The organism is Fructobacillus cardui, from assembly GCF_963580785.1.
Lineage (GTDB): Bacteria > Bacillota > Bacilli > Lactobacillales > Lactobacillaceae > Fructobacillus > Fructobacillus cardui.
In genome coordinates this window covers 115,344-165,353 of the sequence record NZ_CAUZLS010000004.1, presented here as the reverse complement: position 1 = coordinate 165,353, position 50,010 = coordinate 115,344, and the positions used below count along the sequence as shown (strand labels likewise).

Below are 50,010 nucleotides of genomic sequence, written 5' to 3'. Positions count from 1 at the left end.
ATTATATGAGGCGGTTGAACTCATTAACAAGCGGCCCATGAAATTACATCATTATCAAACACCATTGGAAGTTTTTACGGATGCGTTCGAATTAAACTTGTAATCTGCCTTATAGAAGAACCGGGTCCTGATTTTTCTGGAGACGCTCGAAGGCTCCGGGCTCAGCCACTTGCAAGACTGGCTTCATCTCTTTAATCACACCATCGTAATCAAAATCGACTTGGTAAAGCTTTTGCCCCACCTTCAACGCCTTCGCAACTCCTTCGTCTTGTTCGCGGTAACGATTAGCGTACTGAAGCAGTGAAACAGCCAAATCAGCAGCGATAATCACATCGTGGGCCTGTTCCTTTAAGGTATCAAAGTCAGCAGCAACAATGTTTAATTGACGCTGCACATCGTCCAGATCAACTTCACCTGCGTACACAGCCTCGTCTAGACGCGTAATTTCGTCACTCACTGCAAAAAATTTTTGTAGAAAATCCTCAGGTAACCCCGGCAAGTCGCGACGTTCAAGCGATCGCTTCACACCGCGAATTTGATCAATATAGCCAGCCGTGTGCTCCTTAGCAGACTTCAAAGCGGGTTGGAACTCTTCAATTTGATGGTACAAGGCGACCTGGTCACTATCTAATTGGCTCAAAATTGAAAACCAATTTTCTTGGCGCGTAACCGCCCAGCTGTATGTCTGACTGCCTTCCTTTAAGGCTCGTTGAACTTCTTGTTGGCTCAACACTAAGCCTTCAATATCATGGTGATAACTAGCTTGGCGGTCTTCTTCTTCATGGCCAAGGATAAAGCGTCCCTTCAAATAAGTTAGCTCAAGGAGCAAAGAATGGTTTTGTTCCTTAACCCGATCAAATTCCATATTCACACGTTCTTGCTGCTTAAAGTAACGGTGATAAGCCTGATATTCTTCTTCCATAAGGTCATACAATTCTTGAATCTTCTGGTTCAAAGTCGTTGAAATAGTATTTGCTTCCTTGACTTTCAAACCTGCAATCGCCTTGAGTCCTTGGAGGCGCAGGTCATCGACTTCATTCAAGGCTTCCTCAACAACACCTTCTGCAAAAACAACGCCACGATCCGTCAAATCGTGCCAACTCGTGTTTAACTCGTTAATCTGATCCAAGTATTTTTCATTAAAGGTGGTAACTAAAATTGGCAGGTTCTGCATATAATCGAGCACTTGACCAGCAATCATCCCCACCTCTTCAAACTTTTGGGCTGCCTTGACTCGGTCTCCAGACTCAATTAGTTCTTGATAGCGTTGGTACTCTTCTTCTTCATCAAATAAAAAGGCTAATAGAGCAGGGGCACTGGGGCCGTAAGGATTATCTGTAGCTGTTAACCGATCCGTAATATCGTCAAAGTCACCGTGTAATTGATCGATTGCCTGACGTTGAATTTGATTTTCTTGCTGAATATCTTCCAGTCCTGAAACAACCTGTTTTTGCAAGGCAGCAGCTTCCGTCATTTGATCCAATAAAGATTGTAATGACTTCCTTGTTTTCCTAACGTTCAAACCTGCGCTCAGTTGCATTGCTCGATTGATTTCCGCATCAATCGCCGCAAAACGATGGTTGCGCAAGTCACGGTAAATCTTTTCCGTTTCTTGGAAATTTTGCAAAGCCTGGCCTGCTAATGCGACCTTCCGTGCGGCGGCTAAATCAGTTGCGATGTCTTCATCCATGAGCGCTTTTTTAGCCATGCTAAAATCACCTACCTGTGCGGCGGCTTGGCGCTGTATCAAAACCGCCCAACCAAGGCCGATTAAGATAGCGATAATCACGATAATTGCAATAATAATCCACATATGTACTAAACCCTCAGCTTTATTTACTAATTAAGTCCACCATACACTATTGTTTGATGAAATCAGACCCATTTACTTCCTTTTATCCCTTTCTTAAGATTTTTTACTCTTTTCAGTCTAGATTTTACAAAAAGATTGCAAAAGAATCGACGATGGCTGGGTTTTACCATCAATTTTCCCTTGCTAATCTTCTTCTGATTTGCTATACTTGTTGAAGTTGTATTGAGTAGCAGTCGGTAAAGAAGCGCGTCAACAACGTCCAAACTCGTTAGTAAGGACTTGGCTACAGTCACTGAGAAACGATTTTTCTTGACGCTGCACGCATCTGGTGCCGACCCTCAAATGTACAGCAAAATACATTTTGGAGGACATATACATGTCACGTTATACTGGACCAAAATGGCGTATCTCACGTCGTTTGGGTGTTTCACTTTCTGGAACTGGTAAGGAATTGTCACGTCGTGCCTACGCACCTGGTGACCATGGCCAAGGCCGTCGTGGAAAGGTTTCTGAATATGGAATGCAATTGCGCGAAAAGCAAAAGTTGCGTTTCACTTATGGTTTGACTGAACGTCAATTCCACTCATTGTTCAACAAGGCCGGCAAGGTTCGTCAAGGTACTCACGGTACCAACTTCATGATCTTCTTGGAACGCCGTTTGGACTCATTGGTTTACCGTCTTGGTTTGGCAACTACTCGCCAACAAGCACGTCAATTGGTTAACCACGGTCACATCTTGGTTGATGGTAAGCGCGTTGATATTCCATCATACGAAGTTGTTCCTGGTCAGGTTATCTCTGTTCGTGAAAAGTCAAAGAACATTGTGCCTATCCAAATCGCTGTTGAATCAGTAGTTTCACGTCCACAATTCGTTTCATTTGATGCTGACAAGCTTGAAGGTACTTTCGTTCGTTTGCCAGAACGTGAAGAATTGGATGCTGACATCAACGAAGCCTTGATCGTCGAATACTACAACCGTTTGGGCTAATTTAATTAACTCTTTCTGGTTGAAAAGTCACTGCTTATGCAGTGGCTTTTTTCTTTGCTCAAATAATTCGGTTGTAAACTAGTTGCAGAGGTCGACTTTAGACGGTTAGGCTTCATTCCAAAAAAACATGTTAAACTAGAACAATTATATCAATAATTGGAGAGAAATCATGTCTTGGCTCATTAACATGTTCATCATATTTGTTATTACTTGGGTGGCTATTACCAGTATGGAAAAACTAAAAACAATAACGGAACAAAGTAAACGCAAAAAGTTATCACTGTCTTTCGGTGCCTCCTACATCATCTTGGGCTTAATCATCACATTTGTGAGCATCAAAGTTCATCAATCCGCATGGTCAACAATTGGTGCTCTTATGATTGGCTTTGGCATCGCGATCCCACTAATCCTAAGAAAACAACAATAATCCTTATCTTGTTGACTAACCATTCTTTTATGAATAGTTTTCGACTGGAAGTCAAGCTTACCAAGGGTTTTGACTTATTTTCTTTATCAAGAGTCTTACACCTCCATTCTAAATTTACCTTGAAAAAATCAGACCAGAGATAACCCACACAATCGTTGAAAAGGGCAACGTTACCAATTAAAAGCGTCCCCACCCACACTTTCATCTTTCACGAATCAAACAGCACAAAAGAACCATCCCCCGTTATATTTGAGGAATGGTTCGTCTTGTTCATACTACCCCACTAATTTTGCCAAAACGGCCGTCAAAACCCGTTGGCCATTTTCCAAATCTGCTGGTGTTGTCTTCTCATCTGGTACATGACTAACCCCGCCAACGCTGGGGACAAAAATCATGGCAGTCGGCACTTGTTCCCCCATCACCTGCGCATCATGACCTGCACCAGATGATAAGAATTGGTGCGTCAGACCAACTGATTGGCATGCTTCCGCAATCTCCCCCTGAAGACCCATATCCATTTGGGTGGGCATAACTGCCGTAGTCCGCTCAAGTTTTGCCCGATACTGGTCCACTAGTTTGGCCACCACACCAACAGCTTCTGACAAAACCGACTGGTCTTGGTGGCGTAAGTCCAACGAAAAAGTAACTAGGCCAGGAATCACATTGGCTACATTAGGCTCCAACTGAACTTTGCCAATGGTGTAGCGTAAATCAGGAATCTGCGCTAACTCACGGTAGAGGTCCGCCAACAAACTAACTGCTTGTTGGCAGGCATCATCACGGCAATCCATTGGTGTTGTTCCAGCATGGTTAGCCTGCCCCACCAACTGAATCAAAAAGCGTTCCTGACCAACAATGGTCGTTACAATACCAATATTGATCCCCGTATTCTCTAAAATCGGCCCCTGTTCAATATGCAGTTCTAGGTATTGGGTAATCTTTAAGCATGACGCCGTTTGAACAAAGGGACTCAGGGCAGCCACCGCAGCTTGACGAACTTGGCCGAAGGTCTGTCCCTGAACATCATCCAAGGCATCAAAGCCCTTCAAATCCCGTTCAAGTAAATATTGTGAGCCCGTAAAAGTCGCATCAAAGCGTGATCCTTCCTCTTCTGAAAAAATAACGGCAACGAGTGGCTGTCGCAAACGTTGTTCTGATTTGGTCACCTGACTAACCGACAAGACAGCAGCTAAAGCGCCATAAAGGCCATCATATAGGCCACCATCGACAACAGTATCCAGGTGCGAACCAACCAAAATTACAGGTTCTTTGGGCCAAGTTAAATCAGCAGTCGCATACAAGTTGCCAATTTCATCAACCCAGGGTACCAGTCCCAATTCCTTGATAATGTTGACACACTGCTTCTGTGCCTGACACCAGGCCTGGTCATAAACCGTCCGCGTATAACCCTGATTTTTCGTGCGACCAATTGCTTGAAAACTCTCCAAAAGGTCGGTAATTTTTTTATCCTGCATTTCTCTGACTCAATCCAAAACCAAGTAACCCCAACAACAGCAAGGCCGCTGCTAAATCAAAACCAACCGAAAAAGTTCCAGTCACATCCGTTAACCAGCCCGTCAGATATGACGCCGTAATCGAGGCCAACATCCCCATAAAGTTATAGAGCCCAAAGGTTGTTGCGACTCGCCCCTTTGGTGCATGGCGACGAATAACTTGCAGCAACAGTGGGTCAATCGTCATTTTCCCGGTCAACCCATACAAAATCAGTGCCAAAACAATCTGCGTTGAATTTTGACTCAGACTGCCTAACACCAATGCCAAGGCCGACAACGGTACAAAAAGGTACAGAAATCGTCTAGCATGTGCTGTTTGATCTAATTTTTTCGCCAAAATTAAGGCACTTGGAATCGCAATCAAGGGCACAATCGAAGCAATCAAACCGACAAAGCGTTGGTCAATATTTTTCATTCCCAACAAAAAGGTTGGCAACCAAGTTAACATGGCAATCTGGCCATAAATCGAGCAAAACAAAAGCCAATAGGCACCAACTAGTGGCCGTTTGAAAAACGGTCGCCAAATTTTTGGCGCTAATTTTGCTGCTAACGACGAGATGAGCGATTGCTGTTGGCCACCGCGTGCATTCACCGACTTTCCCCCATACCGAATTGGCCGGCCCTCTTTAGGTAGGCCATACAGGTACAGGAAACCGACCATCACCGTCGGTAAGGCAAGCACTAAAAAGGGGGTTGACCAGTGGTCCTGATTTTGAATTACCAACGTACTAGCCAGCAAGGTGCCAAGAATCTGTCCAACACCCTGCCCGCTATTAATAATGGCCATGCCCAAAGTTGCATGGCGGTCACTAAGGTTTTCATTAATTAATCCATAGGCCGGACCGTAAAAGCTGCCCTGACCTAAACCAACCAGAGATCGCACCAATAGAAAAAGAGTAAAGGTTGGCACGATACCCGATAGAAAAGTCATTACTGCAAAGAAGAAAAAGCCCAAAGCGACAACAAGCTTCTTCGAGTGACCATCAGCCAAACGTGAAAATGGTAACTGACTAACCGTATAGGTTAAAAAAAAACAGATGAAATCAGTCCCAATTCAGCATGGCTCAGACCAAAAGACCGTTGAATTTCCGGCATCACTGGATTTAAGATTGTTCGATCGGCATAGATAAAAACCCAACCAAGAAAATTAATCAAGATGATTTTCTGTGCTAATGATAGATGAAGCCTTGCCCGTTTCGGCTGGATCATGGCCACTCCTTTCCTTTCTAACCAAGGCTCACACCTGCCAGCGGTGATGATGGTGCAGCCTTTTTCGTCAATATTCGTCCTGGTTTTGCCAGGTAAGCCTTGCGACCAGCCTCAATCGCTAAGTGAAAGGCTTCGGCCATCAGGGGAATGTCCCCCGCTGTTGCCATTGCCGTATTAGCCATGATGGCATCGACACCCATTTCCATTGCTTCGGCCGCTTGACTGGGACGGCCGATTCCGGCATCCACAATAATTGGCAGGTCAATCTCGTCGACCAAAATTTGAATCAAATCTTTGTTTGAAAGGCCCTTATTAGTGCCAATTGGTGCTCCCAATGGCATGACGGCAGCAGCACCTGCATCGACTAATTGCTTTGCAATATTGAAATCAGGCAAGACATAAGGCATGACAATAAAGCCTTCCTTGGCCAAGACTTCGGTTGTCTTTAACGTTTCATAGTTATCGGGCATCAAATACTGCTTATCAGGAATCACTTCTAGTTTAATAAAATCACTCCCACTCAGCTCACGAGCAATTCGCGCCATCCGGATTGCCTCCTCAGCGTTCGTGCACCCCGAAGTGTTTGGCAAGATTGTTGTTCCCTGCGGAATAAAGTTTAAAATGTTTTCCTCAGCTATACTCGTTCGGCGAAGAGCCATCGTGATAATTTCCGCTTTGGCATGGTTAACCGCTGAGTCAATCAGCTCGTATGAGTACTTACCAGAACCCAAAATAAAGCGTGATTCAAACTGGTGGCCACCGATGACCAATGGATCATTTGTCGACATTTTTTACTCCTCTACTGTCTCTTTTTCTAGAATTAAACGTAGGATTTGGTTCGCCTGATGACCCGCACAAATCAGAACACGAGCGGCCATCAAACCTTCTGCTCCCTTGGTTTGGCCATCACCACAAAGGTAAACATGGTTACTTTGCCGGACGGTTTGAATTTGATTAGCGTCGTGAACACCGGCTAAGCCGTTGCCCATCACGATCGGCGTTTCTGGCAAAACCTCTTGCGCCCGCCGTAATAGCATTGCTTTCGCATTTTGATCATCAAAAGCTTCACAGATAATATTGGCACCGGTGAAGAGGTCCAACACATTGTCCTCCGTCACTCGTTCCTGCCAAGTCGTCACCTCAACAAAGGGGTTAAACTCCAGGATGTTTTGTTTCAGGGCCAACACCTTTGGTAAGCCAACCTGGCTTAGCTTAAACTGCTGACGGTTCAAGTTGCTATGTTCAATTTCATCAAAATCAATCAAGGTCAAATGACCAACCCCGGCCCGGGCCAGCGCAATGGCAATATTAGACCCCAATCCCCCTGAACCGGCAATCGTCACATGAGCAGCTGCCAACTTTTCCTGACTGTCAGCTACATTGCGATCCTTCATTTTTAGGTAGACGGATTCCACCGCCTGGCCGTCAATTGCAATCGTTGTCATTTTTCCTAACCCCCACCTACAAAAGCAATAATTGCCACTTTGTCGTTCTCAACCAGCACCGTTTCAGCCAAAGCCGCTTTCGATAAAATTTGACCATTGAGTTCAACAACCACATTGTCCTGATGACGGTTTTGTTCTTCAAGTAAACTCAAAACCGTTCCACCAGCGATGTTGTCAATATGTTCGCCATTAATTGTGACCATCTCTTTTCTCCCTTCTGGGTCTGACCGCCAAAAATCAGTTTTCCCTTGCAGCTGCTATCCCCTTTTGTTAAAAATTGAACAAAAAAGCTGTTTCTACGTCAAAAAACGCAAAAACAGCTTACAAAAAAACTATCATCACTATCTTCCTACGCAGACGTTAATCTAATCAGGTTCAATGGGTATAATCTCAGCCAGTCGGCACCCCAGATAATTCGTATTCAATTTTCGAAATCAATATAACATGGATTTTTTGACATGTCCACTGATGAAACGGGACAAAGTTTCACTGGATTTACTAGACCAATTCTAATAAAATCTTCACCGCTTCTGATTTTTCATTAACAGCATTCAATAGACTAGGTTAATCAACCGACAAATGTTGGATAACACCCAAAAATAGCAGACAAGCCTTTAATCTCCACAGCTTTTTCCGTATAATTGTCTGTAGTAAAGTAATTGGAGGATAACCCAATGGATGATGTTAACAGCCGTTTAGAACAGGGGCAGCAAGGTAATGGTGGTCCCAAGATTAACCCTGATGAACAGCGCCTTTACCTAGGCACTTTTCGTGAACGAGTAGTCGCGGCCGTTAAAGAATCAAAGGCCGACGATAGCCAAGTTCAAGATGAACTCAAGGCACGGATGGCCAACTGGCCAGATACGACCTTACTGATTGACCAGGATGCTTGTGGTGATGCCTACATCAACTACTTGCAAATGGCCGTCAGCACCAATCACCCCTATACCCTTTTATCCGATTTTGAAAGAACAACACAAACTGATAACCCCTACGCGGTCATTCTTGCGGCAAAATCAGCCGTAAACCAGGAATCAATTGACCTGTAACCTGACGAAGCCGGTTTCAACCGGCTTCTTTTTTATCAAGACAAAGCCATACTGATAAAGGAGCCTTCATGCCCGGACAAAAACCACTGGCCTACCGGATGCGGCCAACAAAAATTGAAAAAATCGTTGGCCAAGAAGACCTAGTCGGCGAAAATAAAATCATTTGGCGGATGGTGGAAGCCAAGCGTCTTTCATCAATGATTCTTTATGGCCCACCCGGAACTGGTAAGACTTCGATTGCCTCGGCCATTGCCGGTTCGACAAACTTTGCCTTTCGAGCCCTGAACGCGGCAACCGATTCGCAAAAGGACTTACAGGTCGTTGCTGAAGAAGCAAAAATGTCGGGGACAGTTGTCCTTCTTTTGGATGAAATTCATCGTCTCAACAAGGTCAAGCAAGACTTTCTCCTCCCTCACCTCGAATCGGGCGCGATTATCTTGATTGGGGCAACAACGGAGAACCCATACTTAAACGTCACGCCAGCCATTCGTTCCCGAACCCAAATTTTCCAAGTCCAACCTTTGAGTGACCAAGACATCAAAAAAGCCATCAAACAGGCATTGACAGATAAAGAAAACGGACTTGGCAACTACCAAGTTAATCTAAGCGAAGAAGCCCTCACCCACCTTAGCCAGGCAACTAACGGCGACCTTCGCTCCGCCCTAAATTCCTTGGAATTAGCAGTCCTTTCGACCAAGCCGGATGCAAACGGAATTATCCAGGTGACCTTGGAGGTCGTTGAAGAAACGACTCAGAGGCAGTCACTCGTCGCCGACAAGAATGGCGATGCCCACTATGACATTATTTCGGCCTTGCAAAAATCTATTCGAGGATCAGATGTCGATGCGGCCCTGCACTACGCCGCCCGACTGATTATTGCCGGTGACCTACAAATCCTGGTTCGCCGACTGATTGTGATTGCCTACGAGGATATCGGCCTCGCCAACCCGAATGGCGCTCAACGTGCCGTTACAGCGATTCAAACTGCTGAAAAATTAGGGCTGCCCGAGGCACGGATTCCACTGGCCAATGCCATTATTGAGTTAGCATTATCGCCCAAATCAAATTCAGCCTACACCGCGATGGATGCTGCCATCGCTCAAGCAGGCCGCTCAAAGGCCCAGGCTATCCCAGACCATCTGCGCGATAGTCACTACAAGGGCGCCGAGAAACTCGGCCATGGTAACGACTACATCTACCCTCACGACTTCCCCAATGACTGGGTTGCTCAGCAATACCTCCCAGATGCCATCAAGGATGATGCCTACTTCCAGCCGAAGGGTAACTCGAATTTCGAGCAGCAGTTAAAAGACGTCAACCAAAGTCTCAAAAACCAACAGCGTCGCGGCTTAAAATAAACAATACCAATCTGATTTTTAATGACAATTTTTGTTGGTCATTACTCACAAAAATCAGAATGTCAAGACTAGTATTTTTAGACAAAATCAGTATACTATTAGTGAATACTCTGGTATACGCATTGCTACATTAACAGCTTTTTCCTTACAACCTTTTTATTTTGGACGGGAATCCTCAGGTCATGGCATGCCCTTTCGTTCGGTAGTCAAAGCCCCCGGTGAAACGCCCACCTCGATAATTTCGAGGAAAATCTGAGTAGCGATTAACGGTACCAATAGAGTATCGTGGGCATGACCCACGGCTCGCCTTCGGGCGGGCTTTTTTTGTGGATTCATACTGATATAAAAAGAACTGAGCCAACTTTTAATACCAACTAATTTTCTATTCCATAGAGACCACTTTTTATTTCGTCTTAAAAGACTTATAATGAACCTAGAAAGAAAGAGAGGTCTTTACGATGACACAGTCTTACCAAAAGATTTTGGTTCCAGTGGATGGCTCAAAGGAAGCTGAGGCGGCCTTAAAGCGCGCAATTACCCTGGCAAAAGAAGACGGCAACGTTGAATTAGTGATTGCTAATGTCATTGATACTCGTGCCATTCAAAACATCACATCCTTTGATAACACCATGATTGATACCATCACAGAAGATGCCCGTCAATCATTGGAAACTTACAAGAAGGAGGCTACTGATGCCGGCCTCTCAAACGTTTCATATCGGATTGACTATGGTTCACCAAAGACCATGATTGCAACCGATATTCCAAAAGAAATCAAAGCTGATTTGATTGTGATTGGCGCAACTGGACTCAACACCGTTGAGCGTTTAGTTGTTGGTTCTGTCACTGCTTTCGTCACTCGAATGGCAACAATCGACGTCTTGGTTGTTCGTTGCGAAAAGCTCGCTCAAAAGTAAAAATCAGTAAAAAAACGTCCCTTGCTTTTATGCAAGGGACATTTTTTATTTAATATTATTAATTATTGACCGTTAAAAGTTCCAACCTTCTCTTCACCCAATGATTCGAATGAATAAGAAATTTGTTGTTCCTTTTCGTAAGCTTCAAAACCATATTGTACCATCATGTCGGCCAACTTAGCGTTGTTAATATCGGAATAATCCCAAAGGCGCTTGAACAAAGACATGTTCGTAAATCCTGGCAGCGTATTTGGTTCTCCCAAATAAGGAACATTATTTTCATCAATCAAGAAGTCCATCCGGGCCTCTCCAGCCAAGTTCAAGACCTGGTAAGCCTTCTTTGCCATGGCTTTAATTTCAGCCGTAACATCTTCTGGCAATTTGGCAGGAATCTCAAAGGCAACGGCTGAGTTATCCACAAACTTTGATTTGTAGTCGTACCAGCCCTTACCATCGCCACCCTGGTCCGGAACTTGGTGGGCACCGATTTCGGAAACCAAGATGTCATCGTTACCGATAACACCAACTTCTAATTCACGAGGACCATTAACGGCTGCTTCAACCAGGACTTTGCGATCATATTTGAAGGAGTCAGCTAAGGCAGCCTGATATTCAGCCTCATTTTCTGCCCGTGAAATACCAACAGATGATCCCTGGTTAGCAGCCTTAACAAAGACCGGTGAGCCTAATTCTTTTTCAACGGTTGCCCAAGTTAGTGGCTGGTCATCATTTTGATAAGTAACCAGGTACTTGGTATTGCGTATACCGTTTGCCGTCAAAATTTCCTTAGTAATCACCTTATCAAAGGAAATCGCGTGGCCGCGCAAGGCAGCACCAACGTACGGCTTTTTCAAGAGACGGAAAAGTCCCTGAAGTGTCCCATCTTCACCCAGATTACCGTGAACAACTGGGAAAAAGATATCGATTGGGGGCAAATCCTTCAAGGCAGCAATTGGGGCCAGCGTTTCCGTTGGATTAATGCTTTCCATGTATTCAGCAACCAGGGGTGCCTCGTCGGCTTGGTTCATAATTTCAAATGACCGCTTAGCATCCAAGAAAAAACCGTTTTGGGCAATCGCTACGACCGAAAGGTCATACTTGCCCGTTTCCTTTAGGGCCTGGTAGTAATTATAGGCAGACCGCTTGGAAACATCGTGCTCAGACGAGTTCCCACCAAACAACAACACAACATGTTTTTTGCTCATAACAAAATTCCTTTATTTGCCCACCAAAAAGGCGGACGTCATGGGTTAATATTTTTTCATTCGCCAATTTGGCGAGACGAAGACAATTAAGAAAGGTAATTCTTAGTCTCTTGGACATATGACCAGACCTTTTCAGGCACCTGGTCTTGACCAAAAGCTAAAATTTGCTGGAAGAAATCAACTCGATTATATAATTTCTGCCAGCGTGACCGAGTTTGTGCAAAGGGCTCGTTCACAAGGTCTTGCCGCCACAACTTTAATGACAGCAGTAAATAATCGGCATAAAGGCTATGCTTCCGACTTAAGCGCAAGATGGTACCGACTTGGCGGTTCAGCTCCCCCATCGTTAGCGGTGTATTTAATTGACGGAAATTGGTCATAATACAAGCCAACAAGAACAGCTTGTCAGACCGTGGAACATCCGTCCGGTCAAAAATAGCACCCAGTATATTTGCTAAATGAGTATAAGCATGAATCCATCCATGACCAGGAACGAAACCGCGAGTATCCCGCTCTAGCAGAGTATACAGGCTAACCTGTTCAACGATTGCCATCATCAACTCTGGGCCAATAAAAGGCTCAGCAGCTTGCTGATCAGCCATCAATAAAATCGAAAGAATAGCCAGTGCAAAGGAACGACCATAAGCACCATCATTTTCTTCCTGCAAAATTTGAGTGAGTAAATGCTCGTCGCTAATCATTTCAGCCGTCAACCAGTCTAATTGCTGGTGGCTGAGATGACCGTTTTGGATGGCATTACCAAGAAAGAAGAATGCACCAGTATCACGAATCTTTGCACTCGGTGAAGACAACTGGTCCACGAATGCTCGCAAGTCATCATCAGCCACAAATTGATTTGATTCCTCATGATTGGCTGACCAAACATCCTGGTAAACCTGCATTTGTTCAATGGCAGCCATCGAGTCTCTGGGACGAGGGGTTGGCTCAGCCGGCTCCATATCCGCATTTTCCTTTAAGACAAAGAGTAACTCAGGCAGTGATTCATAAACATCCCCACTGCGTAGCTGTGACAATAAGACCCGTGTTTTTTCATGAATTGCAGCAAGTTCTTCCATAGCACCCTTTTACAAATTAAATTCGTTCGAATCGTTGAACGTTCGGCTTTGCTGCTGATAAGACATCGACATTATCAGCCCGACTCCAATCATATTCGAAACCAGCGACGACCCTCCCTGTGAAATAAAGGGTAGCGGAATTCCTGTCAATGGTAAGAGACCGATGTTCATCCCAATGTTTTCAAAGACGTGGAACAAAACCATCATAATGACTCCTGTCGCAATATAGGCATAAAAGGCGTTTTTCGCCTTAAATGCTGCCTTAATCATGCGATAAATCAAAAAGAAGTACAAAGCGATTAAGAAGGCACCCCCAATGAAACCAAAGGACTCACCCATTACTGAGAAAATCATATCCGATTCACGAACAGGCACAAAGACTTTCATGTTACCAAAACCAGACCCAAAAAGTTGACCAGACCCGATTGCCTTGAGGTTTTGATATGTCTGATAACCGGTATTAGAAGTATCTTGTCCAGGGTGCAACCAGGCATCAATTCGAGCAAATTGGTAAGACTGGAACCCCAAGGCCCCAAGGATGGTTCGACCAATGGTTGAGGCCACCAAGAAAATCATACCAGCGCCTAAGACACCCACGCCCGCAAAAACAGGTCCAAGAATCCGCCAGGTAATACCGGAAACAACGACAATTCCAGCCGTGATAGCCATAAAGACAAGGAGCGTTCCCAAATCGTTTTGTAAGGCGATTAAGAAAGCCAACGGTAAGAAGCATCCCGCAATCTTAGCAATTAACAACCAATCGGAATCAACCCGGTGCGTTGGATACAAACGATTATGAGTGGCAACAATCTTCGCTAACATCACAATGTAAAACGGTTTTACAAATTCCGCTGGTTGAATCGAAACCGGCCCGATAACAATCCACGACTTAGCACCAGCATTCGCATACAAAGCCCGATTGTAAAAAATCAGAACAGCAATCAGCAAGACAAAGGACATGGCATAGAGCAATGGGGCTAATCGCCAGAGCTGGAAGGCATCAAAGTGCATGATGAAGGCAATCAGCACGCCACCAGCAATCCAGTAAACAATCTGCATAATAACAGCTTTAATGGGCGAGGCGTCTTTACCTCCGTTTAAAATAGCAAAGTACAGGGAATACAGACCAATTAACATCAGCAAGATTAAAATTAAAATCATGCCCCAGTCCAACTCTGAAGCAGATGGCCGGTCTGTTTTATGTGATGCGATACGCTGCATGGTGAATCTTCCTTTTGCACAAAATTTTAGGTAGTTCTATGTACAAAAACCCTTTGCCGTGGCAAAGGATTCTTTTAAAAAATTAATGGTAGAGATTGAATGATGCGAGAATTGCCTGCAAGGCTTCATCGGTCGATTGAGCGCTGGCAATGACAACCTGCTTGCCTAAAACACCAGTATAGCCACCCTGATTTTGTTCGATTTTGCCAACCAGTTGATCATCAACCAAAACCTGGATTTCGTCGTCCTTTGTTACTAAAGATACGCCAAAGCTCTGATTTTTCTTGCTCATGACTACTCCTTATTTCTTCGACATCATGTGTTCCAACAATGCCCCAGTTCCCTTGGCTACGTTGTCCAATGGTGATTCTGAAACAAAAACAGGAACCGTCAAACGGTCAGCAATGAACTTGTCCATCCCATCGAGCAAAGCGCCTCCACCAGTCAACATCACACCACGATCGATGATGTCAGCTGCCAATTCAGGCGGCAACTTTGACAAAGCCAAGTGTGCAGCGTCAGCAATTTGAACCAATGTGTCATGCAAGGCTTCTTCAATTTCGTTTGAGTTCACAGTGATGGTTTGTGGCATGCCTTCAAAATTGTCACGACCACGAACAGTCATTGTCTGTGGCGTGTCAGACTTCAAGGCAGAACCGATTTCAATCTTAATGGTTTCTGCTGAGCGCTCTCCAACAATCAAGCCGTGTTCGCGCTTCAAGTAATTGACGATATCGGTGTTCATGCGATCACCGGCAACCCGGATTGATTCGGAAACAACAATGTCACCCAATGACAAGATAGCGATATCAGAAGTTCCACCACCCATATCGATAACCATTGAACCAACCGGCTTAAAGATATCCAAACCAGCGCCAATAGCGGCAACCTTTGGTTCGTAATCCAAGTAAACCTTGGCACCGCCGGCCTTTTCAGCAGCTTGAATAATTGCCTTACGTTCAATTTCACTAATGTTTGTTGGTGCACAGATCATGATGTTTGGCTTTGACATAAAGCCTTTAACATTCAACTTGTTAACAAAGTAAGTTAACATCGCTTCTGTAATATCGAAGTCAGAGATGACTCCATCCTTCAAAGGACGAACGGCCCGGATGTTTCCAGGTGTCCGGCCGACCATCCGATAGGCTTCAGCCCCAACGGCCAAAACACGGTCAGTCTTGTCGTCAACGGCGACAACGGAAGGTTCATTAAGGACCACACCTTCGCCTTCAACGTAAATCAAAACGTTGGCGGTTCCCAAATCAATTCCAATATCTCTTGCCATGGTTATTATTTCTCCAAAATTCATGTTCGGTAGGGTCCAAAAGAAAAGACAGTCCCCTACAATCCTTTAAATTATATCATACTTGACCAGTTTCGGCCGGTATCTCTTAGAAATCTTTTAGGAGAGTGCCGGGCAGTTGTAAGGCCGAATTTAAAAGCGATACCAAGGCTGTCGCCAACAAAAATCCGAGGCTCGTCGCAACAACTACTTTGAGCACGGCTGCCTGCAAAGGATTCTTTGGTAGTAACTTGCCAAAATCAATCGGACGAATCAGGTAAAAGACAAAATAGATGGCGGCAATCGTTGTGGTCAAAGTCAAAAGTGGTGGCATGAAATTTCTCCTTCTATTCGTTTTATTTTATAACAGAGGAGCTAAAGCAGCAATCCAGAATAGGAGTTCTTACAAACACTTTCTCCTACCCCGACCTTCAACGTCAAAAACAAATCAACGGGCTAATGACGCTGACGACACAAAACGAGCACCAATCTGATAAAGGCAGTCCGCCGCATGGTAAAGTGTTCGTCCGGTGGTATAAACGTCATCAACAACCAAAACTCTTTTACCTGCCACCAATCTAGCTTGCTTTGCAGCAATGACAAATGGTTGTGGCGTGTTGAGTCGGCCTGCTCGATCCAAGCTAGATTGGTCAACCTTACTGTGATTAAAGATTTCTAACACGTCTTTGGCAGAACGCAAAAGCCATGGATTAACCTGATTGAAACCCCTTTGTAAAAATCGTTCCTTGCTCACCGGAATAGGGATAACGAAGTCAATCTGCTTGTCTTTTACCGAGCACCGAAGCATTTGACGCATCTCCTTTTGAAACACGGTGGCAAGCCGATAATCGCCCATAAACTTATAGCGGGACATGTACTCCCTTAATGGTTGGTTGTAAACATAGAGTGCTTGGTGGCCAAGCAAGTGGTAACCCTGATTTTGCCAAGTCTGACAATCTAAGCAAATCAGCGGTGAGCTCGCAGTCGGAATTGAATCCGCCAATTGACGGCCGCACCCGCTGCAAAGCGTCCCTCTTAAATGAACAAAACTATTTAAGCACTCCGGGCACAATAACTGCTTGGCCTGACTCTTATTGAAAACCAACTGGCCAATCGTGACTGACGATTGAAAGTCCTCTTGGCAGAGTGTGCAATTCAATTTTCATCTCCTTCCAGGCAATCAGTTGGCACACCGGCCACCTGTTTTGCCCGATTGTTCAAATCAGCAATTTGCTGACGAGCCGCCCATAATTTAAGTGTCGGCTCCTGTACGAGTGCTAAGACAAGGCCATCGGGGTGCTCTTTAGACCGTCCCACCCGTCCTGCAATTTGGACAAGCGCCGCTGTTGAAAAAACGGAATCATCAGCACCCAGAATCACCACTTCCAAGGCAGGTAATGTGACTCCACGTTCTAGAATCGTCGTCGTAACTAAATACCGGTAGGCACCAGACCGCAAATCATGGACTTTTTCGGCACGGTCAGGATCAGAGGCATGGACGGTTGTCCCCTTAAGCGTCTGAAACCTTTGCAGATAATCAAAAACTCGCACTAAATCCTTCACCCGTGGTACGAAAATCAAAAAGGGATTCTGTTGATTGGCCCATAATTGAACAGAGGTTAATAACTTCTTTGGTGGGTGCTTGCGCCAGTTACCAACACGCTTCACCTGAATTTGTGGTAAGAGGCCTTGATGGAAACGTTGCGGCAGATAGGACTGGGCTAATTTCTTCTGTGTGACTAAGCGCTTCAAATCAGCCGTTGGCGTCGCCGTTAGATAAACAACACTCGCGCGAATTTTTTGTGCTCGCAAAACGGCGTAAGACAAAGCAGCATCACCACGAAAAGGAAAAGCATCAACCTCATCAATAATTAATAAATCAAAGGCACGGTAAAAACGGAGCGCTTGATGGGTCGTCGCCAAAACCAACTGGCTATACTGGTATTGGCTACCATGTTGCCCATAGAGAACTTGAATTGGACAATCAAAAGCCGCTTCTAATCGTGGCGCTAGTTCGAGGACCACATCGACCCTCGGCGTCAAAATGGCAACCCGCCCCTTTCCCCGCAGTGCGTAATCAATTAATGGAAAAAGCATTTCTGTTTTACCAGCACCGGTGACCGCCCAGACTAACCGATTTTCTCGCCTATTATAGCTCTCCATCAAATCTTGGCTAACCTGTTCTTGCTGCTTGGTTAACTGACCGTTCCATCTGAGATGACTCTTGGCTTGAAAGAGATTTGGTTCAGGAATCGTCAGTAAACAATCATTGGTCGCAATTCTGCCCATGTTCAGACACTTTAAGCAATAAAAGCCATTATTGGCAAGCCTTGCCCGTTCCTTTTGACCACAACGCTGGCAGACCCCCTGCTTAAAGGCAGGTAATGTTTGACAAGGTAGCGGTGGAGCAATCGCTTTTGGCCAAGTTACTAGGCGACCATAGAGCTTCTCAGCATTCATTTTTCTACCTTCTTTCTGATTTGGTCATGTTATAATACGTGCTATGGAACCTTTTTACTTACTCGCTTTGGATAATTATTCCTGGCAACAAACAATTAAAAAATCAGACTTTATCGTTTACTTCTTTCGCATCGAATCCGAAGAGCAAGCACAAACTTACATCGAGCAGATCTCCAAGGAACACCACAAAGCAAATCACAATGTCTTTGCTTATGTGATTGGCGACAACGATGAAATTAAGCGCTATTCGGACAATGGTGAGCCTTCTGGAACGGCGGGCGTTCCGATGCTCGAAGTCTTGCAGAAACGCCAGGTCCACAATATTCTGGCCATGGTCACCCGCTACTTTGGGGGCATTAAGCTTGGCGCGGGTGGTTTAATCCGGGCCTATGCTGGGACTGTTGCCCAGGGGTTAGACGAGGCCGGTTTGGTCGAACGCCTTTGGAGAGAAAAGATTCAAATTGATATTGATTATCAAAATAATGATCAGCTGACGTATTGGTTGAAACAAGAAGAATACCCAGTCTTTGCAACTAATTTTGACACTGCCGTCCACCACCAAGTAGCAGTTGCCCCGGACCAGGTAAAAGCCTTTGAGGAAGAACTAACCAACCGCTTTGCCGGCCAAGTTTCTTTTGAAAAAATCGGTGAAACATACTTGGAAATTCCCGCAAAGTAGGTTATAATTATCTAGTTCGCGCGGTTAGTGTAATGGATAGCACGTAAGATTCCGGTTCTTGCAATCCGGGTTCGACTCCCGGATCGCGCATGCATACTTGTTGATAGATCAACGTTTAAAGGGTTTATGTAGCGAAGGAACTCAAAAAGCACCTCAAATTCTTAATTGAATTGAGGTGCTTTTTATTGTTCATTTGGCAACTAGAATAAAACAACCAGTCAATTGAATACAAAAAGAGACATTGCTGTCTCCCTACAACACTTAATATTCAAGCTATTTTTAAATCAGCCAATGCCATATCTTTTTTCAAGCGCTTTTGTGAGCATTTCAGAAACGTTATCACCATTCTTTTTAACTAACTCACTTAAATAGCTGGGCACAGTCACGTTCTTTCGAATCGTTTTTGATGATGCTCTCAGATAATCAATCAACGACACCGTTACCATTTAGACAAATCCGTCTTCTGCATCAACTTCGCTAAACTTGGTTGGTTCAGGAACAACGAGCGTCGTTGATAGTGCCAATTCAATCGCCTCTTTAATTTTGACAAGAATTTCCTCAACCGTCGCCCCGATTGTAAAAGCACTGGAAACATCTGGAACGCTTGCCCAAAACATATCATCCTCTTGATGACTGACAACCGAATAGTTCATGACAAACTCAATTTCCTTATCCATGCGATTTATCCTCTTTTAAATTCTGTTATATGCTTGGTTAATATACCTAAATACCTTAATCAAGTGGCCTATTGAAGACCCGCTTGTTTTAAAATCACTCTTTCTAATCCTTTTGGAAGTTCTTTAGAATGTTTTGGCGCTTCAGTATAATGTAGACCATCACTGAGCATTACGTGTGAACCTTTATGGCCGATAACTTTGAAGCCATTCTTTTCTAACTTCTTAATCAACACTTTTGGTTAATAGTCAAGAATCAAATTTCTCCTTTGGCTTGACGACAACTGTATCACACACAATATACACATTAATCAAGCACTTTATGTATACCCCACAGGGTTTGAACTTAACGAAAATCACATTCTAAGTCATGTGCATTTTCGACACCAACAGCCTGCAAGAACGATTCAACAGTCACCGGTCCCACAAACTTAAAGCCAATTTTTTTCAGTTGCTTACTAAAGGTTTCAGAAAGCGTATTTTGGCTGGCTATCTTTTCATCCTGATCAACACCAATATCCAATGTTTGACCATTTGTTGGCTGCCAAACTAGATCAGAAAACGTCTCGCCCTGATGATGAAGCGTTTGGATTTGTTGAGCATTATTAATCGTTGCCTCAATTTTCATCCGATTGCGAATAATCCCAGCATCAGAAAGCAGCCGCTCAACATCCTGTTGGTCAAAATGAGCTACCTGATGAATATCGAAATCAGCGAAAGCTGCCTTAAAATTAGCTCGCTTATTCAAAACTGTTCGCCAGCTCAAACCTGACTGAAAAAGTTCTAGCGTTAACAACTCAAATAGAAGTCGTTCATCATCTCGAACAGGGTGGCCAAATTCATGGTCATGGTAGGTGACCATTGGCGTCCCCTCTTCATAATTTGCAGCCCAACGACAACGTGCAACCATTCATACCCCTCCTTCGACAAAACCACTTTCGTCTTAATTATCTTTTCCATATTATACGAAAGAAAACACAAAAAAACGCCCCGAAAGGCGTTTTTCGTTAAAATTAATTACTTAGCTTGGATAGCTTCGCGTGCGTCAGCTGACAAGTTGTAGAATGCGTGAACACCCTTGTACTTAGCAGTATTAGCAAGCAATTCTTCGATACGGATCAATTGGTTGTACTTTGCGATACGGTCAGTACGTGACATTGAACCAGTCTTGATTTGACCAGCGTTAGTAGCAACAACCAAGTCAGCAATCGTCGTGTCTTCAGTTTCACCTGAACGGTGTGAAACAATCGCTGTGTAACCAGCTTCCTTAGCCATTTCGATGGCATCCATTGTTTCTGACAAAGTACCGATTTGGTTAACCTTGATCAAGATTGAGTTGGCAGCACCCATGCGGATTCCCTTAGCCAAGTATTCAGTGTTTGTAACGAAGAAGTCGTCACCAACCAATTGAACCTTCTTGCCAAGTTCCTTCGTGATTTCAGCCCAGTCATCCCAGTTGTTTTCATCGATAGGATCTTCGATTGAAATGATTGGGTAACGGTCAGCCAAGTCTTCCAAGTACTTGATGAAATCAGGAGTTGAGAATTCTTCCTTTGTTGACCAGCGCAAAACATACTTTGACTTGTCAGCATCCCACAATTCTGATGAGGCAACATCGACAGCAATGGCGATGTCCTTACCAGGCTTGTAACCTGCAGCTTCGATAGCCTTAATCAAGTATTGCAATGGTTCTTCGTTGTTAGCGAAGTCAGGAGCAAATCCACCTTCGTCACCAACTGAAGTAGCCTTGCCGTCAGCGGCCAACAACTTCTTCAATTCGTGGAAAGTTTCTGAACCATAACGGATGGCTTCCTTGATTGAAGGAGCACCAACAGGCATGATCATGAATTCTTGGAAGTCAACCTTGTTATCTGAGTGAGCACCACCGTTGATAACGTTCATCATTGGTGTAGGCAAAACATAAGAGTTCATGCCACCAATGTATGAGAACAAAGGAACACCCAATTCATCAGCAGCAGCACGAGCTGCAGCGATAGAAACGGCCAAGATAGCGTTGGCACCCAACTTACCCTTGTTAGGAGTACCATCCAAGTCAATCATGGCTTGGTCGATGGCGCGTTGGTCAGTTACGTCAAACTTACCAACCAAAGCCTTAGCGATTACATCGTTAACGTTAGCAACGGCCTTAGTAGTACCCTTGCCACCGAAACGGTTCTTGTCACCGTCACGCAATTCGACAGCTTCGTGTTCACCAGTTGATGCACCAGATGGCACGATTCCGCGGCCAAATCCACCAACTTCAGTGATAACTTCAGCTTCGACTGTTGGGTTTCCACGTGAATCAAGAACTTCACGTGCGATGATATCTGAAATCAAAGACATATTTTATGCTCTCCTTTTGTCTGTGGTTAATATTTATAAAACCAACTAAATTATAACACCCTTATCAGGTAAAATGAACAGGAAAAATGGGTTCTTTCTAGCTTAGCCAACGGTTTGGCCGATTTGTCCGAGAACTAATTTTACTTTTTAGCTTGATCAACCAGGGTCAAAAACTGTCTAGGATCTAGCGCAGCCTTACCAACTAGGATACCGTCAATGTCTTGCTGGCATAAGAAGGCGGGTGCATTTTTCGGTGTCACTGAGCCACCATACAGAATGCGAACGTTATTAGCCAAGTCTCGATTATATAAATTAGCTAAGCTTTGTCGAATTAAAGCAGCCGCTTCTTGAGCCTGATCAGCTGAAGCCGCAGACCCGGAACCAATTGCCCAAGTTGGCTCATAAGCAATCGTTACTTGAGCCATTTCGGCCACCATAACCCCATCAAGGGCTGCTTGTAACTGATTTAAAATAACTTTTTCGGGCACCAGGTGTCCGTAGGCCGACAAGTCTTCATCCAAATCGACAATTGGTTTTAAACCATTGCGTAGCGCTGCTAACGTTTTTAAATTAACCGTCTCATCCGTTTCGTTAAAAAACTTTCGCCGTTCAAAATGTCCGATTAAGACGTATTCAACGCCAAGTGCTGCCAAGGCTTTTGGCGACGTTTCACCAGTAAATGCCCCATCATCTTCCCAGTGAGAATTTTCGCCAACAATTACTAGCGGGGTGCCCTTTGCAGCCTGCAACATCTGGCTTAAGTACAGGTCTTGCGCGGCGATGCCAACTTCAACTTCGGTCTCACCTACCAAAGCAGGCAAAACGGTATCCAGGTAGGGGCCAACCTGGTCTGGCATCATGTTGATTTTCCAGTTGGCTACGACAAATGGCCGCCGGTTCTGCGCACTCATTTACCTTCTCCTCGATTAAGCATCAAGAAAAGGAAGGCAGCCTCAATCAATAATAGCCAAGGCAAGTTTGTATTTCGTTCCCCAATCAGCACTAAGAGCGCATAGGAAACAATAAGAACGGCCATGCCGATGCTCATTTTAATTAGCCCTTGGCGGAAAGTTGACCTGTTCAAAGCTTCCCTCAAATGCTCGTTTTCGCTTTGAGCCTCACTAATGTCGAGCTTTAAGGACTCAACTTGGTCCAAAAGCTGATCGTTTTCAGCTTGTAGGAAATCAACCTGCGTTTGGATTTCTTTGTCTTGCTGGTCTTTTTTGTTTGACCAATTAAATAACTTCATAAGTATTCTCCAATCAATGTCTATTTTAACAAAAATTACCATTAAAGCCGAATAAAAAGAAGAAAGAAGAAAAACGCTTGACAAGACCAGCAATTCTAGGTAGAATTTGATAGTTGTATTAATACATGCGGCTGTGGCGGAATTGGCAGACGCGCAGGATTAAGGATCCTGTGTCCGCTTTAGGACGTGCGGGTTCGACTCCCGCCAGCCGCATCATAAAACCTTGTTTTATCAGAATTTATAGCCATTTGCTAATAAATTAGCGGCAACCAATAAAAGCACACAAACAGCCAAGTTTGTGTGCTTTTTCTTTGCAAGATAAGTGAAAGTTTCGCCTTTAAGGCTAGGGAAAAGCCATTCCACCTCAAAGGCTGGAATGGCTTTTAGCAATATCCCCCACTTTAAACCAGCACCCTGATTATTCGTCTCAACAGCGTCTGCTAGATAGAGCCAGTCAGTACTATAGGGCCACCACGTCCTCAACCTTCTTTAAGTGGGCCCCACAATTTTCGCAGCCTGCCCGCAAAAAATCGACAAAAAAAGAACCCCTTTAGGCTTCAAGTAAAAACTAATTTTTTAGCTAGTTGGCTCCCTCTGTGCCTGCCGTTTTCTTCTGATTCTTTGCAACCATCATCTTATGCGGAACGCCAACATCCAAGAAGGTATCACCATAGACCTCAAAGCCGAATCGTTCATAAAGGCCAACTGCATGCTCTTGCGCCTCAATCTCAATTTTATCTTGATCAAAGCGGGTAGCCATTACATCCATCAATTGTTGAATAAGCGCTTTGCCAAATCCTTTACCGCGAGCCTGTCGCACGGTCAACACCCGGCCAAAGGTCACTGTATCCTGGTCTTTTTCAAATACGCGGGCATAGGCTAGCAATTCACCATTTTCCTCATAAAAGACGTGCAGTGCCGTTAAATCCTGCTCATCAACGTCTTGATACTCACTATGCTGATCAACGACAAAAACGGCAATCCGAGCACGGTAGATCGCCCAAATTTCACGATTACTGAGTTCATCAAAAGTCTTAATGTGCCACATAAATCTTCTCCAATTTCATAATTAAAATTTTATTTAGCTAATAAGTTTTCAATAGCCCGTTGAACCCTTTCCCAGGCAAAATTTTTCGAATCAATCAGTTCAAAGTGGCCAACATTAGGCAACTCAATCAAGCCGACCGTGTCGCCTAAAGCCTTAGCCTTTTGATAATATTGTTGGCTTAATTTTACAGGAACCCTATCGTCAACTGTTCCGTGTATCAAGACCGTTGCTACACCCAATGGTAGCAAATTGATTGGTGATGCATCATGATAGCGACCAGGCTCCTCCTCAGGCGTTCCACCAATAAAATCAGGAACAGTATCAGCCATATTGCTTCCTTGTTGGTCCAGCCACATCGCCGCTAAATCAGTGACACCTGCCATGCTCACAACACCAGCAAACTTAATTTGAATCGCTTCACCAAGGGCGTTCGTCAGATGGTCGTAGCGTGACGCAGCCCACAAGGCCAAATGACCTCCTGCTGAATGGCCAATCACAACAACTCTGTCCAAATCAAGTGAATAGTCGACCGCAATTTTTGCTAAATAGTTAATCGCTGCCGTCACATCTAAAAATGTTTCTGGATAACCACCAGCAGATTTTCCAACTCGACGATACTCGATATTCCAAGTGGCTATTCCTGCATCAACTAATTGCTGGTCTAACGGGGTGAATTGACTCAAATCATACTTATCCTTCCAAAATCCACCATGAATCGAAATCACCACTGGCAATTTTTGGTCGAACTTCTTATCTGGCAAATTTAATACAGTAAATTGTTCTTCAACTGTGCCATAGTTGAACGTCTTTTTCACAATGCCCCTCCCTAGAATATTATTAAAATCAATCACGATGAATTGTCGTATTGCTATTCTATTCTTTTTAATAAAAACTGTCTAAAAAGTTTTGGATAAAACAAAAAATGTAACTTAAGAAAGTTACATTTTTGAACAAGTATTAATGATGCCGACGAAAGGATTTGAACCTTCGACCCCAGGTTTACGATACCCGTGCTCTACCAACTGAGCTACATCGGCATAACTCCGACTGCCGGGCTCGAACCGGCGACAACCTGATTAACAGTCAGGTGCTCTACCAACTGAGCTAAGTCGGAATGATTTGTTGTTTAAAACAACTATTATATTATGCCATTTACAGTGGGGGCTGTCAATCATTTTTACATTTTATTTTACTAATTTTTTCAAAAAATCAGACAAAGTTTTGCCTGCCATTCAAGACCGTCCTTTGACACTCACAAATCCCCGCCTTACAATGTAGGCATAATCGGATAGAAAAGGAGACTGCACATGAATGTTACTGTTTTTGGTAAAGGAAATATCGGCTCAGCCGTTGGTGCTCAATTGGAAAAAGCCGGCAATCAAGTCGACTATGTAACAACCGAACATAAGGCGGACACGGTGGCTGACTTAGTCATCTTGGCCGTCCCTTACGCCGCTTTAGCAAGCATTGCTAAAGAATACCAGCAAAAATTTGCCGGAAAAACGATTGTTGAGACAACCAACCCTGTTAATTTTAAAACTTTTGACAGCCTGGATGTCCCATCTGACTCTTCAGCGACTGCCCAGTTACAGGCTGATTTACCAGACAGTCACGTCTTGAAGGCTTTTAATACCGTCTTTGCAGCTAACCTTGTATCCGGTAAAGTCGGCAACAATCCCACTGAAGTTTTGACCGTCGGTGATAACAAGGACAGCAAGGAATTGCTGCAAAAAGCCTTCGAAGGTAGCGACTTGGCCGTGATTGATGCTGGTTCTTTGCGCCGCGCCCGTGAATTAGAATCCATTGGCTTCTTGCAAATGACCTTAGCCGTGACGAAACAAATTGCTTGGACTGGTGGCTTTGCCGTGGTCAAGTAATTGTTCAATACTAAAAACCAGGTAAGCCTATGAATCACGCCCGATGCTTGGCACTGATGGAGTGATTTAACAGATTTTACCTGGTTTTTTACTATATTAATTATTAAAATTGAGTTTTCTTACCCAATGCAGGAATCGACAGCATCACTAAGAAAGAAAAAATATAAATGGCTGAGAAGAACATCATGACCACTGACAGCGATGTCTTATCCATCATCAGACCAATCAAGGCCGAGAAGAAACCACCAAAGAGCTTTCCAACACAGGAAACAACGGAATTAGCTGTCACACGGATATCAGTTCCATATAATCGGGAAACAACAACACCGTAACCACCATACATACCATTTGAGAAAAAGCCAACCATCATCATGATCAATAGTAATGACCAAGCGCTATTAGCCATCGGGATCAAATAAACGGAAGCGGCTGCAACAACCAAGAAGATACCAAAGGCCAAGCGTGGACCAAAGTTATCTAAAATAAAACCAAAGGCGTACATACCCAAAGACATTCCTGCAATGGTCGCAATCATCCACATTGAGGAGGAAGAAATTGAGAGACCCAATTGCTTTTGCATAATCTTAGGTAACCAGTTCATTAACCCGTAGTACCCACCCGTTTGAATCATCATCATCAAAATCAGGCCAATCGTTTGCAGCGCCATCGCCGGCGTCTGAAAAACTGCTAAAAGGGGCACACGACTGTTTTCTTGCTGATTTTCCTGGCGGTGCTCTTTTGCGTGCTCAAATTCCTCACTATCCTTGAGGTGAATCCGAATTAAAAATGCAAAAATTATAGGCAAAAGGCCCACCAAGAATAAGGCGTTCCAACCCCAACGAGGGATGATAAAGGCCGCTGACAAGGCTGCCAAAACTGACCCACCTTGCCCACCAATTTGCACGATAGACATCAACCGACCGATTTTCTTGCCTGCAAAGGCTTCGGCCACCATTGTTACGCCGGCGCTATACTCAGCCCCGGTGCCCGCACCCACAATAAAACGTAGCGCATACAAAACCCAAATATTATGGGCAAAGTACATTCCTGCGGTTGCCAAAGCGACAATGACCAGTGTACTCGTAAAAATACGTGCCCGGCCGAATTTATCAGCCAGCATACCAAAGCACAAACCACCAACAAGCGTTCCTAGAGAAAAGATTGTTGCTATCAACCCACCTGCAAAGTTACTAATACGCAAAGAAGCGATAATTGAAGATAAGGCAAAAGAAATGAACATCACATCCATATTTTCAAGCCCAAAACCAGCTGTTGTCGACCATAGGGTCAACTTCTGATTTTTGGAAAAGTGCTTATGCCGCAAAACCTCCGTCGGTTGCATAGGGGGAAAATCTGCCATATTAAATATACTTCCTTTCAAAACTAGCGCTCACGGACGCTAATTATTTCTCCGGTGCTGCCACTATTGGCAAAACACTATTGTTCAGTATAGCGCTATTGATTTCAGCTAACAAGGACAATTATTATCCCTCTCATTAAAAAATTATCACGAAATTGACGATTAATAAGAAATACAAGGAAAATTCATTAATAGTATCTTTGCTATATTGATAATTTTTAATAAAAAAATAATTTAATGGGTGAAATTATTTTTCATACTCCTTTGCTAATAGGCACTTTTTTAAAAAAAGTTATTGTCTTTATAAAATTTGAAATAGATTTAACTTGTGTCGCTTAAGTAAGAGCAGGCACGACACAGAAAAAACTGAATGTCGTCATTATTTTGCAGGAAGCCTTTCCGACTAGTGGCAGCAACCTACAAAGCTAAGTCATTCGACCCGTTCCCCTTAGCTGTGCCATAATTTCTCCTTCATTGCCTGAGCCCTGTGTCCCAGTCTTTATGTATTATTTTCCAGCATTAAAAAAGACGAACCTTAGACTTCAAAGGATAACCTCGGGATGGTTTCAACCAAAAAAGACCAGACATTTCTGTCTGATCTTTTTTAATACTCCGACTGCCGGGCTCGAACCGGCGACAACCTGATTAACAGTCAGGTGCTCTACCAACTGAGCTAAGTCGGAATAAAGCGCTTGGCTCAACTATATTAGTATACAAAATTGGACCAAGCGTGTCAACTATTTATTTGTTAAAATACATAATTATTCTGGACGCATTGTTGGGAACAACACAACATCACGAATAGAAGCGGCATCCGTTAGGAGCATAACCAAACGATCAATTCCAATGCCCAAACCACCTGTAGGTGGCATACCGTATTCCAAGGCCTCTAAGAAGTCTTCATCGATGCCTTCGGCTTCGTCATTACCGTTATCACGTTCGGCCGCTTGGGCTTCAAAACGAGCTCGTTGGTCGATTGGATCGTTCAATTCAGTAAAGGCGTTAGCAAATTCAGAACCAACGATGTACAACTCAAATCGGTCCGTAAAGCGTGGGTCATCAGCATTCTTCTTAGCCAATGGTGAAACTTCCACTGGGTGACCATAGACGAAAGTTGGTTGTTCCAACGTGTCTTCAACAAAGTTGTCAAAGAATTCGTTGATAATGTGGCCAACCTGCCAGTACCGTTCGTACTTCACGTGGTGTTCATCCGCCAATTGGCGAGCTTCTTCAACCGTCATTTCTGGCCAGAAGTCAACACCGGTCTTTTCCTTAATCAAGTCAACCATATGCTTACGAGCAAATGGCTTTGACAAATCAATGTCAGTGCCTTGGTAATTTACTTGCAAATCAGGATGAACAACCTTAGCGGCAGCGCGGAAGATCCCTTCCGTTTCGTCCATTACGTCTGTGAAATCCCAATAAGCAGCATATGATTCCAAGGTTGTAAATTCGGGATTATGCTTTGGATCCATTCCTTCATTTCGGAAAATTCGACCGATTTCATAAACCCGTTCCATACCCCCAACAACCAAACGCTTCAAATACAATTCAGTTGCGATTCGCATGTACATATCGATGTTCAAGGCGTTGTGGTGGGTAATAAATGGCTTAGCAGCCGCACCACCGGCTTGCGTTTGTAAGATTGGTGTTTCCACTTCTAAGAAATCGTGACCATCCATAAAGGCCCGGATAGCTGAAACGATCTTTGAACGGTTTTGAAACCGAGTCAAAGATTCCTTGTTGGCAATCAAATCAAGATAGCGCTTACGGTAACGCGTTTCAACATCTGAAATACCGTGGAACTTGTCGGGCATTGGACGCAAGGCCTTTGACAAGTGAGTCAAGTGCTTAACCAAGATGGTTAATTCACCAGCCTCCGTCTTCATCACTTGACCCTTAATTCCTAAGAAGTCACCCAAATCAGCACGCTTAATGATTGGGTAATTATCACCCAAGTCATCACGACGAGCATAAACTTGAATTTCACCTGAGCGGTCACGGACGTCAGCAAAGATAACTTTTCCGGCACCACGTTTAGCGACCATTCGGCCAGCAATGATGACCTCTACAGGGTTTGCTTCTAACTCTTCTTGTGTCTTCTCATCGTATTGTTCATGGAGGTCCGCTGCCAAAGCGTCTCGGTCAAAACGATGTCCAAATGGATCAATGCTCAAATCATCAACCAGCGCCTTCATCTTCTGACGGCGGGCGACCATTTGATCATTTAAGGCTTTTTCTTCAGCCATGTCTATCTACCTTCCTGTCGGCGAATATTCGCTCATTTATCTTGTTCCAGTATAACAAAACAACGGCCAAGACAAAAGGGCGAACCGCCTGGTTTGCCCATCTCATGGTCTTTTTTCCGTTTTTTTAAGAAGCGTTAGTCCTGCTTGTTTTCGTTATCAGCAGCTGATTTTTCATCATCTTTTTCTTCTGCTTCGGCCTCACGCTTTAAAATCTTACTTAAGATTCCTTCTAGCTCATTGGCTTCAAAGTAATGCTTCTTGCCTGAGAAACGTCCGACCACTTCAGCCCCGCCATCCTCATCAATCATCGCCTGGACTTCATGGGATGGCAGCGTTGCTAACATCTCACCATAAGCTTCCTTGGGTGGTTCAGCGGCGATGCCAACAGCTACAGAAGCCAGAGACGTATAGTTATCCTTGCCCAAAAGATCATCCAAAACAGCCAGTGGACCTTTCTTTTCAGACAAGAGTTCAGAAAGTGGTGTCATCTGCTTTAAGTGCTCGTCCAATTGATCCAACTGAGCATCTGTCGCTCCTGGCAATGCCTGAACCAAAAAACCACCAGCAGACGCAACCGTGTCATCCGGGTTCATCGTTACACCGACACCAATCACGGATGGAATCTGTTCTGATTGTGTCAAATAGTAGGTGAAATCATCACCAATTTCACCAGAAACAATAATCGATTGACCGAGGTACGGCTTCGAATAAGGTGCCAATTTCGTCACTTGGAAAGAACCATGATTGCCAACAGCGCCAGCCACGTTCAATTGATTGTCATCGTTAACGATTGGTTCCAATTGAGGATTGGTTACGTAACCACGAACCGCCCCATGAGCGTCCGCTTCCGTTACAACGTTGCCAATCGGTCCCTTTCCGTCAATCTTCACACCAAGACGCTCTTCGCCCTTCAAAGTTGCCTGGGCCAAGATTTCTGTTGCGAGCAATGCCCGTCCGAGGACGACCGTTGCAATCCGTGAGGCATGGTGAGCGCTTGCTGCTTCTTGGACTAACTTTGTCCCGTCAATGGCAAAGGCACGGAAGGCCTCATCTTTTGTAATGACCTTAATTAATTGATCTGACATAAGAATTCCTTTATTTGTTCTTGTCTTTATTGTAAAAGAAAAAGCCGGCCTAAGCCAACTTTTTTAAAAAACTTATTTATCTGAATCAGTCGTATCGTCCGCAGATTCAGCTTGGTTATCATTTTGATCAAGAGGCTTCGTTGGGTTTTCATCACCCTTTTGCTCTTCATCTTCCACTTCGTCTTCCTTGTGATCCAAAGAAGCCTTAGTTTCATCAAATGACTTGGCATCATCTTCGTCTTCTTCACCCTTCTTGGTGAAGTGACCAGTTTCGTAGATGTCCTTAATTTGCTTTTCGTCCAATGATTCAACATCCAACAAGGCATTAGCAATCGCTGCCAACTTATCCTTGTGTTCCGTCAAAATCTTTGTTGCTTCCTCAAAGGCTTCCTTAGTCAAACGACGAACTTCTTCATCAATCAATGCAGCCGTTTCGTCTGAATATGACTGTGCGCCACCCTGTTCGCTATAGCCAACAGAAGCATTTCCTTCAAGTTGAACCATACCCAACTTTTCAGACATTCCATAGGCCGTCACCATTTGGCGGGCCAAATTCGTTGCCTGCTGGAAATCGTTCGCAGCACCGGATGAAGCTTCGTTGAATGTTGCCAATTCGGCAGCACGTCCACCCATCAAACCAGCCAATTGTTCCTTAGCTTCTGAATAACGAATGTTATAACGATCTGTCTTTGGTGTCATCAAAGCGTAACCACCAATGCGTCCACGCGGCACAATCGTAACCTTACGAACGACGGATGCGTTTGAACGAACCAAACCAACCAAGGCGTGACCGGCTTCGTGGAAGGCGGTTGTCTTCCGTTCCAACTCGGACATTGCCCGGTTGGCCTTAGCAGGTCCTTGGAAAATCCGATCTTCGGCTTCATCCAAGTCAGCGGAGTCGATTAACTTCTTGTCGCGACGAGCAGCCAGCAAGGCAGCTTCGTTCAACAAGTTTTCCAAATCAGCCCCAACGTAACCAGGTGTTTGGTGGGCAATCGCCTTCAAGTCCACGGCCGGTGCCAATGGCTTGTTCTTAGCGTGCACCTTCAAAATTGCTTCACGACCCTTAACGTCAGGAGCGCCAACCAAAATCTTTCGGTCAAAACGACCTGAACGAAGCAAGGCCGGATCCAAAACATCAGAACGGTTGGTTGATGCCAGAATAATAACACCTTCAGAGTTCTCAAATCCATCCATTTCAATCAAGATTTGGTTCAACGTCTGCTCACGTTCATCGTTACCACCGCCAACGCCAGAACCACGGCGACGACCAACGGCATCGATTTCATCGATAAAGATAATGGCAGGGGCAGCCTTCTTGGCTTCCTCAAACAAGTCACGAACACGTGAAGCACCAACACCGACAAACATTTCAACGAAATCTGAACCAGACATTGAGAAGAATGGTACGGAAGCTTCACCGGCAACAGCCTTTGCTAGCAATGTTTTACCAGTTCCGGGAGGGCCTTCAAGCAAAACCCCCTTTGGAATACGGGCGCCCATATCTACGAACTTCTTTGGCGACTTCAAGAATTCAACAACTTCAACCAGTTCTTCCTTTTCTTCGTCAGAACCAGCAACGTTTTCAAAGCGAATCTTGTTATCCTTCGGATCAGAAGGCTTTGCCTTTGACTTACCAAAGTTACCCATCATGCCGCCCTGACCGCCCTTGCCGCTTGATTGGGACATCATCAAGTAGAAGACACCCACAATTAAGAGCAATGGCACAATGGAAATAATCAAATTCAACCAGAAGCCAGAAGATGGTGCTGGCTTTGTCGTCATATCCGTGTTGGTCTTCTTGGCCAAATCAGTAATCTGCTTCAATGATGAATCATTTTCCAAGACAGAAGTTGAAAACTTCGTTGTCGTAGTCTGATTTGCCAAGAGGCTATTCAAGCCTTGACCAGTCGATGATGACTTTTGGCTATTTTTATAAGTTCCAGTCACCGTGTAAACGTCGTTACCGGGCTGGATTGTGAAAGAGTCAATCTCCTTGTCGGACAATTGCTTAACGAAGTCAGACGATGATAACGTCTTTGTTCCGCCATTTGACCCACCAACTAGTGAGTAAATTCCAGCAATGACCGCCAAGAAGATGATGACATATAGAAAGGAGCTTCTAAAGAAGCCACCGTTATTTTTTTTCATCGGGAGTCCTCAATCTTGAATAAAAGTTGCTATAAATTATACGGGTACGAGATTAAATGGATGTTAACTATAAATATCCTTTTTCAGAATACCAACGTAAGGCAAGTTACGATACAAGCCTGCATAGTCTAAACCATAGCCAACAACAAATTCGTTGCGAACATCGAAGCCAACGTAATCGGCATCGATTTCAATCTTCCGTCCACCCTTTTTGTCTAAGAACGTAGCGACCTGCACGGAATTGGCGCCACGATCTTTAAGTAAGTCCTTCAAAAACCGCAGGGACTGACCTGTATCAACGATGTCTTCTATAATCAAGACATCGCGTCCAGCGACATCCGACTGGACATCCGTTACCAACTGAATTTCATTGGATGATGTTACCCCACCATGGTAGGAAGAAATTTTAATAAATTCTAAATCGACGTACAAATCGATTTCACGGACCAAATCCGCTGTCCAAAGGTAAGCACCTTTGAGCACTGACAACACGAGAGGCTTTCTCCCCGCGTAGTCTTTGGTAATGGTTTGACCAAGACGAACCGCTGCTTCGTGGATTTGCTCTTGGTCAAATAATACTTCTTCGATATCGTTATTCACTAATTTTCCTCAATTCGCCATACTAACCATTGCTTAGCTACATTCGGACGATCACGTCCGGCGGGCAGGTACCAAGTCTGTTGACCTAGCCAAACAGCCAAAACTACCTGACTTTGATCTTTTAATAACCAGGTCTTTTCCCGTAATGTGACCGGAATTTTTTTGTCAATTAAGAGACGACGCACTGATTTTGTACCGATTTTCAGAGGGACACGATCATCTTTTTTAGCCAAAGATAACGTTAAAACGCCCACCGAATGTTCGGGTAAAACCAGGGCTTGATCAGCTTTTTGCGGTCTTTTTTGGGTCCACAAAAGCTGGCCACAGTCAAAAAATTGCCATTGGTCTAATTTTAACACAAGTTCTTCGGGCTTTCGGTCATTTTTTACAGTTTTTTCTTCTTTTATAAGTTGAACCCGTGAATAAGCCTTAATCATCATCCAGCCATCCCCCAAATCAACCTGACCATTGGGCTTTTGGTCATTGGCTAATAAAGACAAAATGGCAATCATTTGTCCATTTTTGACTTGATAGATGCCCTGATTTTGTAGCCATAGTAAGATTGTTTTCTCCCACCAAGGTTTCGGCACCTGGTGAAAATCAGCCTGAAAAATCGGCAAAAATGTCTTCGCCTGATCTTGCAGCAGTTCTTGGTCAACAGCTTCCTGCTTGGCAAAATCAGCTAAGTGTTCTTGCGCTTTGGCATTAATGGTCGCTAAGGCCGGAATGATTTCGTGGCGCAACTGGTTCCGACCTGTATAACTAGGATCTGCATTCGTCGCATCTTCCCGCCACTCGACCTGATTATCTTTAGCGTAGTTTTTGAGTTCTTCCTTTGAGAAGTCAAGAAAGGGCCGCAAGTAATAATCCGACTGCCCCATCATCCCCACTTTTTGCTGGGCTAGACCACCCCGAATTAATTGTAATAATAGTGTTTCGACCTGGTCATCTTGGTGCTGGGCCAAAACAACAGCCCGAGCACCTGTTTCTTTTGCAACTTGGTCAAAAAAATCGTAACGCACCTTTCGTGCCCAGGCCTCCACGCCACTGTTTCCGGGCGCCGTCACCTTTTTAAAGTAACAGGGAATTTGGCGTGCTTGGCACTGATTTCTCACAAAGATTTCATCGCCATCGGAAGCGGCACCACGCAGTTGATAATTGACATGGACAACGACCAGTTTGATGTCTGGTCGATAACGGTGCAATGAATCCAGGAGTGTCATGGAATCAAGGCCACCAGAGACGGCTAGCACCACCTTCTCTGGCCACTCTTTTGCTTTAATTGTCTGTGCAATCGTTTTCTTCATCGCTTTTATTTTACCCATTGTCATCAAGAAAAAGCCACCCTTATCCAGGGTGGCTTTTAGACAATTCATTAAGATTTGTCTGGTAAATTATAAATCGTTTCGTCCTTGCGTGAGTAACCGTACTTATCACGCAAAATTTGTTGCAAGTAAGCCGGATCCTTCAATTGGTTCGACGTTTTTTTCAAGGATTTGTTTTCCTTTTGAACGGCTTGAAGGGATAGTTCGGACTTAGTCAGTGTTTGGTTAGCAGCGTGCAACCGCACCTGCCCCAGCACCAACTGAACCATGAAAACCGCGGCCACAGCAAGACCGATTAAGACAATCCGTCGTTCCCGCAAGTGGTGGGCCCTGGCATAGTGCCTGCGACTCGCTTCACGACGGGCATCGGAGGCAGCAATCTGCTTGGCAATCCGAGCATTTAACGGCCGAATATTCGATTGTCGGTGCTCGTTTTCTACCATCGCCCCACTCCTTATCAGTATTATTTTGACATAATCGCAATAGACTTGCAAGGCAAATTAGCAGACTTTAGACAAACTTAATCTTCCTTGTCATCTTGCTGCTCATAAGATTCGGAAACAACCTCATACAGATCCTGTGCTTCGTCCTTTTTAACGATTTCGGCCAATTTCAAAACCCTGACCACCAAAGTCTTGTTACCGAAATGAATCGTTATCAAATCATTGGCACCAACATTAGCAGCTGACTTCGCCCGCTTATCGTTGATTTCAATCCGTCCTTGGTCGGCCAAATCCTTGGCAACGGCCCGGCGCTTAATAATCCGTGAAAGCTTTAAAAACTTATCAATTCGCATCAAATTCATCCTTTTTTGTTAGTTGCAAAACAACCAAGAGGAAGTTTCGCAGGTTATTGAGCCAGTATGCTGACTCCTCTTTTAAATCAACAGTTAACGTGACGGCCAGCTGAGCCTGCTTGCCATCGACCACCGCCTTGTAGGGGACGTCCTGCAAAGCTTGGAAAATGGTTTCCCCAGCTAATTTGCTGGTCATCGATTCAGCAAAGCGTACTGTGACCTGATTTTTCTGGCGCCGGATTTGCGTGGCCTCTGCCAAATCAGCCAAGTTCTTGATTCGAGAAACCAGTAATAGGCGACCAACCTCATCTGGGAAATCACCGAAGCGGTCAATCAAATCAGACTCCACATTCTCGAAGTCTTCATCTGACTTCGCCTGACGAATTTGACGGTAAAGGTCAATCTTTTCCGCCGAATCTGCCACGTAGTCATCGGGCAAGAAGGCCAATACTCCCAAAATGAGTTCGGCATCCGTTTGCGTTGTCGTTGCCGGCTTGGTCTGACCCTGCTTTGCAGCAACAGCCTCTTTGAGCATCTGGGTATACAAATCATAACCGACCGAATCAATAAAGCCGTGCTGCTGCTTACCAAGCAGGTCGCCGGCGCCTCGAATCGATAGGTCACGCATCGCAATTTTAAAGCCTGAACCCAGTTCCGTAAAGTCCCGAATGGCTTCCAGCCGCTTTTGCCCCTCTTCACTCGGCGTGCGGGTAAATGGATAAGTAAAGTAGGCATAGGCTAACCGGGCTGACCGTCCGACTCGGCCACGAAGCTGGTAAAGCTGTGACAGACCCATGTGATCGGCATTATCAACAATCAACGTGTTCGCATTGGGAATGTCGACCCCAGTTTCTATAATCGTAGTTGTTACCAGGACATCGAATTCCTGGTTTAAGAAGGAGTAGAGAATCCCTTCCAACTGGACTTCTGACATTTGACCGTGAATGACTGCGACCCGAGCATCGGGTACCAAGTCTTGAATCTGATCTGCTATCCGTTCCAGGTCGGCCACCCGGTTATGCAGGTAGAAAACCTGGCCATTACGGGCCAATTCCTTGCCAATCACATCGCGCACCAACGTCCAATCAAGTTCCACGACGTAGGTCTGAATTGGGTAACGGTTCAATGGTGGCGTTTCAATCACGGACAAATCGCGAGCACCAACCATGGCCATGTTCAGCGTTCGTGGAATTGGCGTTGCTGTTAACGTCAAGACATCGACGTTAGTCCTGATTTGCTTTAACTTTTCCTTGTGCTTAACACCAAAGCGCTGTTCCTCATCGATGACCAGTAAGCCAAGGTCAGCAAAGGCCACGTCGGCACTTAACAGACGGTGTGTGCCAACGACGATATCCAGTTCGTGGTCCTTTAACGCCTGAATGGTCTGCTTGTTTTCGGCTGCCGTTTGAAAGCGGGACAAGTGGCCAATCCGAATTTCCGGGAAATCAGCAAAGCGTTCGACCATCGTCTCATAGTGCTGTTGAACCAAAATCGTCGTTGGCGCCAAAAAGGCAACTTGCTTACCAGCGTGGGCAGCCTTGAAGACCGCTCGCAAGGCAACCTCGGTTTTACCAAAGCCAACATCCCCAACCAGTAGCCGGTCCATTGGTCGTAAGCGCTGCATGTCAGCCTTAATTTCTTCGATACTACGAACCTGGTCGGGCGTTTCCGGATAAGGAAAGGCCGTATCAAACTTTAGTTGGGCCGTATCATCGGGTGGAAAGGCATAGCCTTGCTTGGCCTCCCGTTCGGCATAGAGTTCTAACAGCTCATCAGCAATATCTTCAATCTTATTTTGAACTTGCTTCTTGGTCTTTTGCCATTCGGTCCCGCCCAATTTATTAATCTTAGGCTTCTTCCCAGTGTCTGACCCACCAATATACTTTTGAATCAGATTTAACTGGGTGACTGGCAAAAAGATCTTAGCATTCTTTTGGTACAAAATGACCAAATAGTCCTGCTTACCACCATCGGCCTCGAGACTTTGCAAGCCCTGATACTGACCGATTCCATGGTTGATATGGACAACATAGTCGCCTACCTGAAGCTCATTATAGGACTTCAAACGTTCGGCGTTCGCCATCTTCCGGGACCGACGGGCCACCGGCTTCCGTGCCTTATCAAACAACTCGCGCTCAGTTAAGACCGTTAAATGACTCTTAGGCCACTCAAAGCCGGCCCCAAAGTTACCAATAATTATTTGGACCTGGTTGGGCTGAATTTCGCGGTTAATTGGCACCGTTAAATCATGATCCTTCAATGTTGCCACAAAATTTTGTGCCCGATCGCGGTCGCTGATTAAAAGCACCATCGTCATCCCGCGGTCTTTTGCAAACTGCAAATCCGGTAAAAGAGCCGGAATTTGACCGTAGTATTGGTTTGCTGGCCTGGAGGTGATCTCTTCCAAGTGAGCAAACGTTAACTTATTCAAGCCACGCTGGAAGTTGGACAGATAAAGTTCGGCCTGGTGAACTCGACCCAAAATGGCTTCCAAGTCATCCTTAATGGCCAATGGTGGCACAATCTGGTAGGTCTCGACCTGCTGGTCAAGCCATTCCTGGTCAAGGGTATTTTGCGATAAGGCGCTTTCCTGCAAGCGAGCAAAGTCATCAACAACAAATAATCCCTCTTGACCCAAGTAATCAATCAACGTCGTCTTCTCTTGGAAAAAATACTGAGCATACGGCAGAATCGATTGATCCCGCCGCCCTTCATCAAGTGCCGTCTGCGTGCTATCAAAGCCCTCCGTGGCGTGTTTTTTCTCCACTCCCGGCAAACCCTTACGATAAGCTGAAAAGACCTCCTCCAGACGTTCTTTACCAGCCTGATAGCGGTCTTGGTCAATCACCAAATCAGTCGCTGGCAAGACCGTCACCCCGGTCACCGAATCGGCACTCTTTTGGCTGGACGGATCAAAGGTCTTAATCATATCCAATTCATCATCAAAAAAATCGAGCCGGTAGGGATTATCGGCTGTTGGTGGAAAAACATCAAAAATAGAACCCCGTTGGGCATATTCACCCGGATTTTCCACTCGAACAACCAAGTGGTATCCCAGAGTCACCAACCGCGCTTTCAAATCTTGAAAGTCATAGCTCTCCCCAACCTTCAAGCGCATTTGTGCATTCGTGAAATCAGCCACCTGCGGCTCATAACGAACGAAGGCCGCCAAATTTGTCAGATAAATTCCAGGCCGACCAGTGGCCAAGCCTGTTAAAGCTTCTACCCGATCAGTCACAAAAGAATTGGAAGAAACGGCGAGTTCCGTCGCCAATGCTTCCTCGGCCGAAAACCGGTAAAGGTCCTCCTCGGCTACTAAATCAGCCAGATCGTTCGCCAAATCCTCCAAGTGAGCCTGAGTATCGGTGAGCACCAAAATCGGCTGTGGCCGCCGTTCATAAAGCGCTGCTAACGAGGCCTCCTTTGCTGCCCCATTCACACCCAAAAAAAGCTGGCGCTCGCCAGGCTTTTGTTGTTCGGTTAATTTCGTAATTGTTTCATTGTTCGTTAAATATTTTGTTAACGTCATGCTTACCCATTATATTGATTGCTCAATTCAGCCGCATTTGCCCCATGAACCCAATCCACGAGGGCCTGGTCGACCTTTTTAAAAGTGTCATCCCAGGTGGCTAAATCGTCTTTTGAAAATTTACCCAAAACGTAATTAACGACCGACTGATGGTCATGGTCTGGATGGCCAATGCCAAACTTTAAGCGCAAAAAACCTTGCGTTTTCGTATGGGCCATAATTGATTTTAATCCATTATGGCCACCGGCAGAGCCCTTGGCCCGAAAGCGAATCTTGCCAAAGGATTGGTCCATATCGTCGGCCAACACGAGGATGTCATCAACATCCCCACCGTAAAAGTCCAAAAAAGCTCGAACCGCCTGGCCAGAATCGTTCATGTAAGTACTTGGCTTGACCAACCAAACCGTTTCCCCATCAATCACAACCTTGGCGGCCGATGCATAAAGTTTCGTTGGTACAAATTCGACCCCCTGACTAGCCGCGAAGTGGTCTAAGGCCATAAAGCCAATGTTGTGTCTTGTCAAATCATAGCTTTCACCAATATTTCCAAGGCCAAAAATAAATTTCATCAGGGTTTCCTTTCAAACATTTCTACTAACATCCTAATCTTATCATTATAACACGCAAGTTTGACACATAAATATGTTAGGATAGAGCAAAGAAAGAACTTTTATAAAGGCAGGCAATCTATGTTTCCAAAGTCTTTGATCGTCCCTAAAAATCAATTACTTACCATCAGCGAAGACACCACTATCAAAGAAGTCTACGAACTGTTTGAAAGTAAAGAAGCCGATCACATCCGTACAATTCCAATTTTAGATACCACCGGGCACCTCTTCCGTGGTAATGTTTACCGTCAACACGTTTATGAGTATATTGCTCGTGGTGGTGATACAAGCAAGCGGGCAACTTCAATCATGCGCAATTCAACCAAGTTTATCTCAACTTCGGCTGATTTCTATGAACTTTTCTTCGCTATTCGCGACCTGCCACACATTGCGGTGGTTGATGACGCCCACCACTTTATCGGCGTCCTGACCCACTCCTCTTTGATGGACCTGTTATCACAGTCATGGTCACTCCAAAAGGGTGGTGTTTCACTGGCAGTCAAGACCAAGCAAGAAGAACGGGGAAATCTACAACAAATTACCCGAGTTATCACCCGCTATACTAATATCGAGTCCGTTCTTTCGATCCAAAACGAGAAAAACGAACCGAAATCCATTCTCTTTACTCTACCACTAACGGAAGACTCCCCCATCCTGCGCAAGATTATCACCAAGCTCGAGCGCAAGCGGTTCCAAGTTCAATCCGTTGAAAACTTAAATGAATTTGTCTAAGCACTAAAAACCGATGACAGTAGTGATATAAAGCCTAAAATTCAGGGTTCATATCTCACAGTCATCGGTTTTCTTTTTGATATTTAAATCAAGCACCTGCGATTACCAACACTAAGACAAGGGCAAGCCCCGTCAAAAAGAGGTTACGCGCTGGTAAATCAGCCGACTTATCCAAGTCGGACTCCAAACCAACCGCCAATGCCTGAGCAAAAACTAATGGGAACAAAACAAGCATTGCCCAAGCAAGCAGTGGTAGGTAACCTGACAGCGTTAGCAATAAAATTTCTGCATAGGAAAGAACCGGCAAGAGCAAGAAGATCGGGCGCACCCAACTAGCCCGACTTTGAGCATGCTGGAACTCCTTGGCACTGATTTCCTCTGCGCGGATTTTACGAACATCCTTGGCGACTGAAATCGACAGTGAAAAGGCAATTAAAGGAAACGCAATCCCGAACCAAACAGTTAACAGTCCCGCAGTTGGCTTGAACTTTGTATTCAAGAACAGCATTAAAATAATTAAAAAGTATGGCAAGATAACGTCAATGCCCCGCTTCAGCCGCAAAATCCAAATCGAATGGCTGGGGTACTGGTCAAACCACCAGTCATAGGCAAGCTTGACTATGGACACCGTCACCACCATCAATAAGCTTGGCCAAAACAAAAGGCGCTGGTAACGCCACCACGAATAGGCAATACCAACGAGCATTGGCACCACAATGGTCCAAACTCGACTAGTGCGAGCGCGATGATAGATTTCTTTAAGAGTCAATGAAAAATCCTTTCTACGCCCGCCTTGACAACAAGCGATTACTTCTTCTGATCACTTTGATTATAAGGAGTCAACCGAATCTTCCCCTGAATGTATTCGCCAACGAAGATATCATTAATCCCGGCATAGCCTTCCGCAATGACCTGATTTTCCAACCAATCCTCGTCTTGATCAATGGCATCCAACACATCAAAGTTCGCCTGGCCATCATAAATAATCGGATATTTGGGATTTTGATCGCCATATTCAATCACGGTTAACTGACCGTTTTGTTCAATCACGGCCCGCTTCACTTTAGAAACATCGTAGACTTCTTGCTCTCGGAGCTTAAACATCAAATCAGAAGCCGACTGGCCGGCCATCACGACAGCATCAACATCAATCTGGCCACGGTCAATTACGACCTTTGGCGTGCCATCAATAATCTTTTTGGCCAAGTGATTGTGTTCCTTTAAGAACTTCAAAATCATGACCCAAAGCGTCCAGATGACCAGCACGATAATGAACTGAAAAACGGTAATCGTTGCCGTATAAATGGTTCCTCCAATGATACCACCTAAAACATAGTTTTGAACTTGGTCTAAGGCATTTGATGGGGCCAAATTCCCTTTTCCAAAAATATTAATTTGAACGATCAAGGCAATCAGGCCGATGCCCAACTTTAAAATAATCGGTAAGTAAAAACTCATCGTTGTACCTCCACATTCGCATTAACCAAATAAACCTGAGTCCGGGTATAGGACTGGCCATCTTTTGAAAGGCCAATTTGGTAATAATTCTTGCCTTCTTTAGCAATCATGCCATCAACAAACGAAGTCGAATTAAAGTAAACGTCGTCGGTTTTAACATGCTGTGCCTTAACGTAGTTTTTAATAAAGGCCGTCATCTGACTTTGCTGTGAATTTCTAATATTTGTGTTTTGCAAATCAGTAAACTGAACGCCCGCGAAAAAAACAAAAAATAAAAAGGCAATAATCGTCAAATCGCGATAACGCGTATTAAAGCGATGGCGAAAAGTTGCTACCAAACCAACAGCCAAAAGAACAAAGGTCAAGGCCACCAGCAAGATCACAACGGTATTGGTTAAGTTATTTTGCTTGGTTAAATAATCAACACTATAAAACGTCATAAGTTCCCTCCGTTACTTTATTCTAGCACAAGGCAGCCATCGGTCCAGCTGATTTTTTTAGAAAAAAAAAGTAATCCAAATTGGACTACTTCCTTCTTTAGCACTTATTCAAAACATTTTTAGCAGAAATGCGCTCAGTTTACATCATGCCTGGCATGCTTGGAGCACCAGCGGCAGGCATTGATGCGTCTTCCTTAGGCGATTCAGCAACTACGGCTTCCGTCGTCAACAACAAGGCTGAAACAGAGGCAGCATTTTGCAAAGCAGAACGTGTGACCTTGGTTGGATCAACGATTCCAGCCTTGACCATATCAACCCATTCATCAGTCTTGGCATTGTAACCAGTTCCTTCAGGTTGTTCCTTTAACTTGTTAACAATCACAGAACCTTCCAAGCCAGCGTTTTCAGCGATTTGACGAACTGGGGCTTCAAGAGCAGCCACAACGGTCTTAACCCCCGTAGCCACGTCGCCTGTTGCTTCAACGGCAGCAGCGGCAGCCATGGCGTTCACCAAAGCCGTTCCACCACCAGCAACAAAGCCTTCTTCAACGGCAGCTCGAGTAGCGTTCAAAGCATCCTCAATTCGGTACTTACGTTCCTTCAATTCCGTTTCAGTAGCAGCCCCAACATTAATGACAGCCACACCGCCGGCCAACTTTGCCAAACGTTCTTGCAACTTCTCCTTGTCAAATTCTGAAGTGCTGTCGGCAATTTGTTGCTTAATCAAGTCAACCCGTTCCTTCACGGCTGCCTTGTCACCGGCACCTTCGACAACGGTGGTATTATCCTTGGTGATATTGACCTTATTGGCTTGACCCAATTGTTCGATAGTCACATCCTTCAAGTTCAAACCAAGGTCATCCGTAACAACCGTACCACCAGTTAAGATAGCGATATCTTCCAACATGGCCTTACGACGATCACCAAAGCCAGGTGCCTTCACAGCAACAACGTTAAAGGTGCCACGCATCTTGTTCAAAACCAAAGTTGGCAAAGCTTCGCCAGTAATGTCATCTGCGATAATTAACATTGCCCGCCCCTGTTCCACAACTTGTTGCAAGACAGGCAAGATATCTTGGATATTACCAATCTTCTTGTCCGTGATCAAGATGTAAGGGTTGTCCAAATTAGCTTCCATCTTTTCGTTATCAGTAACCATGTACTGTGACATGTAGCCACGGTCAAATTGCATTCCTTCGACAACGTTCAAAGTGGTTTCAATTCCCTTTGATTCTTCGATAGTAATCACACCATCGTTACCAACCTTTTCCATTGCTTCAGCAATCAAAGAACCAACTTCATCGCTGGCTGCTGAAATTGAGGCAATTTGAGCAATCTCGTCCTTCGTTGAAACCGTGTGAGACATCTCATGTAACTTCGCAACAGCCGCTGCCGTTGCCTTTTCAATACCCGTTCGAATGCCAACAGGGTTAGCACCAGCCGTCACGTTCTTAAGCCCTTCGCCAACAATCGCTTGAGTCAAAACGGTGGCAGTAGTGGTACCATCACCCGCAATGTCATTAGTTTTTGAAGCAACTTCAGCAACCAACTTGGCACCCATGTTTTCAAAGTGGTCCTCTAATTCAATCGCCTTAGCAATTGTGACCCCATCATTTGTAATAATTGGCGAACCATAAGATTCTTCCAAAACAACGTTACGACCCTTTGGTCCAATTGTTGTTTTAACAGTGTCGGCCAACTTGTCAACTCCGACCTTCATCTTTGAGCGAGCGTCTTCCGCAAACTTCAATTCTTTTGCCATTTTCCCTACTCCTTTAACCAAAACTGATTGAAATCATCATTATTTGTGCTAATTGTCTTGTAATTATTGTTTAATCAACGATGGCGATAATATCTTTTTCATGGAGAGCCAAGTATGATTGACCATCATAAGTCAATTCCTGACCAGCAAACTTGTCAAACAAAACCTGGTCTCCTTCTTTGACTGTCATGTCCAGCTTCTGGCCTGAATTAGCCACCAAGCCACTCCCTGTTGCCACAACCTTACCGGTTACTGGCTTTTCTTGCGTATTAGCGGCTAAGACAATGCCACCCACTGTCTTTTCACTTTGTTCTGCAACACTGACGACCACGCGGTCTCCTAAGGGCTTTAACATGAATCACAACCTCCGTTTGTTATTTTTAGCACTCGTACACATCGAGTGCTAATCTGACTTTAGTATAGCACCTAAGACCTATTTGTCAACACAGTGAAATTCGTTTTATGCAAAAGAAAAGCCGGTCAAGGCCTCCATCAATAGAGCTTGCACGACTTTTTATACATCTTTATTTTATTTTAAATCAAGTCCCTTATCATGAGGGTATTGAGATAGGGCAGTGTTCGCAGCACCCTTCGTTAACAAAGAGGCGTTATGCTTCGTCCAATTGGAATCAATATCCCGCCCCTTAAAGTAAGTGGCCATCGTTTGATCATATTCCTCAATGGCAGCCTTCATTTGGTCGTCATCGTAATGGTCCTTCATCAATGAACCAGCCAATGGCAACTTAGGTTTGACGCCTGGTTTTGGATTAGGGTAGCCAAGTGAAAAGCCCATAATTGGCTTAACGTACTTTGGCAAGTCCAATTCCTTTTCATAGAGTTCAAAGGCGCCCATTGCACCTGCCATTGTGACAGAACCGATTCCAAGCGATTCAGCCGCCACCTGAGCACGACCTAAGGCAATCGAAGCTGAAACAATACCGCCCTCCAAATATTGGTAGTGCTGGATTCGTTCTTCCATAATGGCCCGGGTTTCAGCGTCCTGATTTAACAAAACCTTGTGCCAATCGACGGTAACAACAAAATACCGAGTGGCATTTTCGATGTACTTCATCTTCACCTTTTCAGTGACCCGCCTCTTGAGGTCTTGGTCGGTGATTTCAATAAAAGTGACTGGCTGAAAGTTTTGCATATTCGGTCCGGCAAGGGCTGCAGAGAAAATTGCTTCGACTTCCTCATCGGTCACTGGCCGATCGGAGAAAGAACGGATTGATTGGTGATCATGTAATTGATCAAGTACTGGATTTTTAATCATGTTTTACCTCACTGATTGGACAATCATTACCTTTATCTTACTATCTATGATACGCTAAATACTATCAATAAAATAGGAGCACCCCATGAAAAAGTTACAGATCCACGTCGGCATGCGGACCGTGAAAACCGCCATTGTTGTGATGTTGGTCTTACTCGTTTACCACTTTGTTGACCGACCAGCGTCTGTTCCCGCCCTGGCGGCCGTCTTCGCCCTTCGAGAAGATTGGGACAATACCATTCAATTCGCCAAAATTCGTTTACTATCAAATAGTGTTGGTGGTTTCTTCTCGCTACTTTACTTTTTGATCCGAGAATTTACACACCACAATAGTTGGATGCCAATCGTCATTATCCCAATTTTTGTTATCTGCACGATTGTTATTCTCAACGCTTTAAACTGTAGTCTAGGAATTGTCGGTGGTCTCGCAGCCCTCTTGTTGATTGCTTTGACCATCCCAATGGATGCCACCATCGACTACGTCTTCTTACGAATCGTTGATACCTTTATTGGTGTTTTGTTTGCTATCGGCGTTAATTATTTTGGTATCCCAGAACAGGAAACCAATTAAACATATCTTTCGGTCTAAGTGTCCGACAGCAAATACAATTTAATAGGCAAGAAAAAAAGACTCAGCGAGTCTTTTTTTAATCCATTTCAACTTGATTATCGAGTTGCAATTCACTTTCAATGGTTGCCAACACACCATCCTGAACGTTTGTCTTTAACGCCAAACGCTTATGGACATCGTGCATTAATGGCATGGCATTTGGCATCAGGTAAGAGTTGTCATACTTCGCCAGCATTTCCAAATCATTAGTGTTATCACCAAAGACCATCACTTCATTATCCGTGACGTTGTAATAATCTTGGAGAACTTCCAAGGCCGCCGCCTTATCGACACCCTTTGGCAAAACATCAACAGATCCAAAGCCAGAACCAGTGACGTGGACTTCTTCGCCAAAAACCTCTTCCAATTGTTGAACGTGTTCCTGGACCTCTTCATGAGGCCAGACGAAAGAAACACCTAAAATCTTATCATCAATCTTCAAAAGTTTTTCAACTTGAACAACATTCGGATAGAACATCGACAGCATTTCCTTAAACTCTTGGCTGACGTGGTTGGAAATATAGGTCCCGTTGACACCAGCTAAAACAATCACATTGTCGGCTGATTGGGGATTTAAAGCATTCCAATCAATCACCTTACGAATCTGTTCTGGTGTCAGATAGACCGCGTACAATTCTTGGCCTGGTGTTGTTACCACCGACCCGTTGGAACCGACAAAATCGATTTGGTCTAACAAGCCATAAGCGGCCATCGGCTCAAAAAGCTCCTTTAAATTGGCCACTTGTCGACCGGAGGCCGCGACAAAGCGCACGCCTTTTTCCTTTAATTGTGACAAAACCCGGGCAAAGTGTTCTTGATCGTAACTATCTTCACCGGATAAAAACGTACCATCCATATCGGATGCAATCATTTTAATGGTCATTGGATGCCTTTCTTGTCTTGTTTGCTAGTCGACTAGTTCACACAACTAGGGGCTACCATCATCGGCTAGGCAAATTGTTCTAAGTATTTTTGATAGGCTACCTGGTCGACAACCCAATCCAGCTCCCCAATATAGGCAACCTGTGGGTCATGGTAGGCAAAGCCGTGCTTAAACTTATAAAGACCGTCAGTGTGGTCAAATTCGCCAACACCGCCGAAATCATAAGCAACCTTCCCTAAGGAAAGCCCCCACTTCAGCATTTCCCACTGCACGAGGTAGGGACCATAGTGCTTGGCAAATTCACGGTTTGATCCGGCATACATATACCAAATCTTTTCCCCGTAACCAAAGCCAATTCCAGCCGCAATCACTTGGCCGTCATAATGTGCCAAGAAAACCCGGAACAAATCAGAATCAACCCACAGTTCTTGCATGCGGTAGAAGTATTCGATTGGCCGGTGGGTGATTCCCTGAGCCTTGGCCATCATCGTATAGGTCTTATAGAAAGCCTCAATGTCTTCCTTACTACGACCAGAGGTAACGGTGACCCCATCCTTGATGGCCCGCCGAATTTGATTGCGGTAATCGCTTTTGAAGTGCTTCATCAAACTGGCTTCATCAGTGATTGGTTGTGCCCCTTCGCCTCGACCATCATAGAACAAAATCACGTTTTTACGTGGTTGAATGTTGCCATGCATATTCTCGACTTTAACATTCCGGGTCACAAAGCCAGCATCTTGGTAAGCCTGATCCAAGTCTTGGTTGTAGAGCACTTCCGGATCCATTCGAACCAAAAAGACGTTTTCTGGCAAATTAGCCAACGCTTCTTGAACCAATTCCTTAACCAAGCCAACGTTGGTCACGTCAGCAACAGGTCCCTTTGGGCAATATGCCAACAATTTTCCAGGTACGGCTTCAACAGTCAAGACCGCCATTGCGGCATCAATGTCGCCATCCTGATTTTCATGATAGAGGTATAAGTGGCCCCAATTAGCCTTCAAATCACCCCAGAGTGGGTCCTGGGTCACTTGGCCTTTAGCCGCTGTCCTAACAAAGTCTTGGTATCTTTGTACCTGACTTGGCTGTGTTAAATCTAAGACCGTCATATCCTTACTTTCCCGTCGTAATTGAGGCGTAGTTCTGAATAAAATAAACCAACGTTTGGAGTTCGTTAGTCAAATCAACGTTTTGAACCCGAACACCCTTTGGTACGGAAACCCGCAACGGCGTGAAATTCATAATCCCCTTGACCCCAGCGGCTACCAAGGTGTCCGTAATTTCCTGGGCAACACCTTGTGGTACCGTCAAGATGGCGATGTTAATCCGTTGGGCTTTGATTTGCTCTTCCAATTCATTCATGTCGTAAATTGGTACCCCAGACAAAATCTTGCCCCGGTTTTCATTAATATCAAAGGCAGCGGCAATCCGCATGTTTGACGATTGGTGGAAGTTGAAGTTCAAAAGAGCCTGGCCCAAATGGCCAACCCCAATCAAAGCCACGTTAATCAATGAATTTTGGTCCAAAACCTTGGCAAAAAATTCTAACAAGGCCTCAACGTCGTAACCATAGCCACGTTTGCCTAAAGCACCAAAATATGAAAAATCACGGCGAATTGTTGCCGCATCAAACTTGGTTGCTTCAGCCAATTCAGCAGAAGAAATCCGGTTGGTGCCGGCATCATTTAAAAACGTTAAATAACGGTAGTAGATGGGCAACCGCTTGGCGGTTGCTCGTGGAATCTTTGCTTGCTCGTCCATGGCGTCTCCATTTCACTTTGTGAACTAAATTATATTTATTATAGCATAGATTGTGGTTTTTCCTATCTATTCGCTCATTTTTCACAAATATTTTTATTCATTATCCTGCTGGTTGAGGTCTGCTAATGGAAAATCAAGGCCAGGATTTGTGTTCAAATCAAGATCAGAAAAAATCTTGTCTTGGTAGTTCCAATAGCCCGCTGCGCCAATCATGGCTGCATTATCGCCAGTATACTGCTTGGGTACTGGGATAAAGTCAACGGCAGGAAAATCAGCCATTAAATCAGTTAACGCAGCACGCAATCCGCTGTTAGCAGCGACGCCACCAGCTAGAACCAGCGACTTCACTGGAAAATCAGTCAAGGCCCGTTTTGTGCGACCAACCAGTGCCTTAATCACCGCAGCCTGGAAAGAAGCCGCAAGGTCCTCTTCCTTGATCGTTTCACCACGTTGCTCGGCGTTATGAACTTGGTTGATGACCGCTGATTTTAAACCGGAAAATGAAAAGTCATAACCTGCCTCTTTGGCCATCGCCTGCGGAAAATCGATGGTGACCTGCCCCTTATGAGCCAATTCATCAATTGCCTTCCCAGCAGGATATGGCAAATTCAGCAACCGACCAACTTTATCATAGGATTCACCGGCCGCATCGTCAAAGGTCTCACCCAGAATATGAAAATCATTGGGTTCTTCCATCAAGACCAATTCCGTATGGCCACCGGAAACCATCAATGCCAAAGCCGGAAAGACAATTGGCTGGTTAAAATTAGCGGCAGCAATGTGACCAGCCAAGTGGTTGACCGGAATCAGCGGCAGGTCATGGGCCATTGCAAAGGTTTTCGCCCCCATCAAGCCAACTAACAAGGAGCCAACCAATCCTGGGCCGTAGGTCACGGCGACACCGTCGAGGTCTTCTGGTTGAACCTTTGCATCCGCTAAGGCGATGTCTAAGGTCTTCGTAATCCATTCTAGGTGGTGGCGGGAAGCAACCTCCGGCACGATGCCACCAAAACGTTGGTGCGAATTAATCTGAGTCGCCACCGCATTGCTCAAGACGGTCTTGCCGTCCTTGACAACGGCCACTGAGGTCTCGTCAGCACTTGATTCAAAGGCAATTAAAGTTGTCATAAATTCTTCTCCATTAGGATGGCTGTTTGGCCATCATGGTAATAACCATCACGACGGGCATAAATTTCAAAGCCAAATTTTTCATACAGCCGCCGGGCAGAAACATTGTTTTCAGCAACTTCCAAATAGGCCTTTCGCTCGTTATTTTGCTCACAGAAAGCCTGCATTAATTCGCGAGCGATTCCCTGCCCCTGGAAAGCCGGATCAACGGCCAAAAAAGAGAGGTCCACCTCATCCAAGATGGCACGGTAAGATAAAAAGCCGACAACTTGGGTGCCTTCGACGGTCCCTTCATCTAATAAATCAGCTTTGGCGGGCGCCTGTGCATCGGTTTCTGCTAATAAATAGGTCACCTGCCCAGCGGCCAATTGCTCATCAATCAACCGCTTTGGCACCTGGTCCCTTGAAAAAGCCGCCAAAGCGATTTGG

General features: G+C 44.8%; 53 protein-coding genes, 5 tRNA genes, 1 pseudogene and 1 riboswitch (1 of these 60 cut by a window edge). Of the genes and pseudogenes, 12 read left to right on the top strand and 47 right to left on the bottom strand.

The genetic code is table 11. The features are described from left to right. Positions 1–103 (top strand): annotated as a pseudogene (locus AABI20_RS07600) (IS30 family transposase); the annotation flags it as partial. 6 nt (positions 104–109) lie between these two features. Here the strand turns inward: AABI20_RS07600 and AABI20_RS05275 are convergent. Next, complete coding sequence (locus AABI20_RS05275) at positions 110–1,813, bottom strand: septation ring formation regulator EzrA (protein ID WP_288847017.1); 1,704 nt, start codon at positions 1,811–1,813, stop codon at positions 110–112. A 376-nt stretch (positions 1,814–2,189) separates the two neighbouring features. Here AABI20_RS05275 and rpsD point away from each other — a divergent pair, with 376 nt between their 5' ends. Then, positions 2,190–2,801, top strand: coding sequence for a 30S ribosomal protein S4 (gene rpsD / locus AABI20_RS05270; RefSeq protein WP_047974713.1), 612 nt, complete (start codon positions 2,190–2,192; stop codon positions 2,799–2,801). Between the two features lie 169 nt (positions 2,802–2,970). Next, a complete protein-coding gene (locus AABI20_RS05265) occupies positions 2,971–3,228 on the top strand; it encodes a hypothetical protein (protein WP_047974712.1) in 258 nt (85 codons plus the stop codon). Between the two features lie 275 nt (positions 3,229–3,503). Here the strand turns inward: AABI20_RS05265 and AABI20_RS05260 are convergent, their stop codons facing one another. From AABI20_RS05260 to thiS, 6 genes are read right to left on the bottom strand one after another with little or no spacing between them, the layout of a single operon-like run. Then, positions 3,504–4,703: a Zn-dependent hydrolase gene (locus AABI20_RS05260; RefSeq protein WP_338346980.1), complete on the bottom strand. Its 1,200-nt coding sequence runs from the start codon at positions 4,701–4,703 to the stop codon at positions 3,504–3,506. Continuing rightward, positions 4,693–5,733: an MFS transporter gene (locus tag AABI20_RS05255; protein WP_338346978.1), complete on the bottom strand. Its 1,041-nt coding sequence runs from the start codon at positions 5,731–5,733 to the stop codon at positions 4,693–4,695. Before AABI20_RS05255 ends, AABI20_RS05260 begins: the two co-directional genes overlap by 11 nt. 32 nt (positions 5,734–5,765) lie before the next feature. After that, positions 5,766–5,951, bottom strand: a complete 186-nt coding sequence (locus AABI20_RS05250) for a hypothetical protein (RefSeq protein WP_053068928.1) — start codon at positions 5,949–5,951, stop codon at positions 5,766–5,768. Between the two features lie 17 nt (positions 5,952–5,968). Further along, on the bottom strand, positions 5,969–6,739 hold the full coding sequence (locus AABI20_RS05245; protein WP_047974711.1) for a thiazole synthase: 771 nt from the start codon (positions 6,737–6,739) through the stop codon (positions 5,969–5,971). 3 nt (positions 6,740–6,742) lie between these two features. After that, positions 6,743–7,396, bottom strand: a complete 654-nt coding sequence (gene thiF / locus AABI20_RS05240) for a sulfur carrier protein ThiS adenylyltransferase ThiF (protein WP_288847011.1) — start codon at positions 7,394–7,396, stop codon at positions 6,743–6,745. A 5-nt stretch (positions 7,397–7,401) separates the two neighbouring features. After that, complete coding sequence (gene thiS / locus AABI20_RS05235) at positions 7,402–7,599, bottom strand: sulfur carrier protein ThiS (RefSeq protein WP_338346976.1); 198 nt, start codon at positions 7,597–7,599, stop codon at positions 7,402–7,404. Between the two features lie 126 nt (positions 7,600–7,725). Continuing rightward, positions 7,726–7,815, bottom strand: a riboswitch (TPP riboswitch). A 255-nt stretch (positions 7,816–8,070) separates the two neighbouring features. Here thiS and AABI20_RS05230 point away from each other — a divergent pair. The 3 genes from AABI20_RS05230 (at position 8,071) to AABI20_RS05220 (ending at position 10,720) form a co-directional block, all read left to right on the top strand. Next, on the top strand, positions 8,071–8,445 hold the full coding sequence (locus AABI20_RS05230; RefSeq protein ID WP_047974708.1) for a DUF1694 domain-containing protein: 375 nt from the start codon (positions 8,071–8,073) through the stop codon (positions 8,443–8,445). Positions 8,446–8,513: 68 nt separating this feature from the next. Further along, positions 8,514–9,803, top strand: a complete 1,290-nt coding sequence (locus tag AABI20_RS05225; protein WP_338346975.1) for a replication-associated recombination protein A — start codon at positions 8,514–8,516, stop codon at positions 9,801–9,803. A 458-nt stretch (positions 9,804–10,261) separates the two neighbouring features. Further along, positions 10,262–10,720, top strand: coding sequence for a universal stress protein (locus AABI20_RS05220; RefSeq protein WP_047974706.1), 459 nt, complete (start codon positions 10,262–10,264; stop codon positions 10,718–10,720). 62 nt (positions 10,721–10,782) lie between these two features. Here the strand turns inward: AABI20_RS05220 and AABI20_RS05215 are convergent, their stop codons facing one another. From AABI20_RS05215 to AABI20_RS05180, 8 genes are all read right to left on the bottom strand, one after another. Beyond that, positions 10,783–11,925: a D-alanine--D-alanine ligase family protein gene (locus tag AABI20_RS05215; RefSeq protein WP_047974705.1), complete on the bottom strand. Its 1,143-nt coding sequence runs from the start codon at positions 11,923–11,925 to the stop codon at positions 10,783–10,785. An 86-nt stretch (positions 11,926–12,011) separates the two neighbouring features. Continuing rightward, entirely contained in the window at positions 12,012–13,001 is a 990-nt protein-coding gene (locus tag AABI20_RS05210; RefSeq protein WP_047974704.1) for a DUF2785 domain-containing protein, read from the bottom strand. 9 nt (positions 13,002–13,010) lie between these two features. After that, positions 13,011–14,222 carry an FtsW/RodA/SpoVE family cell cycle protein gene (locus tag AABI20_RS05205; RefSeq protein WP_047974703.1) on the bottom strand — a complete coding sequence of 404 codons (1,212 nt, stop codon included), beginning with the start codon at positions 14,220–14,222 and terminating at the stop codon, positions 13,011–13,013. Positions 14,223–14,304: 82 nt separating this feature from the next. Continuing rightward, the gene (locus AABI20_RS05200) at positions 14,305–14,514 is read right to left on the bottom strand and encodes a DUF2969 family protein (RefSeq protein ID WP_288847007.1); all 210 of its coding nucleotides are present in this window, start codon (positions 14,512–14,514) and stop codon (positions 14,305–14,307) included. A gap of 9 nt (positions 14,515–14,523) precedes the next feature. After that, on the bottom strand, positions 14,524–15,507 hold the full coding sequence (gene mreB / locus AABI20_RS05195; RefSeq protein ID WP_047974701.1) for a rod shape-determining protein: 984 nt from the start codon (positions 15,505–15,507) through the stop codon (positions 14,524–14,526). Positions 15,508–15,613: 106 nt separating this feature from the next. Continuing rightward, the gene (locus tag AABI20_RS05190) at positions 15,614–15,838 is read right to left on the bottom strand and encodes a DUF1146 family protein (protein WP_047974700.1); all 225 of its coding nucleotides are present in this window, start codon (positions 15,836–15,838) and stop codon (positions 15,614–15,616) included. A gap of 114 nt (positions 15,839–15,952) precedes the next feature. Next, positions 15,953–16,507 carry a ComF family protein gene (locus AABI20_RS05185; RefSeq protein WP_288847005.1) on the bottom strand — a complete coding sequence of 185 codons (555 nt, stop codon included), beginning with the start codon at positions 16,505–16,507 and terminating at the stop codon, positions 15,953–15,955. A gap of 152 nt (positions 16,508–16,659) precedes the next feature. Beyond that, positions 16,660–17,964: an ATP-dependent helicase ComFA gene (locus tag AABI20_RS05180; RefSeq protein ID WP_338346973.1), complete on the bottom strand. Its 1,305-nt coding sequence runs from the start codon at positions 17,962–17,964 to the stop codon at positions 16,660–16,662. 43 nt (positions 17,965–18,007) lie between these two features. On the opposite strand from AABI20_RS05180, the gene AABI20_RS05175 reads away from it, so the two are divergent. Next, positions 18,008–18,643 carry a YigZ family protein gene (locus AABI20_RS05175; RefSeq protein WP_047974698.1) on the top strand — a complete coding sequence of 212 codons (636 nt, stop codon included), beginning with the start codon at positions 18,008–18,010 and terminating at the stop codon, positions 18,641–18,643. An 18-nt stretch (positions 18,644–18,661) separates the two neighbouring features. Beyond that, positions 18,662–18,733 (top strand) — tRNA-Arg (locus AABI20_RS05170). 356 nt (positions 18,734–19,089) lie between these two features. On the opposite strand, the gene AABI20_RS05165 is transcribed toward AABI20_RS05170, so the two are convergent. The 6 genes from AABI20_RS05165 to AABI20_RS05145 all read right to left on the bottom strand — a co-directional run bounded on the left by AABI20_RS05165 (position 19,090) and on the right by AABI20_RS05145 (position 22,909). Further along, positions 19,090–19,320 (bottom strand): type II toxin-antitoxin system HicB family antitoxin, encoded by a 231-nt coding sequence (locus tag AABI20_RS05165; protein ID WP_288847002.1) that lies wholly within the window; start codon positions 19,318–19,320, stop codon positions 19,090–19,092. A gap of 68 nt (positions 19,321–19,388) precedes the next feature. Beyond that, entirely contained in the window at positions 19,389–19,553 is a 165-nt protein-coding gene (locus AABI20_RS07595) for a type II toxin-antitoxin system HicA family toxin (protein WP_288847000.1), read from the bottom strand. A gap of 110 nt (positions 19,554–19,663) precedes the next feature. After that, positions 19,664–20,227, bottom strand: a complete 564-nt coding sequence (locus AABI20_RS05160; RefSeq protein WP_338346971.1) for a DNA-3-methyladenine glycosylase I — start codon at positions 20,225–20,227, stop codon at positions 19,664–19,666. Between the two features lie 107 nt (positions 20,228–20,334). Further along, positions 20,335–21,660 (bottom strand): phosphopyruvate hydratase, encoded by a 1,326-nt coding sequence (gene eno, locus AABI20_RS05155; RefSeq protein WP_047974695.1) that lies wholly within the window; start codon positions 21,658–21,660, stop codon positions 20,335–20,337. A 140-nt stretch (positions 21,661–21,800) separates the two neighbouring features. Further along, positions 21,801–22,571: a triose-phosphate isomerase gene (tpiA, locus tag AABI20_RS05150; protein ID WP_288846996.1), complete on the bottom strand. Its 771-nt coding sequence runs from the start codon at positions 22,569–22,571 to the stop codon at positions 21,801–21,803. Continuing rightward, a complete protein-coding gene (locus AABI20_RS05145; protein WP_047974693.1) occupies positions 22,568–22,909 on the bottom strand; it encodes a hypothetical protein in 342 nt (113 codons plus the stop codon). The genes tpiA and AABI20_RS05145 overlap by 4 nt, the downstream gene beginning before the upstream one ends. Positions 22,910–23,036: 127 nt before the next feature. Between AABI20_RS05145 and AABI20_RS05140 the strand changes: the two genes are divergently transcribed. Then, positions 23,037–23,122: transfer RNA gene (locus AABI20_RS05140), tRNA-Leu, on the top strand. A gap of 367 nt (positions 23,123–23,489) precedes the next feature. On the opposite strand, the gene AABI20_RS05135 is transcribed toward AABI20_RS05140, so the two are convergent. The 4 genes from AABI20_RS05135 to AABI20_RS05120 all read right to left on the bottom strand — a co-directional run bounded on the left by AABI20_RS05135 (position 23,490) and on the right by AABI20_RS05120 (position 25,071). Then, positions 23,490–23,957, bottom strand: a complete 468-nt coding sequence (locus AABI20_RS05135) for a GNAT family N-acetyltransferase (protein WP_047974691.1) — start codon at positions 23,955–23,957, stop codon at positions 23,490–23,492. A 29-nt stretch (positions 23,958–23,986) separates the two neighbouring features. Continuing rightward, positions 23,987–24,772: an alpha/beta hydrolase family protein gene (locus tag AABI20_RS05130; RefSeq protein ID WP_053068925.1), complete on the bottom strand. Its 786-nt coding sequence runs from the start codon at positions 24,770–24,772 to the stop codon at positions 23,987–23,989. A 149-nt stretch (positions 24,773–24,921) separates the two neighbouring features. Continuing rightward, a tRNA-Thr gene (locus AABI20_RS05125) sits at positions 24,922–24,994 on the bottom strand. Positions 24,995–24,998: 4 nt separating this feature from the next. Then, a tRNA-Asn gene (locus tag AABI20_RS05120) sits at positions 24,999–25,071 on the bottom strand. Between the two features lie 193 nt (positions 25,072–25,264). Here AABI20_RS05120 and AABI20_RS05115 point away from each other — a divergent pair. Next, complete coding sequence (locus AABI20_RS05115; protein ID WP_047974690.1) at positions 25,265–25,834, top strand: NADPH-dependent F420 reductase; 570 nt, start codon at positions 25,265–25,267, stop codon at positions 25,832–25,834. A gap of 103 nt (positions 25,835–25,937) precedes the next feature. On the opposite strand, the gene AABI20_RS05110 is transcribed toward AABI20_RS05115, so the two are convergent. The 11 genes from AABI20_RS05110 to pth all read right to left on the bottom strand — a co-directional run bounded on the left by AABI20_RS05110 (position 25,938) and on the right by pth (position 39,498). Next, a complete protein-coding gene (locus AABI20_RS05110) occupies positions 25,938–27,194 on the bottom strand; it encodes an MFS transporter (protein ID WP_338346969.1) in 1,257 nt (418 codons plus the stop codon). A gap of 610 nt (positions 27,195–27,804) precedes the next feature. Then, positions 27,805–27,877: transfer RNA gene (locus AABI20_RS05105), tRNA-Asn, on the bottom strand. 78 nt (positions 27,878–27,955) lie between these two features. Further along, positions 27,956–29,443, bottom strand: a complete 1,488-nt coding sequence (gene lysS, locus AABI20_RS05100; protein ID WP_047974689.1) for a lysine--tRNA ligase — start codon at positions 29,441–29,443, stop codon at positions 27,956–27,958. A gap of 134 nt (positions 29,444–29,577) precedes the next feature. Continuing rightward, a complete protein-coding gene (hslO, locus tag AABI20_RS05095) occupies positions 29,578–30,528 on the bottom strand; it encodes an Hsp33 family molecular chaperone HslO (protein ID WP_047974688.1) in 951 nt (316 codons plus the stop codon). A gap of 72 nt (positions 30,529–30,600) precedes the next feature. Continuing rightward, positions 30,601–32,679 carry an ATP-dependent zinc metalloprotease FtsH gene (gene ftsH, locus AABI20_RS05090; RefSeq protein ID WP_047974687.1) on the bottom strand — a complete coding sequence of 693 codons (2,079 nt, stop codon included), beginning with the start codon at positions 32,677–32,679 and terminating at the stop codon, positions 30,601–30,603. Between the two features lie 63 nt (positions 32,680–32,742). After that, complete coding sequence (gene hpt, locus AABI20_RS05085) at positions 32,743–33,279, bottom strand: hypoxanthine phosphoribosyltransferase (protein WP_047974686.1); 537 nt, start codon at positions 33,277–33,279, stop codon at positions 32,743–32,745. Beyond that, positions 33,279–34,655 (bottom strand): tRNA lysidine(34) synthetase TilS, encoded by a 1,377-nt coding sequence (tilS, locus tag AABI20_RS05080; RefSeq protein ID WP_047974685.1) that lies wholly within the window; start codon positions 34,653–34,655, stop codon positions 33,279–33,281. Before tilS ends, hpt begins: the two co-directional genes overlap by 1 nt. Continuing rightward, a complete protein-coding gene (locus tag AABI20_RS05075) occupies positions 34,655–35,047 on the bottom strand; it encodes an FtsB family cell division protein (RefSeq protein ID WP_168778749.1) in 393 nt (130 codons plus the stop codon). Before AABI20_RS05075 ends, tilS begins: the two co-directional genes overlap by 1 nt. 77 nt (positions 35,048–35,124) lie before the next feature. Continuing rightward, positions 35,125–35,400, bottom strand: a complete 276-nt coding sequence (locus AABI20_RS05070) for an RNA-binding S4 domain-containing protein (RefSeq protein ID WP_338346966.1) — start codon at positions 35,398–35,400, stop codon at positions 35,125–35,127. Beyond that, positions 35,390–38,929: a transcription-repair coupling factor gene (gene mfd / locus AABI20_RS05065; protein ID WP_338346965.1), complete on the bottom strand. Its 3,540-nt coding sequence runs from the start codon at positions 38,927–38,929 to the stop codon at positions 35,390–35,392. Before mfd ends, AABI20_RS05070 begins: the two co-directional genes overlap by 11 nt. Before the next feature lie 2 nt (positions 38,930–38,931). Further along, on the bottom strand, positions 38,932–39,498 hold the full coding sequence (gene pth / locus AABI20_RS05060) for an aminoacyl-tRNA hydrolase (RefSeq protein WP_047974681.1): 567 nt from the start codon (positions 39,496–39,498) through the stop codon (positions 38,932–38,934). A gap of 120 nt (positions 39,499–39,618) precedes the next feature. Between pth and cbpA the strand changes: the two genes are divergently transcribed. Beyond that, complete coding sequence (gene cbpA, locus AABI20_RS05055) at positions 39,619–40,269, top strand: cyclic di-AMP binding protein CbpA (protein ID WP_047974680.1); 651 nt, start codon at positions 39,619–39,621, stop codon at positions 40,267–40,269. 88 nt (positions 40,270–40,357) lie between these two features. Here the strand turns inward: cbpA and AABI20_RS05050 are convergent, their stop codons facing one another. The 6 genes from AABI20_RS05050 to AABI20_RS05025 form a co-directional block, all read right to left on the bottom strand. Next, the gene (locus tag AABI20_RS05050) at positions 40,358–41,038 is read right to left on the bottom strand and encodes a hypothetical protein (protein WP_338346963.1); all 681 of its coding nucleotides are present in this window, start codon (positions 41,036–41,038) and stop codon (positions 40,358–40,360) included. Positions 41,039–41,076: 38 nt separating this feature from the next. Next, positions 41,077–41,727: a DUF421 domain-containing protein gene (locus AABI20_RS05045; RefSeq protein ID WP_047974678.1), complete on the bottom strand. Its 651-nt coding sequence runs from the start codon at positions 41,725–41,727 to the stop codon at positions 41,077–41,079. Next, entirely contained in the window at positions 41,724–42,167 is a 444-nt protein-coding gene (locus AABI20_RS05040) for a DUF3290 domain-containing protein (RefSeq protein WP_047974677.1), read from the bottom strand. Before AABI20_RS05040 ends, AABI20_RS05045 begins: the two co-directional genes overlap by 4 nt. Positions 42,168–42,306: 139 nt before the next feature. Further along, on the bottom strand, positions 42,307–43,929 hold the full coding sequence (gene groL, locus AABI20_RS05035) for a chaperonin GroEL (RefSeq protein WP_338346961.1): 1,623 nt from the start codon (positions 43,927–43,929) through the stop codon (positions 42,307–42,309). Positions 43,930–43,999: 70 nt separating this feature from the next. Then, positions 44,000–44,284, bottom strand: a complete 285-nt coding sequence (gene groES / locus AABI20_RS05030) for a co-chaperone GroES (protein ID WP_047974675.1) — start codon at positions 44,282–44,284, stop codon at positions 44,000–44,002. Positions 44,285–44,458: 174 nt separating this feature from the next. After that, positions 44,459–45,199, bottom strand: coding sequence for a nitroreductase family protein (locus AABI20_RS05025; protein WP_047974722.1), 741 nt, complete (start codon positions 45,197–45,199; stop codon positions 44,459–44,461). Positions 45,200–45,287: 88 nt separating this feature from the next. Between AABI20_RS05025 and AABI20_RS05020 the strand changes: the two genes are divergently transcribed. Beyond that, entirely contained in the window at positions 45,288–45,773 is a 486-nt protein-coding gene (locus tag AABI20_RS05020; protein ID WP_047974674.1) for an FUSC family protein, read from the top strand. A gap of 76 nt (positions 45,774–45,849) precedes the next feature. Here the strand turns inward: AABI20_RS05020 and AABI20_RS05015 are convergent, their stop codons facing one another. The 5 genes from AABI20_RS05015 to AABI20_RS04995 form a co-directional block, all read right to left on the bottom strand. Then, the gene (locus AABI20_RS05015; RefSeq protein ID WP_047974673.1) at positions 45,850–46,695 is read right to left on the bottom strand and encodes a Cof-type HAD-IIB family hydrolase; all 846 of its coding nucleotides are present in this window, start codon (positions 46,693–46,695) and stop codon (positions 45,850–45,852) included. A 65-nt stretch (positions 46,696–46,760) separates the two neighbouring features. Further along, entirely contained in the window at positions 46,761–47,801 is a 1,041-nt protein-coding gene (locus tag AABI20_RS05010; protein ID WP_288846985.1) for a lipid II:glycine glycyltransferase FemX, read from the bottom strand. 4 nt (positions 47,802–47,805) lie between these two features. Further along, on the bottom strand, positions 47,806–48,453 hold the full coding sequence (locus AABI20_RS05005; protein ID WP_338346960.1) for a redox-sensing transcriptional repressor Rex: 648 nt from the start codon (positions 48,451–48,453) through the stop codon (positions 47,806–47,808). 93 nt (positions 48,454–48,546) lie between these two features. Then, on the bottom strand, positions 48,547–49,581 hold the full coding sequence (gene tsaD, locus AABI20_RS05000) for a tRNA (adenosine(37)-N6)-threonylcarbamoyltransferase complex transferase subunit TsaD (protein WP_047974670.1): 1,035 nt from the start codon (positions 49,579–49,581) through the stop codon (positions 48,547–48,549). Beyond that, positions 49,578–50,010 carry the 3' portion of a GNAT family N-acetyltransferase gene (locus tag AABI20_RS04995; RefSeq protein WP_338345310.1) on the bottom strand. The gene runs 44 nt beyond the window's last position, so 433 of the gene's 477 nt are visible here — the last part of the coding sequence; the start codon falls outside the window, past its right edge; it ends in the stop codon at positions 49,578–49,580. The genes tsaD and AABI20_RS04995 overlap by 4 nt, the downstream gene beginning before the upstream one ends.

Excerpts from the sequence above, each read along its gene's own strand:
- tsaD (WP_047974670.1), bottom strand. The coding sequence starts at position 49,581 with ATGACAACTTTAATTGCCTTTGAATCAAGTGCTGACGAGACCTCAGTG.
- tilS (WP_047974685.1), bottom strand. The coding sequence starts at position 34,655 with ATGAATTGTCTAAAAGCCACCCTGGATAAGGGTGGCTTTTTCTTGATG.
- AABI20_RS05215 (WP_047974705.1), bottom strand. The coding sequence starts at position 11,925 with ATGAGCAAAAAACATGTTGTGTTGTTGTTTGGTGGGAACTCGTCTGAG.
- AABI20_RS05110 (WP_338346969.1), bottom strand. The coding sequence starts at position 27,194 with ATGGCAGATTTTCCCCCTATGCAACCGACGGAGGTTTTGCGGCATAAG.
- AABI20_RS05070 (WP_338346966.1), bottom strand. The coding sequence starts at position 35,400 with ATGCGAATTGATAAGTTTTTAAAGCTTTCACGGATTATTAAGCGCCGG.
- AABI20_RS05205 (WP_047974703.1), bottom strand. The coding sequence starts at position 14,222 with ATGCAGCGTATCGCATCACATAAAACAGACCGGCCATCTGCTTCAGAG.
- AABI20_RS05250 (WP_053068928.1), bottom strand. The coding sequence starts at position 5,951 with ATGATCCAGCCGAAACGGGCAAGGCTTCATCTATCATTAGCACAGAAA.
- AABI20_RS05180 (WP_338346973.1), bottom strand. The coding sequence starts at position 17,964 with ATGAATGCTGAGAAGCTCTATGGTCGCCTAGTAACTTGGCCAAAAGCG.
- thiS (WP_338346976.1), bottom strand. The coding sequence starts at position 7,599 with ATGGTCACAATTAATGGCGAACATATTGACAACATCGCTGGTGGAACG.
- eno (WP_047974695.1), bottom strand. The coding sequence starts at position 21,660 with ATGTCTTTGATTTCAGATATCATCGCACGTGAAGTTCTTGATTCACGT.
- AABI20_RS05115 (WP_047974690.1), top strand. The coding sequence starts at position 25,265 with ATGAATGTTACTGTTTTTGGTAAAGGAAATATCGGCTCAGCCGTTGGT.
- AABI20_RS05265 (WP_047974712.1), top strand. The coding sequence starts at position 2,971 with ATGTCTTGGCTCATTAACATGTTCATCATATTTGTTATTACTTGGGTG.
- AABI20_RS05275 (WP_288847017.1), bottom strand. The coding sequence starts at position 1,813 with ATGTGGATTATTATTGCAATTATCGTGATTATCGCTATCTTAATCGGC.
- hslO (WP_047974688.1), bottom strand. The coding sequence starts at position 30,528 with ATGTCAGATCAATTAATTAAGGTCATTACAAAAGATGAGGCCTTCCGT.
- AABI20_RS05225 (WP_338346975.1), top strand. The coding sequence starts at position 8,514 with ATGCCCGGACAAAAACCACTGGCCTACCGGATGCGGCCAACAAAAATT.
- AABI20_RS05165 (WP_288847002.1), bottom strand. The coding sequence starts at position 19,320 with ATGGATAAGGAAATTGAGTTTGTCATGAACTATTCGGTTGTCAGTCAT.
- AABI20_RS05175 (WP_047974698.1), top strand. The coding sequence starts at position 18,008 with ATGGAACCTTTTTACTTACTCGCTTTGGATAATTATTCCTGGCAACAA.
- ftsH (WP_047974687.1), bottom strand. The coding sequence starts at position 32,679 with ATGAAAAAAAATAACGGTGGCTTCTTTAGAAGCTCCTTTCTATATGTC.
- AABI20_RS05015 (WP_047974673.1), bottom strand. The coding sequence starts at position 46,695 with ATGACCATTAAAATGATTGCATCCGATATGGATGGTACGTTTTTATCC.
- AABI20_RS05135 (WP_047974691.1), bottom strand. The coding sequence starts at position 23,957 with ATGTGGCACATTAAGACTTTTGATGAACTCAGTAATCGTGAAATTTGG.
- AABI20_RS05200 (WP_288847007.1), bottom strand. The coding sequence starts at position 14,514 with ATGAGCAAGAAAAATCAGAGCTTTGGCGTATCTTTAGTAACAAAGGAC.
- AABI20_RS05145 (WP_047974693.1), bottom strand. The coding sequence starts at position 22,909 with ATGAAGTTATTTAATTGGTCAAACAAAAAAGACCAGCAAGACAAAGAA.
- AABI20_RS05075 (WP_168778749.1), bottom strand. The coding sequence starts at position 35,047 with ATGGTAGAAAACGAGCACCGACAATCGAATATTCGGCCGTTAAATGCT.
- mreB (WP_047974701.1), bottom strand. The coding sequence starts at position 15,507 with ATGGCAAGAGATATTGGAATTGATTTGGGAACCGCCAACGTTTTGATT.
- AABI20_RS05190 (WP_047974700.1), bottom strand. The coding sequence starts at position 15,838 with ATGCCACCACTTTTGACTTTGACCACAACGATTGCCGCCATCTATTTT.
- AABI20_RS05230 (WP_047974708.1), top strand. The coding sequence starts at position 8,071 with ATGGATGATGTTAACAGCCGTTTAGAACAGGGGCAGCAAGGTAATGGT.
- mfd (WP_338346965.1), bottom strand. The coding sequence starts at position 38,929 with ATGACGTTAACAAAATATTTAACGAACAATGAAACAATTACGAAATTA.
- thiF (WP_288847011.1), bottom strand. The coding sequence starts at position 7,396 with ATGACAACGATTGCAATTGACGGCCAGGCGGTGGAATCCGTCTACCTA.
- AABI20_RS05260 (WP_338346980.1), bottom strand. The coding sequence starts at position 4,703 with ATGCAGGATAAAAAAATTACCGACCTTTTGGAGAGTTTTCAAGCAATT.
- AABI20_RS05245 (WP_047974711.1), bottom strand. The coding sequence starts at position 6,739 with ATGTCGACAAATGATCCATTGGTCATCGGTGGCCACCAGTTTGAATCA.
- groL (WP_338346961.1), bottom strand. The coding sequence starts at position 43,929 with ATGGCAAAAGAATTGAAGTTTGCGGAAGACGCTCGCTCAAAGATGAAG.
- pth (WP_047974681.1), bottom strand. The coding sequence starts at position 39,498 with ATGAAATTTATTTTTGGCCTTGGAAATATTGGTGAAAGCTATGATTTG.
- AABI20_RS05045 (WP_047974678.1), bottom strand. The coding sequence starts at position 41,727 with ATGAGTTTTTACTTACCGATTATTTTAAAGTTGGGCATCGGCCTGATT.
- AABI20_RS05210 (WP_047974704.1), bottom strand. The coding sequence starts at position 13,001 with ATGGAAGAACTTGCTGCAATTCATGAAAAAACACGGGTCTTATTGTCA.
- AABI20_RS05005 (WP_338346960.1), bottom strand. The coding sequence starts at position 48,453 with ATGGACGAGCAAGCAAAGATTCCACGAGCAACCGCCAAGCGGTTGCCC.
- groES (WP_047974675.1), bottom strand. The coding sequence starts at position 44,284 with ATGTTAAAGCCCTTAGGAGACCGCGTGGTCGTCAGTGTTGCAGAACAA.
- AABI20_RS05160 (WP_338346971.1), bottom strand. The coding sequence starts at position 20,227 with ATGGTTGCACGTTGTCGTTGGGCTGCAAATTATGAAGAGGGGACGCCA.
- lysS (WP_047974689.1), bottom strand. The coding sequence starts at position 29,443 with ATGGCTGAAGAAAAAGCCTTAAATGATCAAATGGTCGCCCGCCGTCAG.
- AABI20_RS05010 (WP_288846985.1), bottom strand. The coding sequence starts at position 47,801 with ATGACGGTCTTAGATTTAACACAGCCAAGTCAGGTACAAAGATACCAA.
- cbpA (WP_047974680.1), top strand. The coding sequence starts at position 39,619 with ATGTTTCCAAAGTCTTTGATCGTCCCTAAAAATCAATTACTTACCATC.
- AABI20_RS05040 (WP_047974677.1), bottom strand. The coding sequence starts at position 42,167 with ATGACGTTTTATAGTGTTGATTATTTAACCAAGCAAAATAACTTAACC.
- rpsD (WP_047974713.1), top strand. The coding sequence starts at position 2,190 with ATGTCACGTTATACTGGACCAAAATGGCGTATCTCACGTCGTTTGGGT.
- tpiA (WP_288846996.1), bottom strand. The coding sequence starts at position 22,571 with ATGAGTGCGCAGAACCGGCGGCCATTTGTCGTAGCCAACTGGAAAATC.
- AABI20_RS05020 (WP_047974674.1), top strand. The coding sequence starts at position 45,288 with ATGAAAAAGTTACAGATCCACGTCGGCATGCGGACCGTGAAAACCGCC.
- AABI20_RS05220 (WP_047974706.1), top strand. The coding sequence starts at position 10,262 with ATGACACAGTCTTACCAAAAGATTTTGGTTCCAGTGGATGGCTCAAAG.